This window comes from Paraburkholderia sp. BR13439, from assembly GCF_040948805.1.
GTDB lineage: Bacteria > Pseudomonadota > Gammaproteobacteria > Burkholderiales > Burkholderiaceae > Paraburkholderia > Paraburkholderia youngii.
In genome coordinates, this window is record NZ_JBFPKN010000024.1 from 57,672 (window position 1) to 113,936 (window position 56,265).

54 protein-coding genes, 1 tRNA gene and 1 pseudogene (1 of these 56 cut by a window edge) are annotated in these 56,265 nt (G+C 62.1%); 26 read left to right on the forward strand and 30 right to left on the reverse strand.

The genetic code is table 11. The annotated features are described in order from the left end of the window. The 14 genes from AB3X96_RS34255 to AB3X96_RS34320 form a co-directional block, all read right to left on the reverse strand. A protein-coding gene (locus AB3X96_RS34255) for an SRPBCC family protein (protein WP_368593165.1) crosses the window boundary here: on the reverse strand, nucleotides 1-117 show its 5' end (the start). The gene continues 486 nt to the left of window position 1, outside the view; 117 of the gene's 603 nt are visible here — the first part of the coding sequence; its start codon is at nucleotides 115-117; the stop codon falls past the left edge of the window. Then, on the reverse strand, nucleotides 117-920 hold the full coding sequence (locus AB3X96_RS34260) for an alpha/beta fold hydrolase (RefSeq protein ID WP_368593166.1): 804 nt from the start codon (nucleotides 918-920) through the stop codon (nucleotides 117-119). The genes AB3X96_RS34255 and AB3X96_RS34260 overlap by 1 nt, the downstream gene beginning before the upstream one ends. Next, the gene (locus AB3X96_RS34265) at nucleotides 917-1,654 is read right to left on the reverse strand and encodes an enoyl-CoA hydratase/isomerase family protein (protein ID WP_368593167.1); all 738 of its coding nucleotides are present in this window, start codon (nucleotides 1,652-1,654) and stop codon (nucleotides 917-919) included. The genes AB3X96_RS34260 and AB3X96_RS34265 overlap by 4 nt, the downstream gene beginning before the upstream one ends. Continuing rightward, entirely contained in the window at nucleotides 1,651-2,895 is a 1,245-nt protein-coding gene (locus tag AB3X96_RS34270) for a CaiB/BaiF CoA transferase family protein (protein ID WP_368593168.1), read from the reverse strand. The genes AB3X96_RS34265 and AB3X96_RS34270 overlap by 4 nt, the downstream gene beginning before the upstream one ends. After that, entirely contained in the window at nucleotides 2,885-3,697 is an 813-nt protein-coding gene (locus AB3X96_RS34275; RefSeq protein ID WP_368593169.1) for an IclR family transcriptional regulator, read from the reverse strand. The genes AB3X96_RS34270 and AB3X96_RS34275 overlap by 11 nt, the downstream gene beginning before the upstream one ends. Next, nucleotides 3,694-6,045 (reverse strand): molybdopterin cofactor-binding domain-containing protein, encoded by a 2,352-nt coding sequence (locus AB3X96_RS34280; RefSeq protein ID WP_368593170.1) that lies wholly within the window; start codon nucleotides 6,043-6,045, stop codon nucleotides 3,694-3,696. The genes AB3X96_RS34275 and AB3X96_RS34280 overlap by 4 nt, the downstream gene beginning before the upstream one ends. Further along, nucleotides 6,042-6,536 carry a (2Fe-2S)-binding protein gene (locus tag AB3X96_RS34285; RefSeq protein WP_368593171.1) on the reverse strand — a complete coding sequence of 165 codons (495 nt, stop codon included), beginning with the start codon at nucleotides 6,534-6,536 and terminating at the stop codon, nucleotides 6,042-6,044. The genes AB3X96_RS34280 and AB3X96_RS34285 overlap by 4 nt, the downstream gene beginning before the upstream one ends. Further along, nucleotides 6,533-7,408: a xanthine dehydrogenase family protein subunit M gene (locus AB3X96_RS34290; RefSeq protein WP_368593172.1), complete on the reverse strand. Its 876-nt coding sequence runs from the start codon at nucleotides 7,406-7,408 to the stop codon at nucleotides 6,533-6,535. Before AB3X96_RS34290 ends, AB3X96_RS34285 begins: the two co-directional genes overlap by 4 nt. A 7-nt stretch (nucleotides 7,409-7,415) precedes the next feature. Then, nucleotides 7,416-8,570, reverse strand: coding sequence for a thiolase family protein (locus AB3X96_RS34295; RefSeq protein ID WP_368593173.1), 1,155 nt, complete (start codon nucleotides 8,568-8,570; stop codon nucleotides 7,416-7,418). A gap of 4 nt (nucleotides 8,571-8,574) precedes the next feature. Beyond that, nucleotides 8,575-9,000, reverse strand: coding sequence for a Zn-ribbon domain-containing OB-fold protein (locus tag AB3X96_RS34300; RefSeq protein ID WP_368593174.1), 426 nt, complete (start codon nucleotides 8,998-9,000; stop codon nucleotides 8,575-8,577). Between the two features lie 9 nt (nucleotides 9,001-9,009). Continuing rightward, nucleotides 9,010-10,002 (reverse strand): zinc-binding dehydrogenase, encoded by a 993-nt coding sequence (locus AB3X96_RS34305; RefSeq protein ID WP_368593175.1) that lies wholly within the window; start codon nucleotides 10,000-10,002, stop codon nucleotides 9,010-9,012. 453 nt (nucleotides 10,003-10,455) lie between these two features. Next, nucleotides 10,456-11,148: a protein mobD gene (locus AB3X96_RS34310; RefSeq protein WP_368593176.1), complete on the reverse strand. Its 693-nt coding sequence runs from the start codon at nucleotides 11,146-11,148 to the stop codon at nucleotides 10,456-10,458. A 31-nt stretch (nucleotides 11,149-11,179) separates the two neighbouring features. Next, nucleotides 11,180-11,605 (reverse strand): hypothetical protein, encoded by a 426-nt coding sequence (locus AB3X96_RS34315; RefSeq protein ID WP_368593177.1) that lies wholly within the window; start codon nucleotides 11,603-11,605, stop codon nucleotides 11,180-11,182. Nucleotides 11,606-12,657: 1,052 nt separating this feature from the next. After that, nucleotides 12,658-13,575 (reverse strand): LysR substrate-binding domain-containing protein, encoded by a 918-nt coding sequence (locus AB3X96_RS34320; RefSeq protein ID WP_368593178.1) that lies wholly within the window; start codon nucleotides 13,573-13,575, stop codon nucleotides 12,658-12,660. Nucleotides 13,576-13,690: 115 nt separating this feature from the next. Here AB3X96_RS34320 and AB3X96_RS34325 point away from each other — a divergent pair, with 115 nt between their 5' ends. The 8 genes and pseudogenes from AB3X96_RS34325 (at nucleotide 13,691) to AB3X96_RS34360 (ending at nucleotide 22,675) form a co-directional block, all read left to right on the forward strand. Continuing rightward, nucleotides 13,691-14,707 (forward strand): alcohol dehydrogenase catalytic domain-containing protein, encoded by a 1,017-nt coding sequence (locus tag AB3X96_RS34325; RefSeq protein WP_368593179.1) that lies wholly within the window; start codon nucleotides 13,691-13,693, stop codon nucleotides 14,705-14,707. A 743-nt stretch (nucleotides 14,708-15,450) separates the two neighbouring features. Next, nucleotides 15,451-16,515: a primase-helicase family protein gene (locus AB3X96_RS34330; RefSeq protein WP_368593180.1), complete on the forward strand. Its 1,065-nt coding sequence runs from the start codon at nucleotides 15,451-15,453 to the stop codon at nucleotides 16,513-16,515. Nucleotides 16,516-16,638: 123 nt separating this feature from the next. Next, a complete protein-coding gene (locus AB3X96_RS34335) occupies nucleotides 16,639-16,986 on the forward strand; it encodes a hypothetical protein (protein WP_368593181.1) in 348 nt (115 codons plus the stop codon). A 1,350-nt stretch (nucleotides 16,987-18,336) separates the two neighbouring features. Further along, a complete protein-coding gene (locus tag AB3X96_RS34340; protein ID WP_368593207.1) occupies nucleotides 18,337-18,606 on the forward strand; it encodes an SCO family protein in 270 nt (89 codons plus the stop codon). A gap of 200 nt (nucleotides 18,607-18,806) precedes the next feature. Beyond that, nucleotides 18,807-20,744 carry an RICIN domain-containing protein gene (locus AB3X96_RS34345; protein ID WP_368593182.1) on the forward strand — a complete coding sequence of 646 codons (1,938 nt, stop codon included), beginning with the start codon at nucleotides 18,807-18,809 and terminating at the stop codon, nucleotides 20,742-20,744. A gap of 114 nt (nucleotides 20,745-20,858) precedes the next feature. Then, nucleotides 20,859-21,994, forward strand: a protein-coding gene (locus AB3X96_RS34350; protein WP_368593183.1) for an IS3 family transposase whose coding sequence is annotated in 2 segments (ribosomal slippage) — nucleotides 20,859-21,114 and nucleotides 21,114-21,994 — 1,137 coding nt in all. Because the reading frame shifts where the segments join, the coding sequence is not laid out codon by codon here. 62 nt (nucleotides 21,995-22,056) lie between these two features. Beyond that, nucleotides 22,057-22,251, forward strand: a pseudogene (locus AB3X96_RS34355) (transposase); the annotation flags it as partial. Nucleotides 22,252-22,369: 118 nt separating this feature from the next. Continuing rightward, nucleotides 22,370-22,675 (forward strand): hypothetical protein, encoded by a 306-nt coding sequence (locus AB3X96_RS34360; RefSeq protein ID WP_368593184.1) that lies wholly within the window; start codon nucleotides 22,370-22,372, stop codon nucleotides 22,673-22,675. Nucleotides 22,676-22,996: 321 nt separating this feature from the next. Here AB3X96_RS34360 and AB3X96_RS34365 read toward each other — a convergent pair. The 4 genes from AB3X96_RS34365 to acs all read right to left on the reverse strand — a co-directional run bounded on the left by AB3X96_RS34365 (nucleotide 22,997) and on the right by acs (nucleotide 27,750). Beyond that, nucleotides 22,997-23,087, reverse strand: a tRNA-Ser gene (locus AB3X96_RS34365). 71 nt (nucleotides 23,088-23,158) lie between these two features. Then, nucleotides 23,159-25,177 carry a sodium:solute symporter family protein gene (locus tag AB3X96_RS34370; RefSeq protein ID WP_176123500.1) on the reverse strand — a complete coding sequence of 673 codons (2,019 nt, stop codon included), beginning with the start codon at nucleotides 25,175-25,177 and terminating at the stop codon, nucleotides 23,159-23,161. 4 nt (nucleotides 25,178-25,181) lie between these two features. Then, nucleotides 25,182-25,610 carry a DUF4212 domain-containing protein gene (locus AB3X96_RS34375; protein ID WP_184225497.1) on the reverse strand — a complete coding sequence of 143 codons (429 nt, stop codon included), beginning with the start codon at nucleotides 25,608-25,610 and terminating at the stop codon, nucleotides 25,182-25,184. A 157-nt stretch (nucleotides 25,611-25,767) separates the two neighbouring features. After that, complete coding sequence (gene acs / locus AB3X96_RS34380) at nucleotides 25,768-27,750, reverse strand: acetate--CoA ligase (protein WP_368593185.1); 1,983 nt, start codon at nucleotides 27,748-27,750, stop codon at nucleotides 25,768-25,770. Nucleotides 27,751-28,221: 471 nt separating this feature from the next. Between acs and AB3X96_RS34385 the strand changes: the two genes are divergently transcribed. The 9 genes from AB3X96_RS34385 (at nucleotide 28,222) to AB3X96_RS34425 (ending at nucleotide 35,883) form a co-directional block, all read left to right on the forward strand. Next, nucleotides 28,222-29,124 carry a DMT family transporter gene (locus tag AB3X96_RS34385; RefSeq protein ID WP_368593186.1) on the forward strand — a complete coding sequence of 301 codons (903 nt, stop codon included), beginning with the start codon at nucleotides 28,222-28,224 and terminating at the stop codon, nucleotides 29,122-29,124. Between the two features lie 207 nt (nucleotides 29,125-29,331). Next, nucleotides 29,332-29,901 (forward strand): TIGR00645 family protein, encoded by a 570-nt coding sequence (locus tag AB3X96_RS34390; RefSeq protein ID WP_368593187.1) that lies wholly within the window; start codon nucleotides 29,332-29,334, stop codon nucleotides 29,899-29,901. 48 nt (nucleotides 29,902-29,949) lie between these two features. Beyond that, nucleotides 29,950-31,473: a fumarate hydratase gene (locus AB3X96_RS34395; RefSeq protein WP_184138591.1), complete on the forward strand. Its 1,524-nt coding sequence runs from the start codon at nucleotides 29,950-29,952 to the stop codon at nucleotides 31,471-31,473. 202 nt (nucleotides 31,474-31,675) lie between these two features. Further along, on the forward strand, nucleotides 31,676-32,155 hold the full coding sequence (bfr, locus tag AB3X96_RS34400; RefSeq protein WP_176109072.1) for a bacterioferritin: 480 nt from the start codon (nucleotides 31,676-31,678) through the stop codon (nucleotides 32,153-32,155). A gap of 166 nt (nucleotides 32,156-32,321) precedes the next feature. Beyond that, a complete protein-coding gene (gene murI / locus AB3X96_RS34405; protein ID WP_368593208.1) occupies nucleotides 32,322-33,209 on the forward strand; it encodes a glutamate racemase in 888 nt (295 codons plus the stop codon). Nucleotides 33,210-33,357: 148 nt separating this feature from the next. After that, a complete protein-coding gene (locus AB3X96_RS34410) occupies nucleotides 33,358-33,615 on the forward strand; it encodes a bacterioferritin-associated ferredoxin (RefSeq protein WP_176109074.1) in 258 nt (85 codons plus the stop codon). Between the two features lie 328 nt (nucleotides 33,616-33,943). Then, the gene (locus AB3X96_RS34415) at nucleotides 33,944-34,687 is read left to right on the forward strand and encodes an energy transducer TonB (RefSeq protein ID WP_368593188.1); all 744 of its coding nucleotides are present in this window, start codon (nucleotides 33,944-33,946) and stop codon (nucleotides 34,685-34,687) included. A gap of 28 nt (nucleotides 34,688-34,715) precedes the next feature. Further along, nucleotides 34,716-35,447 (forward strand): MotA/TolQ/ExbB proton channel family protein, encoded by a 732-nt coding sequence (locus AB3X96_RS34420; protein ID WP_368593189.1) that lies wholly within the window; start codon nucleotides 34,716-34,718, stop codon nucleotides 35,445-35,447. A 16-nt stretch (nucleotides 35,448-35,463) separates the two neighbouring features. After that, on the forward strand, nucleotides 35,464-35,883 hold the full coding sequence (locus tag AB3X96_RS34425) for an ExbD/TolR family protein (protein ID WP_368593190.1): 420 nt from the start codon (nucleotides 35,464-35,466) through the stop codon (nucleotides 35,881-35,883). 426 nt (nucleotides 35,884-36,309) lie between these two features. On the opposite strand, the gene AB3X96_RS34430 is transcribed toward AB3X96_RS34425, so the two are convergent. After that, nucleotides 36,310-37,317, reverse strand: coding sequence for a LysR family transcriptional regulator (locus AB3X96_RS34430; protein WP_368593191.1), 1,008 nt, complete (start codon nucleotides 37,315-37,317; stop codon nucleotides 36,310-36,312). 122 nt (nucleotides 37,318-37,439) lie between these two features. Here AB3X96_RS34430 and AB3X96_RS34435 point away from each other — a divergent pair, with 122 nt between their 5' ends. From AB3X96_RS34435 to hemP, 4 genes are all read left to right on the forward strand, one after another. After that, entirely contained in the window at nucleotides 37,440-38,318 is an 879-nt protein-coding gene (locus tag AB3X96_RS34435) for a pirin family protein (RefSeq protein WP_368593192.1), read from the forward strand. A gap of 146 nt (nucleotides 38,319-38,464) precedes the next feature. Continuing rightward, nucleotides 38,465-38,863: an OsmC family protein gene (locus tag AB3X96_RS34440; protein ID WP_368593193.1), complete on the forward strand. Its 399-nt coding sequence runs from the start codon at nucleotides 38,465-38,467 to the stop codon at nucleotides 38,861-38,863. Nucleotides 38,864-38,949: 86 nt separating this feature from the next. Next, nucleotides 38,950-39,435, forward strand: a complete 486-nt coding sequence (locus AB3X96_RS34445) for an SRPBCC family protein (protein WP_176109081.1) — start codon at nucleotides 38,950-38,952, stop codon at nucleotides 39,433-39,435. A 185-nt stretch (nucleotides 39,436-39,620) separates the two neighbouring features. Then, on the forward strand, nucleotides 39,621-39,881 hold the full coding sequence (hemP, locus tag AB3X96_RS34450) for a hemin uptake protein HemP (protein WP_368593194.1): 261 nt from the start codon (nucleotides 39,621-39,623) through the stop codon (nucleotides 39,879-39,881). A gap of 297 nt (nucleotides 39,882-40,178) precedes the next feature. Here the strand turns inward: hemP and AB3X96_RS34455 are convergent, their stop codons facing one another. The 5 genes from AB3X96_RS34455 to uvrB form a co-directional block, all read right to left on the reverse strand. Next, nucleotides 40,179-41,588 (reverse strand): 4Fe-4S binding protein, encoded by a 1,410-nt coding sequence (locus tag AB3X96_RS34455; RefSeq protein WP_368593195.1) that lies wholly within the window; start codon nucleotides 41,586-41,588, stop codon nucleotides 40,179-40,181. Continuing rightward, nucleotides 41,585-42,430, reverse strand: coding sequence for an FTR1 family protein (locus AB3X96_RS34460; protein WP_176109084.1), 846 nt, complete (start codon nucleotides 42,428-42,430; stop codon nucleotides 41,585-41,587). The genes AB3X96_RS34455 and AB3X96_RS34460 overlap by 4 nt, the downstream gene beginning before the upstream one ends. Before the next feature lie 100 nt (nucleotides 42,431-42,530). Beyond that, nucleotides 42,531-42,863 (reverse strand): cupredoxin domain-containing protein, encoded by a 333-nt coding sequence (locus AB3X96_RS34465; RefSeq protein WP_368593196.1) that lies wholly within the window; start codon nucleotides 42,861-42,863, stop codon nucleotides 42,531-42,533. 112 nt (nucleotides 42,864-42,975) lie between these two features. Next, complete coding sequence (locus AB3X96_RS34470) at nucleotides 42,976-43,524, reverse strand: iron transporter (RefSeq protein ID WP_176382354.1); 549 nt, start codon at nucleotides 43,522-43,524, stop codon at nucleotides 42,976-42,978. 342 nt (nucleotides 43,525-43,866) lie between these two features. Continuing rightward, nucleotides 43,867-45,960 (reverse strand): excinuclease ABC subunit UvrB, encoded by a 2,094-nt coding sequence (uvrB, locus tag AB3X96_RS34475; protein WP_368586693.1) that lies wholly within the window; start codon nucleotides 45,958-45,960, stop codon nucleotides 43,867-43,869. Between the two features lie 438 nt (nucleotides 45,961-46,398). Between uvrB and AB3X96_RS34480 the strand changes: the two genes are divergently transcribed. Further along, complete coding sequence (locus AB3X96_RS34480; RefSeq protein ID WP_368593197.1) at nucleotides 46,399-47,598, forward strand: amino acid aminotransferase; 1,200 nt, start codon at nucleotides 46,399-46,401, stop codon at nucleotides 47,596-47,598. Between the two features lie 162 nt (nucleotides 47,599-47,760). Here the strand turns inward: AB3X96_RS34480 and AB3X96_RS34485 are convergent, their stop codons facing one another. Both AB3X96_RS34485 and AB3X96_RS34490 read right to left on the reverse strand, forming a co-directional pair. Further along, the gene (locus AB3X96_RS34485) at nucleotides 47,761-48,993 is read right to left on the reverse strand and encodes a DUF3734 domain-containing protein (protein ID WP_368593198.1); all 1,233 of its coding nucleotides are present in this window, start codon (nucleotides 48,991-48,993) and stop codon (nucleotides 47,761-47,763) included. A 10-nt stretch (nucleotides 48,994-49,003) separates the two neighbouring features. Next, a complete protein-coding gene (locus AB3X96_RS34490; protein ID WP_176109089.1) occupies nucleotides 49,004-49,801 on the reverse strand; it encodes a 3-hydroxybutyrate dehydrogenase in 798 nt (265 codons plus the stop codon). Nucleotides 49,802-50,035: 234 nt separating this feature from the next. Between AB3X96_RS34490 and AB3X96_RS34495 the strand changes: the two genes are divergently transcribed. Both AB3X96_RS34495 and AB3X96_RS34500 read left to right on the forward strand, forming a co-directional pair. Beyond that, complete coding sequence (locus AB3X96_RS34495) at nucleotides 50,036-51,007, forward strand: potassium channel beta subunit family protein (RefSeq protein WP_368593199.1); 972 nt, start codon at nucleotides 50,036-50,038, stop codon at nucleotides 51,005-51,007. A 119-nt stretch (nucleotides 51,008-51,126) separates the two neighbouring features. Then, on the forward strand, nucleotides 51,127-51,972 hold the full coding sequence (locus AB3X96_RS34500; protein WP_368593200.1) for a 23S rRNA (adenine(2030)-N(6))-methyltransferase RlmJ: 846 nt from the start codon (nucleotides 51,127-51,129) through the stop codon (nucleotides 51,970-51,972). A 75-nt stretch (nucleotides 51,973-52,047) separates the two neighbouring features. Here AB3X96_RS34500 and AB3X96_RS34505 read toward each other — a convergent pair whose 3' ends face one another. The 4 genes from AB3X96_RS34505 to cueR form a co-directional block, all read right to left on the reverse strand. Beyond that, on the reverse strand, nucleotides 52,048-53,088 hold the full coding sequence (locus AB3X96_RS34505) for an ABC transporter substrate-binding protein (protein ID WP_368593201.1): 1,041 nt from the start codon (nucleotides 53,086-53,088) through the stop codon (nucleotides 52,048-52,050). Between the two features lie 221 nt (nucleotides 53,089-53,309). Continuing rightward, complete coding sequence (locus AB3X96_RS34510) at nucleotides 53,310-53,660, reverse strand: hypothetical protein (RefSeq protein ID WP_368593202.1); 351 nt, start codon at nucleotides 53,658-53,660, stop codon at nucleotides 53,310-53,312. Between the two features lie 246 nt (nucleotides 53,661-53,906). Further along, nucleotides 53,907-54,053, reverse strand: coding sequence for a DUF3563 family protein (locus tag AB3X96_RS34515; protein WP_013088978.1), 147 nt, complete (start codon nucleotides 54,051-54,053; stop codon nucleotides 53,907-53,909). Between the two features lie 302 nt (nucleotides 54,054-54,355). Beyond that, nucleotides 54,356-54,778 carry a Cu(I)-responsive transcriptional regulator gene (cueR, locus tag AB3X96_RS34520; RefSeq protein ID WP_176109093.1) on the reverse strand — a complete coding sequence of 141 codons (423 nt, stop codon included), beginning with the start codon at nucleotides 54,776-54,778 and terminating at the stop codon, nucleotides 54,356-54,358. Nucleotides 54,779-54,912: 134 nt separating this feature from the next. On the opposite strand from cueR, the gene AB3X96_RS34525 reads away from it, so the two are divergent. Together AB3X96_RS34525 and AB3X96_RS34530 are read left to right on the forward strand one after the other, a co-directional pair. Continuing rightward, nucleotides 54,913-55,116 carry a heavy-metal-associated domain-containing protein gene (locus tag AB3X96_RS34525; protein WP_368593203.1) on the forward strand — a complete coding sequence of 68 codons (204 nt, stop codon included), beginning with the start codon at nucleotides 54,913-54,915 and terminating at the stop codon, nucleotides 55,114-55,116. Between the two features lie 11 nt (nucleotides 55,117-55,127). Further along, a complete protein-coding gene (locus AB3X96_RS34530) occupies nucleotides 55,128-56,051 on the forward strand; it encodes a dTDP-4-dehydrorhamnose reductase family protein (protein WP_368593204.1) in 924 nt (307 codons plus the stop codon). The last annotated feature ends 214 nt before the right edge of the window (nucleotides 56,052-56,265 follow it).

Genomic DNA, 56,265 nt, shown 5'->3' on the forward strand with positions numbered 1-56,265 from the left:
CTCCACACTCATCACCCCGGGGAAGCAATGGGCAACCCCCACGACGTCTTTCAGAGCATCCCATACCTGTTGAGGCGGGAGCGAAAGATTGAACTGACATATCACGTGCGAAGCCATTAGGAATCCTCTATGTTGAAGGCCAGAAACTCAACTACGCCGGCATTGAATATCTCGGGCTGATCAAGGCATGAGAAGTGCCCTGCTCCTTCCAGTTCCAGCGTCCGGCAAGTGGGAAGCAGTGCACCCAGTGCACGCATGCGCTCGGGCGTAGTGCTGACGTCGGCCGTACCGCTCACGAGCAAAGCCGGCACCTGCAACCTCGACAGTTCGGCGGTCAGGTCCTGCGCCAGAATCGAGCACAACGTGGCGACATATCGTTGCGCCCCCAATGCCAGGGTGTCACGCAAGTAGCCGGCGTATGCGGACGAGGCAACCCCATCTGCAAGTCGACTGGCAACGTACTCGGAGGCGAAGCGCTCATAGCCGATCTCGTTGATACGAGCTTTAGTTTGTGCCACGCGCCACTTTGCATCCGGGAGAGCTCCAGCGGAGGTGTTCGCCAGCACCAGGGCCGCAACCCGGTGCGGTGCCGTCAACGCCAGGTGCATCGCAGCCTGGCCGCCCATGGATATTCCCAGGACTGCGCAGCGCGTGATGCCCTGGGCGTCGAGAAGGGCCAGTGCGTCGCGTGCCAATCCTTCGACGGTATAGGGCATGGTGCCGGTACTGGCACCATGCCCGCGTGCATCGCAACGAAGCACGCGATACTGCCGAACGAGTTCCGCCGCTGCGCCATCCCACATACGCAGGCTACCCGCAAGGCTATGCATACATAGAACGGGAAAGCCGCAGCCTTCGTCAACGAAAGCGATGCTGTGCGTGCCGAGGTCCAATTGCTGCGTTGTCGTGCCGTGTTTCATCTGGCGGCCGTATGCGATCGATTGACTGTCATCAGCAAACCCGCAAAGCGGCTTGCCAGCGCCCGCTCAGTGCCGGGCCCAAGCGTGACGAATTCCTTGACCGTGGCATTGACGATTCGTTGCTGATTCGCCATGCCTGCGAGGAGCGACTCCGCTTGCTGACGGAGCCTGCTGTCCGGCACCACATGGCTAACCAAACCGAACTCCCGCGCAGTACGAGCGTCAACCGGCAACGCGCTGTGTATCAGGTAGGCAATCGCCTTGCGTGGGACACGGCCGCGTAACGTCGACATGGCGAGCGTGGGTGGAATGCCGCGCAGGATCTCTGGCAGTGCGAACTGCGCCGACTCCCCGGCAAGCGTGATATCGCATGCGGCCGCGAGCGCACAGCCGAAGCCGAACGCACGCCCCTGCACCACTGACACGACAGGCAGCCCGCAGCGGTCAATCGCCGCATACAGGTCGAGGATAGGCGTCAAGAACTGCTGGTGAATCGCGTAGGCCGAAAGTCCTTCACGACTTTCGCCCTCACCGTTGCGTCCAAGGCAGAAGTCCTCGCCCTGAGCCTCGAGCAAGATCACGCGCACCTCCGGGTCGGCTTCCAGCTCGGCAAGCGCCGACTGCAATCCGCGAATCATGGCCAGCGAGACCGTGTTGCCATCGTCAGGACGGGCAAGGCACAGGCGACCGATGCCTGAACCCGCGCTCCACTCGAAACCCGCTTCCAGGCTCATGCGACCTCCTTGCTAGCCGGAATCCATTCGCGCACGATATCGGCGGCCAGCAGGCGTTGAATCTCGGCCTCGCTCTTGCCAAGCAACTCGGCCAGCACCTCACGCGTACCTTCGCCAAGTGGTGGCGGATACCTATGTGTCTGGTCAGGGTGCGAAGCCACCTTGATCGGATTACCGGCCACCTGAAGCTGTTCGCCCCCCGGGCCGTGCAAGCCAAGCACCATGCCGCGGTGACGCACCTGAGGGTCAGTCATCACCCTGTCCAGCGAGTTGACCACGCTCACTGGCACGTCGTGGGCCACCAGGATCTGCACCCATTCGTCGGCATTACGCGATACGAATGCGCTCTCCAACGCATCCCAGATGCGCTGTCTCTGCTCGTAGCGCGCCTTCCGGCCGCTCAATTCGGGGTCGTCGCGCAAGTCTGTGCGGCCAATCGCCTCGCATAGCGACTGCCACATACGGTCGGTATTTGCAGTAACCACGACCTCCATGCCGTCACGCGCAGTGAAGGCTCGGTAGGACGGTATGGATTCATGCTCGCGCCCCTGGGTTCCTGGCACCTTGCCTGATGCCAGGTAGTAGGCCGCTTGATACGACAACATCGCCACCTGGCAGTCCAGCATCGCGATATCGAGATGATCGCCCTGCCCGGTTTCCTCGCGCCGCAGCAGCGCGGCCAGGATGCCGATGACCGCGTACAGGCCAGCGGAAATATCGGCTAGCGGAATGCCCGCCCGGACAGGCTTGCCATCTCGTTCGCCGGTCAGGCTCATACCGCCGGACATGGCCTGCACCACCATATCGTAGGCCGGCCGCTCCGCATACGGGCCATCTTGCCCGAAGCCACTGATGGAGCAGTAGACAAGGCGCGGGTTGATCTCCTTCAGCCGCTCGTAGGTAATACCGGACCGAGCCATCGCGCCTGGCTTCAGATTCTCGATAAAGACGTCGCTGCTGGCCACCAGCTCCTCCAACAGCCTGACCCCTTCCTGCGTTCTGTAGTCCAAAGCAATACTGCGTTTATTACGATTGCAACTGTGGTAATACGCGCTGTCTTCGCCGATAAAGTTGGGCGGCAATACTCGAGTGTTGTCGCCGGTAAGCGGCTCAATCTTGAGCACCTCCGCACCTAGATCACCGAGGACCTGGGTGGCATAGGGACCGGACAGGAACAGGGTCATGTCGATCACTCGCAACCCCCGAACCAAAGCGACGCCTTTGAGTTGTTCATGCCACATGGTGCTGACTCCGTGAAAGTGCGTTGGCATCCACGGGAGCTCCGAGGCTGCGCGAAAGATGGAGGGCGGCGTCCTTTAGCGCTGAGAGCAGGGTTCGCTCCTTTGCTGGCGGCACGCGCATTTCCGGTGCGACAAAGATCAGCGCTCCCACTACCCCGATAACGTCGAAAACCGGGACTGCAATACCGAACGCCCAGTCGGTGTAGTGGCCACGCGAGGTCGCATACCCCTGTTGCCGGATCTCACGCGCCTCCCGTGCCCACGTCGCCCAGGCCGGAACCTTGCGCGCGGTAGGCGATACAGGTGCGCGAGCCAGCACGTCGCGCTGCTCGGGTTCCGGCATCCAGGCCAGAATAGCGCGCGCGGCGGCGCCCCACATCAGCGAGCGCGGCTCGTGCAGATGGAAGCTATAGCGCAGCGGTTGCGAACTGACGGCCTGCTCGGTGAAGATCATTTGCCCCGTGTTCGGGATGCGCACGGAGAACAGCGCTGTCTCGTCGCAACGCGAGACCAGCTGTTGCACCAGGGGGCGCGCCAATTCCACCAGCTTGACCCTGCTCGCGGCCAACGAGCCCAGCCGATAAAACTCGAAGCCAACCCGGTACTGATGGTTAGACGTACGCTCCACCCAGCGTACCGTTACCAGTTGGTCCAGTATGCGGTGCACACTGCTCGGCGCCATGCCCAGCGCACGTGAAATGGCGCTGATCGGCATCGCGACTTCGCTTTCGCACAGCACTCGCATAATCGCGGCGCCGCGAGCAAGCACGCCATCGGAAACAGAGATCATTGAGATGTTCATCGCGCTCCGGCTACCTTCAGTTTTTCGACCAGCCTCATGGGTGTGATCGGAACCTGCGAAATGGTCACGTCGAAAGGCTTCAGCGCGTCCTCGATAGCCGAGGCAATCGCTGCCGTCACAGGCAGCGTGCCGCCCTCGCCTGCGCCTTTGACGCCTAGAGGATTGAGTGGCGAGGGTGTCTCCGTGTGCAGCACTTCGATTTCGGTGATATCGCTTGCCAGCGGCAGCAGATACTCGCCGAAATTGCACGAAAGCAACTGCCCCGACTCGTCATAAACCAGTTCTTCGAGCAACGCATTGCCGATGCCGTGCACGACGCCCCCGACGACCTGCCCATGGACTACCATCGGGTTGATCTGCCGCCCGCAGTCGTCTACCACGACGTAGCGCAACAGCTTGACGGCGCCGATCTCCGGGTCCACTTCGACTTCGACGACATGGCAGCCATTGGAGAAGGTGGACTGAGCCGGCGAGAAATAGCTGGTGTGCTCGAGACCGGGTGTCATGCCTTCGTCGAGCGAGTAACCAGGCATACCAACGCCTACGACGGCCAACCGGGCGAGGCTGATGCTGCGATCGGGCGCACCGTCGACCGAAACCATGCCGTCGGCCAGAACAATTTGTCCTGGATTCGCTTCGAGCGCTTTTGCCGCAAGTGCCTGAATCTTGTGCCGCACTGCACTGCAAGCCATGTGTACGGCGTTTCCTGCGTTGACCGCGCTGCGCGCTGCAAAGGTACCGATGCCGAGTGAGATGCCCTGGGTATCGCCGGTCACGATCTTCACTGCCGCTGGCGCAACACCCAGCTGGTCGGCAGCAATCTGCGCCAGTGTCGTGTGATGCGACTGGCCCTGCGGCGCAGCGCCGGTGTAAACCACGATACTCCCGTTAGTACCAATCTTCACCGTTGCGCCTTCGTACGGTCCAAGGCCGGTGGCCTCCACAAAGTTCGCGAGGCCGATACCCAAGTAGCGTCCCTGCGCCCTTGCGGCTGTCTGGCGGGCCGGAAAGCCGGCCCAGTCTCCGTTTTGGAGCGCCAGCGCCTGAGTACCGGGATAGTCACCGCTGTCATATAGTACGGGGCTGCCATCGCGGCCAATCACGCGACAGTTAAAGGGCATCTGTTCGGGACGGATAAAGTTGCGCCGGCGGACTTCGCTCCGATCCAACCCGAGTTCCTGCGCCACCCTGTCCATGAGCCGCTCCATCGCGAAGACCGCCTGTGGCCGACCGGCGCCGCGTACCGGGGTGGTGGGCACCTTATTCGTAAAGAAGGACTTGAGTGTCAGCGCGAAGGTCGGAACGACGTAAGGCCCCTGGAGCGTAGTCATGGATATCCAGGGAAGGACAAGACCCCAGGGCACGTAGGCGCCGGTGTCATGAGCCAGTTGGCCACGAAGCCCCAAAATACGCCCTTCCTGGTCGACAGCCAGCTCCAGGTCCCATTTCTGGTCGCGCTCCTGGTGCGTGGCGACAAAATTCTCGCGCCGGTCCTCGATCCACTTCACAGGACGCCCCAGGAGTTGCACGCAGTGCGTAATCAACGCGTACTCCGGGTAGAACGAGCCTTTGGGACCGAAGCCTCCGCCCACGTCAGACGGCGCCACAACACGCAACTCGTCGTCGGCCAGGCCGAACAACTCCTGCAAGATTCGTTTGATCCGGTGCGGTGCCTGCATTGCACCGTACAGCGTAAAACTCTTGCCGACGGACGATGGCACAGCGACACAGCCGCGCGTTTCCATGAAGAAGGCGCCCCCGCGGTGTTGATCGAAGCTCGCCTTGATTACCTTATGCGCACGAGCGAAAGCCGCGTTGCAGTCGCCATCGGCGAACAACGCTTCGCCTGCGAGGTTCGATTCGATCCCCAGGTGCGCTCTGGGCGCGCCGGCCCCCCTTGCCTGATCCAGGGACGCCACCGCCGGCAGGGTTTCGTATTCGATATCCACGAGTTCAGCCGCATCCTCGGCGAGGGAGCGCGCGAGCGCCACGACGACCGCCACGGGCTCGCCAACATAGTGCACCTCCCTGTCGGCCAGCGCATACTGCGTGATCGGGTGTCGGATCGCCGGATTAGGCACCACTAACGGCATTGGCTTGATCTTCAGGCAGTCCGGCAATTCATCGAACGCAAAGGCAGCCACGACGCCAGGCGCGGATTGGGCACGCGCCAAGTCGATGGCTCGAATGCGGCCGTGCGGTATCGGGCTGCGCAGAATAAAGGCGTGCAGCAGGCCAGGTATCTGAATATCGTCGACATAGCATCCGGTGCCAGTCACCAGCGCCGCGTCCTCCTTGCGGGCAACGGGAGCGCCGAAGTGGGTGCCGGTCATGACGTCACGCTTCATGCCGCTGCTCCATTCGCGCGTTCCCGCGTCAGTTCGCGCACTGCCTCGACGATGTTCTGATAGCCGGTACAGCGGCACACGTTACCCGAGAGCATGTCGCGAATCTCTTCGTCGTTTGGCAGGTAGCCGGGCGGCAACTGGCCCAGCCAGGCATCAATCGTCATCAGGAAACCGGGCGTGCAGAATCCGCATTGCAGTGCGTGATGTTTGCTGAACGCGCGTTGCAGCGGCGACAGCGCATCTGGCTTGCCCAGCGATTCGACGGTCGCGACCTGCCTGCCGTTGACCTGTACTGCCAACATCAGGCAGGAGCGCACCGCGGCACCTTCCACTTGCACGGTGCATGCGCCACAGGCGCCGTGCTCGCAACCCACGTGGGTGCCGGTAAGGCAAAGGTCATAGCGCAAAAAGTCTACCAGCGAGGTCCGCACGGCGACAGTACGTTCGACCTTTACGCCATTCACAGTCGTGGTAATGCCCGCTTCGTTCATGCGGAGCCTCCGTGCGTCATGCGCGCATGCGCGGTAAGCAGCCCACGTCGCACAAGCACCTGCGCGAGGTGCCGTCTGTATTCCGCGCTGACGTACGCATCCGAGCCGGCTTCGAGATCGACCGCGCAGCCTGCCGCCTCGTGGAACAGATCCTCGCAACCGACTTGACCTTCAAGCAGGAGCTCGGCTGCATGCAGTCTGATCGGGGCGTCGCCGCACCCGCCCAGTGCGATCGATGCGCGCGCGATCCTGCCGCCCGCGCCTGGCGCCAGCAGCACAGCCACGCTCACGATGGCGAAGTCGCCATGCCGGCGCGCGAACTCGGTAAAAGCCCAACCGTGACCACGCGGCCATGCGCGCAAGCGGATCCCCGTCAGCAGCTCATGCGGCTCAAGGCTGGTCACCAGGTAGCCCAGTGCCCAATCAGCCATCGCGATCTCACGCGTTCCATCGCTGCTCTCTACCGTGAGTCTGGCGTCGAGCGCTGTGCAGACGGTGGGCAGCTCCGCCGCCGGGTCGGCATGACAAAGCGACCCGCCTATCGTGCCCCGGTTGCGGGTTTGCAAGTGGCCGACATGAGTCAGTGCTTCGACCACTAGCGGCACAGCCTTACGCAGTTGCCTGGAGTGCAGCAGGTCGCGTTGACGCGTCATTGCACCAATGGCGAATTCGGCGCCGTCGGCGCGTATGGCGGCAAGGTCCGCGACGCCGTTGATGTCGATCAGGTGGCTGGGCTGCGCAATGCGAAAATTCATCATCGGCATCAGCGACTGCCCACCTGCAAGCACTTTGGCGTTGGGTTGTTCCGCGAGCAGCGCCAGCGCCTCTGATCGGCTACGCGGCGCGTGGTACTCGAATGCGATGGCTTTCATCGTCTACTCACAGCGTAAAGATATTGATAGCGCAGGCTCCGTGGTCCAAACCCGAGATACCCCCACCTGTGCAGTGCGCGAGTCCTACCTTTGCACCCTCTACTTGCCGGTCCTTGGCCTCGCCGCGCAGTTGCCAGACGATCTCGGTGATTTGAGCAATGCCGGTGGCGCCCACTGGATGGCCCTTGGACAGCAGGCCGCCGCTCGGATTGATCGGGATGCGCCCTCCCACAGAGGTAGCGCCGCTCTTCAGCAGTTGGATCGCTTCACCTTGGGGGCAGAAGCCAAAAGCCTCGTAGTACAGCAGCTCGGCAATCGTAAAGGCGTCATGTACCTCGGCGACCGAGATATCGTCCGGGCCGATGTCTGCCTCTTCGTACGCATCCCTGGCGCCGCGCACCGTGATCTCGGGCGTGGTCATGTCGCGGAAGCCGGTCATGTACTGGCCGGAAGTCAGATGCGATGTCGCGACCCACACCGGCTTGCGGCCGGAAGCCGGGACGCGTTGCGCGGCACACAGCACCACAGCGGAAGCGCCGTCGCCAGTCGGGCAGCAGTGCATCAGCGTGAACGGCTCGGCGATAGGACGGGCGTTAAGCACCTGCTCCACGGACACTTCGTTGCGCAACTGCGCCCAAGGATTCATTGCCCCGTGCTTGTGTGCCTTCACTGCCACCTGCGCCAGATCTGCGTCCGAAATGCCGTGCTCGTGCATATAGCGGCGCGCGCGCATTGCATACATCACCGGCATGCTCATGCCGACCGACACTTCGTGATCCTCCGGCTGTCCAGGTAGAACACCGCCGCCCAACGATGTGAGCTTATCGATGCCCAGCACCAGGGCGACATCGCAGAGGCCGTTGGCGATCGCCAGCCACGCCTCCCGGAAGGCAGTGGCGCCGCTTGAACAGGCGTTCTCGCAGTTCACCACCGGGATACCCAGCAGGCCCAGCGGGCGCAGCACACGCTGGCCGACCAGACGACCGCCATACGCGGAACCGCAGTACACGGCCTCGATCTGCTTGCGATCGAAACCGCTGTCAGCGATTGCCTGTTTGACAACCGGCCAGCCAAGGTCTTGCAAAGTGGTGTCGGGACGCTTGCCGAATTGGCTCATAGCGACGCCGGCAACAGCGACTCGACGGAAATTGTTATGACTCATCGCGCTACTCCGGAAGGAAGCAGTGAGCGTAAACCGGCTCGCCGTTAGCGTCGTTACACACCATGCCGGTACCAACCCGGACAATGGAATCGAGTTCGGGCCTCCAACCCTCCGGGCCCTGGACGATCCCGGCCACGCGCACATTGCGCTCCTTGAAGTCGACGAATGCCAACACATAGGGGGTCTTCCAGCCGGCTCGGCCGGAATGCACCACCGAGTAGGTATAGACGGTACCGGTCGAGGGCACCTCGATCTGGTCGATCCTCTCCTCCCAGCACGCGGGGCAAACCTTGGGCGGTGGAAATACCGCTTGGCCGCAATGACGGCAGACCCCCGCCATCACTCGCGGCGAGCCGTCGGAGGCATAGGCAATGCTGCTCGGAATGGCCCAGATCGGGCGCTCAATGCTGTCGGGGATAACGTGGCTCATAGGTCAAACTCACTTGTGAAATTGGACGGATTCGCTAACGGCGAGCAGGATCTTGCCGGCATGCTCACCGCTTTCCATACGCTCATGTGCGCGGGCGGCCTCAGCCAGGGGAAACTCGGAATCGATGTGCAAACGGATTGCAGACAGGTCCAGCCAGTGCGCGGCGCTCAGCGCTGCAGCAAGCCGCGCTTTATGTTCGCGCGGCAGTTGCCGCAAGCGCGAGGCGGTAATCCACACCTGGCGTGTCGTTAACGCGGCACCATTGAGCGGCTCTGGCCCGCAGGAGGATGAGGAGAGGTAAACGATGCGGCAACCATCGGCCGCGAGCTTCGGATTGGAATTGAAGTAGCGCAAGCCTGAGAGATCCAGAATCACGTCCATCCCAGTGCCTACAGCTTCTTGCAGAGCTGGAAGAAAGTCAGGCGCGCGATAGTTGAAGGTACGCGCTGCACCGAAGCTGGCACTCAGTGCACGCTTCTCCTCGTTGCCGCAGGTTGACCAGACTTCAGTGCCGCGCATGACGGCCAGTTGCGTGGCAATCAACCCGACCCCACTCGTGCCACCATGGATGAGGAGCCGCTCGCCCGGTTGCAACCTGGCCAGTTCGATAAGGTTGTACCAGGCGGTAAATAGGCCCTCAGGCAACCCGGCTCCGGTACGCAGTTCATCGGTCGGCCAGGGCAAGGTCAGCGCTGCGTCGGCCAGACACATCTCGGCATAGCCGCCGCCATCGACCAACGCGCAGATGGAGTCGCCGGGCCGGAAGTTCTCTACGCCAGGCCCGCAGGCCATTACCTCGCCCGCCACTTCGAGGCCTGGGATATTCGCTGGCAGCGTGATATTGGGATGGCGCGCGGACGCCCGCTGGTTACAGTCATGCCGATTCACGCCAGCGTAGGAAACACGAAGCAGGAGCTCTCCTGGTCCCGGTTGTGGCTGCGGGCAGATAATCCCCTGCAGTACCTCGGGGCCGCCCGCGCGCGAAATATGGATCGTTTGCACAGCCAGTCCGCTCCTGTTGCTCGTCTGGCTAAAAATATACGGCAGGCATTCCGCTGCATCAAAACTTGTATTCCGTTCAGCGGAATCATCATTTCGAACGCAGACACCCGTTAGGCAAACTACCTACTGGCATAAGGGCGCCGTGACGACTAGGGGATTGATTATTGGATTCCGTTGAGCGGAATGCTTTGCCATGCAGGTGTGCGACCTCGGCTATGACAACATGATTGCTCTCTCTGCAGCGAGCATCGGCGACGGGGTCAGGCACATCACCCATGGTAAAGGGGCGGAAGTAGCCCTCACCGGATAGGTAAGCCGGCAGGCTACCTGTCCATTCATTCGGCAACAAGTGCTGCCCGGGTCTGCATCTAACCGGGTCGAATAGCGTGACCCGGCGTTTACCTATTAGTTTCTGGGATGCATTCTGGAAACCCACCCCATTACCGCCGTTGATTACGCATCGGCAGTCACCCTGGCGAACATGTCGCTGTACAGCGCGCGCCATCGCAGCAGTTCCGCCCGCTCGCCGATATGCATCGTCTCCGCCGCCTTGCGGATCGACAGGCGCTGACTGCGAAGCTCGTCGGCGACCCGCTCCGCGAGCTCGGGAAAATCCAGCGACCAGCCCTGTGCCTCGATGGCCTTGCGGAGATTCGACTCCCCGTACAGCATGAACTTGTCCGGTGCGCCGAAGTAACCAATGCGCACGACATGCGTGAGCGCACGCAGGAATGTTTCGCCAAACTCAAGCAGCAGTTCGAGACTGTCGCGCTGCCGGTTGATGACCCATAGCACGACGAGACGGCGGGCCAGGTCGTCCAGCGTGGCGGCGAGTGTCCCGCCGTACCGGGCAACGCCGGCCTGACTTCGCGCCGCCGTATTGACGATGACTGTCGCATCCCGATGCTTATCGCAGAAATTGACGAAATCGATCCAGCCGCCCGCCTCATCCAGATCCCATGAAGCGCACTCGATTTCATCATGGACAGCTTTCATGAGATCAGGATTCGAAGTGTCCGTCTCCACCAGAACGGTGTGAACATCCGTGCGCCGCAGATATTCGACCAGCGCCAGCGTAACGAAACCCTTGCCAACGCCGCCCTTGCTTCCGCCGACCATATAGATTGCAGGATTTTGCATTGCCATTTCATACCTCTACAGGTTTTCAGTATCCGGCCTAAGCCCTGGATCTCTGTGCGTTCCGGCCTGGTGATTCCCCATCCCCGTTCTGCTGTAGTCCGGCGCGCGCATGGCGAGAATGTGATGGCTTCGCCTGAGCGCCTTTTTTCACGCGAGACGCTGTCATAGCGGTATTCGTTGCGACGAGCCGCTCCGCCTGCACGGCCTTTTCTTCTTTGGCAGCACGCTGCATCGCATATCGCAACGTGCCGGCGCTGATTTCAACACCGTCCTGGGCGATCTGCTGGACGATTTCTTCCTGGGTGTAGCCCTTTTTCTGTGCATCGATGATTTGAGTCTGCATGGACTTCATTGCATCCCAGACATTGACGCGGTGCTCATGCGCGGGCTTTTCCGGCAGTGCGTCGAGACGGCGCGCTGCCGCGTCCCATTGCGCCTGGGTAAAGCTTTTCATCACCGGCATGACTGGCTCCTGCACACTGCTTTCATGCCATCTTGCAAATGGGACTGGCACGCGTCAATACCTGGAAACAGGCCCGACTCGGCGTGATGGACGGTGCTGGATTAATCTGGATTCCTCTGGAACAACAAATTTTTTTGCGCCGTCGCGTGCGCGCAACGTACCGTTATTTACGCGTCGGCCAACACGAGTGCATCAGCCCTCGGGTCGAATGATCAGATGCTGTGCATTGGCTGCGTGCGGCACATAAAATCCGTCGCGCGCCAATTTGCGCCGGATGATCGTGGGATTTGAGGTGACATGCCGGTCTGATGCGCTTCCTGTGGTACTGCGCGCGGAAAAGTCTTTGTTCAATTTGCGCGAGCGTCTGCATCCTCGCGCACGGGTTCAATACGACCTTTGAATTTTTCTGCGTGAAGCACGGTAGCCCATGCTCATCCATGTTGCGCCATCAGTCATGACTTCGCGCTCCCGGTCAATCATCAATTTGCGCGTGGGAGAAAGACCTGTTCACGCGATACGCTATTTTTTTCAGCCGGGTCAGTTCATCTTGCTGCGCAAATGAGTACATTTTTTTTGCGGCAGGTGTTCATCTTTTTGCGCGACCACCGGCGACCACACTCACAGGATTTGCGGAAGACAAAAGAAAAAGAATAACAACGAGGGACAGCAGGATAGGCTTGCGCCGGTTTTGGGCGCCATTGCTTATTGCTCGTCGTTCTACGGTCCGCGAGTCAATGCTTCAAGACGGCAAGCGGTACAGCGTGAGTGTCGCGAGCGTCCCTCCATATGCGCGCGCCGGCGGTCACCGTTGCGTTCATTGTCGCGATCCGGTCCAACACAGCGGAGGAACAGCCGCTCTTGCGCGAGGTCAACGCCGGCGTTAGACCCACTACCGTCGTTTGTCACGACGTCACATTAACGGCGGCTTCCAGGTTGCACCGGCCGTCGATGTCGTGATCGAGCCCGACGGCAGGTCGGCCGAAGCCCGCGACCTGTCTATGCCTCCTCGCCACCTCGGACCAACGATTGCTCGACTCTGGACATGGTTTCTGCTACGGACTGAGGTGGCCCAACCGCTCGGTCTTGAAAGAGCTAACGATGAAATCGACAAAGACCCGTGTCTTGGCCGAAATGAGCGTCCGTGACGCGTAGTAGAGTGAAATTGCGCCGACATCGGCGTACCAGTCCGGCAGCAGCCGTATCAGATCCCCGCGCTCCAGATCGGGCAGCACATCGAACAGTGCGATCAATGACACCCCCAGGCCGAGACGCGCGGCCTCGCGCATTGCAGCCGGATCGTTCACGACGATGTTTTCGGTGAGTACTCCCGCCATCTCGACACCATTTGCATTCCTGAGCATCCAGTGACGAATTCGCCCCGAGTGCGGCGAGCGCACGACGATGCCGTTGTAGGCAGCGAGTCCTGAAGGATCGGTCGGCAGCGACCGGCCGGACATATAGGCTGGAGAGGCCACGGCAACGCCATACACCGGGGCCAGCGTGCGCGATACGAGGCCAGGTGCGAGATCGAAGCCACCGCCGATGGCGGCGTCGTAGTTCTCGGCGATCAGATCCACTGGCCGGTTTTCGAAGTGCCACTCCGGGCGGATTCGCGGGTACTTTGCCATAAAGGCCGGCAACAAGGGCAGGACGTGCGCGATGCCAAATGTCGGGGGCATGCTGACTTTCAAGACACCCGCCGGCTCGCTGCTTTGCGCTGCCGCTTCGGCAATGGCGGACTGGAGCGCGTCGAGATTGCCGTGGATCGATACGAGGAACCGTTCGCCGGCTTCCGTGAGCGCGAGTTTACGGGTCGATCGTTGAAAGAGCCGCACTCCGAGGTTGCGTTCGAGCATCGCCACGTTTCGGCTGACCGCGGCCGCAGTCAATCCCAGCCTGCGTCCCGCTTCTGCAAAACTGCCGCCTTCGGCGGCTCTCACGAATGATTCGAGGTTCGCCAGAGTTTCCATATACAACGCTGATCCTCAACGTTTGCTTGAAGCCAGAACAAGACAATACCCCCTAATCACGATGCAATAAAGTGCCTAATCTCACTCCTGACGACCTCAACCAGGAGTGAAATTGATGAAAGCTGTTGTCCTTACCCGCTTCGGCGAGCCGGAAAAAGTTCTTGAACTGAAGACGCTGCCTGATCCGACGCCACCCGGGCCCGGCGAAGTCGTGGTTCGCGTGACCAAGCGTCAACTTCATCCCGGAAATCTCGCCATGGTCCGAGGCAAATTCAATATCCCGGTGCCGGCAGACGGATTCCTGATCCCGGGCGGTGATGGTATAGGCATCGTCGAGGCCGTGGGCGAAGGCGTCGATTCTGCCGGTGTGAAGCCGGGCACGCGCGTGATTTTCAATCCAGTCCCGGGCGCCTGGGCAGAGCTTCTCAAGGCGCGCGCCGAGCTTGTGACACCCATCCCGGATGATTTGCCCGATGCTATCGCCGCCCAGATGCTCCCTAACGCTGTAATTGCGCTCATGCTGCTGCGGGCAGCGCAACGCGCAGTCCCGGATGCCGGTCGTGAGATACCGATTCTCTTGAATGCGGCCGGCTCTTCGGTAGCACGCTTTCTGACGATTGCGGCCCGCAGCCGCGGGTTGAACGTGGTGGGCGCGGTTCGAAGCAGTAATGGGGCGAAGATCCTGTCAGCACGGTTCCCGGATTTGCCGGTGATTTCGACGGCCGATCCGGACTGGCTCGGCCAGGTCCGCCATGCCGCGGGAAGGCGGCCGCTTCAGGTCATCATGGATCCGGTGGGCGGAGCGATGGTGAGCGACCTAGTTCCGCTTCTCGGCGATGGCGGGGCTCTGTTGTTTTACGGCGGAATGTCTCCGGAACCCATCATATTCCCGTCTGGTGGGCTGACACATCACGAGATCATGTTCAAAGGCGTGTCGTCTTCGCGCTGGGTGCAGACCACGTCGGCCGAACAGCGTCGTGAGGATGTGGCGGAGGCCATCGGGATCGGCCGCACCGCGCCCGAGCATTTCGATGCGGCGGCCGATTACGATCTGACCCGATTCGCTGATGCGATCGAGCATATCGAGCGTGCAAATCGCAACGGGGCAGTCCTGCTCAGCTCGGATTCGTAGACCGGAATTGATGGAATCGACTGGATTGGACAGGCACAACGGAGGGTATCGCGTGATCAGGCCAGTCGATTCCGAGGCCAACACTAACAACCGCCACCAGGGAGCGCGCCCGCTTCGCGGGAGTCTCCCGATTCGAGAGTTGAACGCCACTTTCGGAGAATCCACCTGGCCGCCGTGGAGTTGATTACTGTTTGCGTGACGGGCGAAGCTCCCGTTCGCCGAGTTGCCCGTGTGCGGTCAGTTGGACAACCTATACCGGCTGTTGAATGACTGATGGAACAACCACCGTTAAGGCCGATATCGCGACGATCGCGATTGGCGCTCGAATGTCCGCGGCCAAGTAAGGACGCGACGTTTGAACGGCGATGTGACAGACTAGGCCAGCGGCGGTAGATGGCCGAGGCCGTGTGAAAACGCAAAAGTACTCGGTTTTCAGGTGTCGCTTTACCCTTCCCGAGTCGTCGCCAAGCCGATACGGGGCGATCTGATGGGTCGGTTTTTGAGAAGGCTTGATTTAGAGTGCGTTTTCACACGGCCTCGGCCGACAGTCGCCTTTTAGCCTCCGAATGAAACTCTAAATGGTGCGGAGCTATCCATAAGACTGAGTTCCTGCCTCGCGAAGGAATGCATCGTCACATTGACGCGACACTCCGCCATCAGGGAACTCACCTGGCACTCTGGTGCCGTGCACGTCAAAACACGAATTCTGTCGCGACTTTAGACGCAATTGAGCTTAGACCTGGTTGACCTGCCTGCTCGATGAGCAAGAGCAGGCCGTAGCACTCGTGCTTGATCATCTCACCAGAATCATCGCCGACGCGAGGGAGCGCCAGCTATTCATCAACTGGCTGGCGTGGGTGGTCCAGCACCCGGGTCGGAAAATCCGCTGGTCGCCGTACCTGTGCGGCGTGCAGGGCGACGGAAAGAGCTTCTTCGGCGTGCTGCTGGGCCTGGTGGTGGGCGCCTCCAACTACCGGACGATGAGCGGCGAGCTGCTGAACGGCTCGACGTTCACCGACTGGGCCGTGGGCCAGTGCGTGACGCTCATCGAAGAGGTCAAGCTGACCGGGCCGAATCGCTTTGATGCGGCCAACAAGATCGAGCCCTACATCACGAATGACGCGATCGATGTGCATCCCAAGGGACGCGCGCCGTACACCGCACCGAATACCACGCAATACCTGATTGCCTCGAATCACCTGGACGGCATGCCTGTTACCGACGATGACCGGCGTTTCATGTTCCTGCAAACCGCTTATAGCACCGCGTCGCTGAAGGCGTTCAAGGCGGCGCAGCCGGACTTCTATAAGCGCCTCTTCACGGCGATCCATACCTATCCTGGCGCGATGCGCTACTGGCTGATGCACTACGCCGACTGGCATCCTGACTTCGATCCGGATGGCAACGCACCGCACACGACGATGCGGGGCCTCGTGATTGCAATGAGCGAGAGCGACCTTGATGCAGCGTGTCAGACCGTCTGGGCGGAGAAGCCCGGTGGCGTCACTGATTCGTGGGTGGCCGTGGCCTGTTTTGTGTCGGCGGTCTCGTCCCAGCTGGGCCCGCACTCCGGTCTGAAGCCCGCGCAGATCAAGCGCTTCTGCGCCGAATTTCTCCGTTCGATGGGGTACCGCTACATGGGGGACGAGCGTCACCGCGTCGGGCCGGAACGCGTCCCATCGCGCTTCTGGTGTCATGAAAAGGTGTGCCAAAGCGATCTTCAAAGCTGGCACAACTGGTGGGAAACCGCCGAACCGGCGATGAATGAATCGTTCGCCGGGACCGCTCCGAAGAGCTTTCTGGTTTGACATACCTGTGCCAGCGCTTGCCAATCGCCGGAAAGACGAACTGGCACAGCACTGGCACACAGCCACTGTCACACCCTGCAAACCCTTTATTTACCTGCCTGTCACTCCTACGGAGACACGTCAATGTGCCAGATGCCAGTAGACAAGGCGACCACTGAGAAGGAACCGGAAACCATCACGGAAAAAACAGCTTCCATCCAGGCAGAACAGAACTTTCCAGGCTGGCACACACCCATGTCGAAGGCCGAGAAAGCGCGGGCCAATACGGCCGCCCGGAGTCGCTCGAAAAAGATTACGCAACTGAAGCCGATCTGGCTGAACGGGGCAAGCACGCACTGGACGATCGAAGTCAATTGGGGCGACGGCTGGCATCGCTGGGGTACGCTCTCTCGGTCGGATGGGTCGACGCAGCTACGCGATCAGCGCGTGGACGCAGAATTGCGCCTGTGGCCGGAGGACCGAAATCCGTGAAGCGATCCACACGGGCGAGTCGCTGCTGCTCGACGAAGCGGGCGGAACCGGGCCTGCTGCTCAACGCTCGCGCTTCGACGTCGGCAGCGCAACCCGCCAATTTACCCGTTGCGCTATGGTCGCGACGGCAGATGGCCGATCGAGAAAAAATACATTGAGCCTTGAGAGTGGCCGGGGCTCACATCGATTTTCACGCCCGGCACACCCGCTTTCGCTGTTCAGAACGGGTCCCATTCTTCGCGTGGGTCCGCACAACGGATAAAGGCCGCCGTTACCTTTGTAGCGAACGGTGAGCGCCCGACCACAGCAGCCGCATATCAGCAGCGTTTCGTGTAAGGCCAGTCCGATAGTGTTAAAGATAGCACTCCGAACCTTCGGTTCAAGGCATTCATTAATCGCAGACTCGCGGCCAACTACATCACGCTGTTTTGCGAAGACACCGCGAAGTCTGCAATGAGCGACTTCACCGGTTAAATGTTTAAGTGGGTTACTGCACAGAGGCTTGCCATATCGATCCACCATACTCGCTATCGTAAACCGGTGACGCGTCAACGCATAGCGTGAACTCGCTGCTAAATCATTTTGACCGCACGGAAAAACAGGTTGCTCTGTCATCAATGCCTCACCCTATGTGTGAATAGGTGGTGGGGCGCATACAGCGGATGCATTGAACACTCAAATCGACAGCAGTATAGGTGGAGTCTGCCAGAACATTCGTACTACGAATGGAATTATAGGTCGCAGCCTATTGGCTGTGACAATGGCAAGTGGTTTGCGGCGAAAAGTTTAATTGAGACTACTTCGTACGAGCGGTTTGATCGAGAAATACGGATTTCTCTGGATCTTGCCGCGTTCATTTGCGTCCGAAGTCCTCTCAAATGCAACTAAATTACCGGCGCGGGCGTTTTAATGACGTGTTGGAGGGCACGTTGCCTGACAACATGCCGCTCAACGAGCGGGCCGCGAGGATAGTCGTGCGGATTCATGCTGCAGACCGTTGTGTATGGAACGATCTCCACCGCCATCGCGGCGCTGAAGTCGGGCGACCACATTGTCATAACGGCGGGCACTTATCGTGAGACTCTGCGATTCCCTATGCTCGCCGGTCTCTATGATTGACTTTACTACGCATTTCGGAGGTATATGGAAATGAGATGGACCCGGCGTGCATGGCTTCAGGGTATTTCCGCAAGCATCGTCGCTGTCGCGTCTCGCGACATATACGCACACGGCGGCAGCGGCGCGGTGAATCCACCGCTGCGTATTCCAGACACTTGGGTCGTCGACGAGGGCGGCCAAAGGCGGCTCCTGCGGGACGTCCTGTGTGGCAGCGTTTCAGCAGTGCAGACAATGTTCACTGGGTGCAGTTCGGTTTGTCCGCTGCAGGGCGCGCTATTTTCTGCCGTGCAGCAAGGAATACCGCGACTAGGCTCGCAATATCCACTTCGATTGATATCACTCAGCATTGATCCGCTCGCCGATTCACCGGGCGCACTGCGCGCGTGGCTCGAGCGATTTGACGCCGGTCCGGCCCGGCACGCCGTGAGACCGCGCATTGGCGACGTAGAGGAGATCAGGGGCGGCCCTCGCCGGCCGAGCGCTGTCCCCAGGCCTGGATAGCCATCCCACGTAAGTCTATTTCTTCGGCAAGGCTGCACAACTACGCTGGCGGAGCACCTCCTTGCCGCTGGCCGATGAAGTCCCATACGTTGTGGAACACCTAGCCCAAGCTTGACTGCTTGGTCCCCGAGCAAGACAGCACCAAACAACAACCCACCACTGCCATGACTCATACTTGCCAACGATACGCTGGATGTAAGATGACACGCCTGCTTGGATGGATTGGCGCCGCTTGCATGGCCATAACCATGATGCTGTCCGGGCCGGCGGCGGCACAGTCCAACGCCGCAGTCAGCACGCTGCGCCCCAGCGGAACGACGCTGTGTACCGATGTCACAGGAATTTCGCAGTCAGACGGAGCGGCAGTGATTGTCTGGACGTGCAATGGCCAAGCCAACCAAAGTTGGCAGCTCCAACCGGTCGGCACCGCGTATCAGCTCATTGCTCAGCACAGCGGCAAATGCCTGGACATCACGGGAATTAGCCTTGACGCGGGCGCCCCGGCGATTCAGTGGGCCTGCAACGGGCAACCGAACCAGCAGTTCACGCTGCGCCAGCAAGGTACGGGCTATGCGATCGTGGCGGCGCACAGCGCCAAGTGTCTCGTCGCTCAGGGGGGGGGGAATCCGCAGGCAGGCCAGCAAGTCGTGCAGATGCCATGCGACGGCAGCGCGAGCCAGACCTGGGAAATCGATGGCCTGCACACCCCGCCTCCGCAGGCCGTCACCTTGCCGTCAAGCTGGACGGCGCCGCAAGCACTTCCGATCGTGCCGGTCGCGGCAGCCAACTTGCCCAACGGCAAGGTACTGACGTGGTCCTCCTGGGACCCCCTCAATTTCGGCGGCGACGGTGGCCAGACCTATACCGTTATTTTTGACCCTGCCACGGGAAATTCCTCTGAAATGCTTGTAAGCAACACCGGCCACGACATGTTCTGTCCTGGCATTGCGAATCTTCCCGACGGCCGGATTTTCGTCAATGGTGGTTCCAGCGATACCAAGACTAGTATCTTCGATCCCGCCACGCTCTCGTGGTCCGCCGGCCCGCTGATGAACATTGGCCGCGGATACAATGGCAGCGTCACGCTGACCAATGGCGGCGTATTTACCCTGGGCGGGTCGTGGGACGTCAACAAGGGTAACAAGAATGGCGAAACCTGGCTCCCAGGTACTGGCTGGCAACTCAACTCTGCAGTGTTTGCCACCGAAATCCTCACCGCTGATGGTGCCGGCATTTACCGCGCGGATAACCATGTCTGGATGTTTGCCGTGTCCAATGGCCGTGTATTTCACGCAGGTCCAAGCAAAAGCATGCACTGGATCGACACGGCCGGCAGCGGCAGTATTACCTGGGCCGGCGAGCGCGGCGGGGACGCCGATGCAATGAACGGCAACGCAGTCATGTACGATATCGGCAAGATCCTCACCATAGGCGGCGCGCCGAGTTACGATAGCACTTGGGCAAGTGCGAACGCCAATCTCATTGATATCAACGGTGGCACGGCCAAGGTGCGCCAGGTCGCCGCGATGGCCTATGCACGGGCTTTCCATAACAGTGTGGTGCTGCCGAACGGCCAAGTTGTGGTGATCGGCGGCCAGACCTACCCTAGGCCGTTCTCCGATGATCTAGCCGTGCTCACCGCTGAGCTTTGGGATCCGGCCACAGTGACATTTCAGCTGCTGGCGCCGATGGCCACGCCGCGAAATTACCACAGCGTGGCCCTGCTGCTGCCCGACGGACGTGTGCTGAGCGGCGGTGGCGGCCTCTGCGGCACCTGCTCGGCCAACCATCCGAGTGTCGAGATCCTGACGCCGCCCTATCTGCTGAATCCGGACGGCTCGGCGGCAACGCGACCCGTCATCGTCTCCGCACCGTCGGAGGTCAGCCTCGGTACTTCCATCGCCGTCACCACCAATAGTCCCGTGACCAACTTCTCGCTCCTCCGCATGGCATCGGCAACGCACTCGCTGGACAACGAGCAGCGCCGGGTCCCGGTGAATTTCACCACCGGTACGGCGGGCGAATACCTGATCAATATCCCGTCCGATCCGGGCATCGTCGTCCCCGGCTATTACATGCTGTTTGCTCTCAATAACAAGGGCGTGCCCAGCGTCGCAAAGACGTTGCGCATTTACTGAGGATGGCGGCGATGTGCGGACGTGATCAGAGGTGGCCGGGCGAATTCGGACAGCGGGATAGGTGGAACGCCCGGGGCTTGAGCCAGCGAAAATGCAGGCAAAGGAACCGAGGACATGACGAAGAGAACCCGACGCAAGCACTCAGCGGCGTTCAAGGCGAAAGTGGCGCTGCCGGCAGTCAAAGGCGAGCGCACGCTGGCCGGACTGGCGCAGCAGTTCGATGTGCACCCGAACCAGATCACGGAATGGAAACGGCAGCTGCAGGAGCGTGCGGCCGACGTGTCTGGAACGGCGGGCGTGGTATCGAACGAGCCGCCGGTAGACGTGAAGACCCTACACGCCAGGATCGGCCAGCTTTCTCTGGAAAATGATTTTTCAAGCGGCGCGCTCAACAAGGCGGGATTGCTGGGCGCAAAGCGATGGTTGACCGTGGCCATCAGTTACCGGTGTCGCAACAGGCAAAGCTCGTCGGCATTGCCAGATCGAGTGCGTACTATCGGCCGCGGCAGGTCAGCGAGGCTGACCAGAACTTGATGCGCCGGATCGACGGGCTGCACCTGGAGTTTGCGTTCGCCGGAGCGCGAATGCTGGTCCGGCTGTTGCGCCGGGAAGACCATGGGGTGGGTCGCCGTCGCGTGCGCACGCTCATGAAGCGTATGGGTGTGAAAGCGCTTTACTGCAAGCCCAACACGAGCCGACGCTACGCGCAGCACAAGATCTGGCCGTACCTGTTGCGCGGCATGAAGATCGAGCGCGCCAATCAGGTCTTCGCACCCGACACAACGTACATTCCCATGGCGCGTGGCTTCGTCTATCTGACGGCGGTAGTAGATTGGGCGAGTCGCAAGGTTCTTGCACACCGGGTGGCCATGAGGCCGGAGGCAATACATGCCGTGGAGGCGCTGGAAGAAGCATTCGCCCGCTACGGGCTGCCAGACATCGTGAACACCGATCAGGCTAGCCAGTTCACGGCGGCCGCGTTCACCGATGCCGTACCTGAGCGCGGCGTGCGGCTGTCGATGGACGGCAAAGGCGCCTGGCGCGACAGCGTATTCGTCGAGCGCGTCTGGCGCAGCACCAAGTACGAAGAAGTGTACCTGAGGGCCTACGAGTCGGTCAGCCACGTCCGGCGCTCCATTGGCGACTACATCGAGCTATACAACCGGAAACGGCCCCATTCGAGCTTGGCGGATCGCACGCCGGATGAGGCATACTTCGCGACGCTGCCAGCGATCAAATCGGCAGCATGATTGCCTCGGACGCTCCACTTAAAAATCCCGGAAAACTGTCCGAACGAGCGAAGCCACCTCTTCCCTGGCAACGCGGCTCAAACGAAAACACGAATGGGCTTCTGAGGCAACACTTCCCTAAGGGTACTGATCTCTCCGTCTACTCGCAGGCCAGACTGAATGCCGTAGCCAGACGGCTCAACGAACGTCCCCGAAAAACACTAAACTTCGACACGCCGGCTGAGCGATTTAACCCAATCGTTGCATCGACCGGTTGAATCCGCCGCTTTGATTGGCCTGTCGTTTCTCGTGCTGCTTTACACGGTCGTGCCGGCGATGCAACGCGGTCATCCGGCCACGCACCAGTGGCAGGCCCTAACCCGATAAGGAGGTTGCATGGACACGCACAAGTTCGTACTTGCGCTGGAGGGCGAAGGTATGGATCCCGACCAGGCAGCCATCATCCCCCACGAGATATACGCGATCTATGCTCACTCCGGACTGGGTGGAGTCTATAAACCCGTGGACTATGGCGATCTTGAAATGCTTCGCGCGAAGGCAGATCTTGTGCGAGCCGAGAAAGAAGCGCGACTCCAGTCGCTACTCGCGATGAGAGCTGACGACGCCGTGCAACAAGCGTACTGGATGGGCGAAATGAAGCGGATCGAAGGAGAGAGAAGGAAGCGCGGCTTCATCAGATGAGCGGTTCCAGACTCCGCAGCCGAATGGCGATTCAGGCAGACGATTGCCTCCGAACCTGACCGGTTGCATGGCCGCCGGGAGTTGGCATTGCCGGCCGGGACCCAGGCGGCGTTCCGCGAAGTCGGCAACGGCAACAGGTATCACGCGCGCGCGTGTCGCCGCCAATGCTCAATGCAAACGGGATGGTTTCAACCCATGGTGGCAACGTGGCGTGCGCCGACCCCTGTAGGCCACGACCCGCAACCACAGTTTGGCGTATGGTGGGTTGTTTGGTGGGTAGAAACGAAAAACGGGCCAAGAGGCCCGTATTCATTGATATCCTGGCGGAGAGAGGGGGATTCGAACCCCCGATAGGCTATTAACCTATACACGCTTTCCAGGCGTGCGACTTAAACCGCTCATCCATCTCTCCGGCGGGGAGCCGAATTATAGCAAACTTCGCGCCTTGCGCCACACCCCTAGCCAACGCCGCACACAAACGCCCTACGGATGCCGGATATAGTCGACCAGCGCGATCGTATAGGCGTCCGCTTTGCGATCGATCAAACTCACCCCGATCGCCACGAGAAACCCCGCCGGCACGCCGAACACGCCCGAGCTGATCGGCTCGATGCCGAACCAGCGCGCACCCGTGAAACCTGTCATCTGCGTGAAGAACGGATACGTCGACACGATGTAGTAGATGCACACGACGAGCCCCGCGACCATCCCCGCCACTGCGCCCAGGCGCGTCGTGCGCTTCCAGAACACGCCCAGCACGAGCGCCGGAAACAGGCTCGACGCCGCCAGCGAAAACGCCGCCCCGACCAGAAACAGAATATTCCCCGTATTCAGCGACGCCACATACGAAGCGAACAGCGCGACACCCAGCAGCAGAATCTTCGAGATCGTCACGCGCCGCTGGCTCGACGCGTTCGGATCGACCATGTGGTAGTACACGTCGTGCGACAGCGCGTTCGCGATCGTCAGCAGCAGACCATCCGCGGTCGATAGCGCCGCCGCCAGCGCCCCCGCCGCGATCAAGCCCGACATCACATACGGCAGCCCCGCGATCTCGGGCGCCGCGAGCACGACCATATCGGGCTGCATCTGGATCTCGCTCCAGCGCACGATGCCGTCGCCGTTCGTATCGGCGAGGCTGATCAGGCTCGGTTCGACCTTGCGCCATTGCATCAGCCACTGCGGCAGATCGGCAAAATGATGGCCGACCAGATTCGACAGGATCTCGTACTTGATCAGCACCGCGAGCACCGGCACGGTCAGATAGAACAGCGCGACGAAAAAGAGCGTCCAGCCCACCGAGCGGCGCGCCGACCCCACCGAAGTCGTCGTGTTATAGCGCGTCAGGATATGCGGCAGGCTCGCCGTGCCAAGCGACAGACACAGCAGCAGCGACAAAAAGTTACGCGCATGGGTGCTCCGGTCTTCATCGCCGACAGCAGGAAACGGCTCGTGCATCGGCACCGGAGCGGTCGCCCGCATCAGCATGTCGTCGCGCTTCTGGCTCCAGACGATCTGCGCGGCGGCGGCATCGCGCGGAAACTGTTCGAGCGCGCGCTCGCGTTCCTTGATCTCGCGCAACGGACCGTTATGGCGCCGCAGATCGCCGACCTCCTGCGTGAGCCGCTGCTTCTCGTCGATGAACGATTGCGGCAGCGTATCGAGCCGCATCTGCATCAGCGCGGCACGGCGTCGATAGTCGTCGCGCACGCGCTCCTCGAGCGGCGCGTCGCGCACCTGCTTCTCGAGCGCTTCCATGCGCTCCATCAGGCGCCCATAGCTGAATTGCGGCACCCAGCCGAGGCCGTCCTTATGCGCGATCATCGACACCGGTATCAGCATCGCGAGGATCAGGATGATGTACTGCGCAACCTGAGTCCACGTAACGGCGCGCATGCCGCCCAGAAACGAGCACACCAGAATGCCCGCGAGCCCGCAGAAAATGCCGACCGCGAAATCGACGCCGATGAAGCGCGTGGCGATCAGCCCGACACCCTGGATCTGCGCGACCAGATAAACGAACGAGCACAGGATCGCGGCGAGCGCCGCGAGGCCGCGCACCGCGTTGCTCGAATAGCGCGTGCCGAGAAAGTCGGGAATCGTGTAGCGCGCCAGCTTGCGCACATACGGCGCGAGCAGGAACGCAACGAGACAATAGCCGCCGGTCCAACCCATCAGGTACGCGAGGCCATCGTAGCCGGTCGCGTAGATCGAGCCCGCCAGGCCGATGAACGACGCGGCCGACAGCCAGTCGGCCGCGGTCGCCATGCCATTGAACGCCGACGGCACGCGCCGTCCCGCCACGTAGTATTCGACCAGATCGGACGTGCGCGACAGCACGCCGATCACCGCATACACCGCGATCGGCACGAACAGGAACACATAGCCGATCCACACACCGGGACCGGTGCTGCGCTCGATGCGCCACATCACATAGACGAACAGCAGAAAGCCGAGCGTGTAGAGCGCGTACGAGCGGATCAGCCGATGCGTGAGCTTCATCGGCTCAGCGTCCGCGCGCGGCCGGCGCGTCCGTGCCGACGTTGACTTCATCGTTCGCGCCGCTGGTGGAATCCGCGGCGGGACCGCTTGCGGCATCGCGCTGCGAATCCGCTTCGAACGCGCGCTGCAACCTACGATCGGCGCGCTGCATCAGCACGATATAGACGACGATCAACGCGAGGTAGATCAGGATCGCGCCCTGCGCGCCAAAGTAGAACGGCAGGCTGAAGCCGCCGACGCGCACCTGCGCGAGCGCGGGCGCCAGCAACGGCACGACGAAGGAGACGAAGAAGCCGAGCGTCATCAGCACCGCGATCAGCGCGAGGTTGAAGCGCCAGTACTTGCGATGCGCCAGCGCCATCGCCGCCGAGACCGGAGGCGGTTCGGGCGGGGGGTTCAACGTGGCATGGGAGGATAGGTGCGGCGCGGCCATGCGCCTATGTATCAAAAAGGCACCGGCGAGGCAATTGGGATTGTCCGCGCAATGCCGTGATGCAAGCCGTCCGCTCGATTCACGGGTCTGCTCGATACACCGGCAAGTGTGTCGATCGACACACCGCCACCGTCCACGCAGACCCGCTTACAACGCTTTAAATCGACTCGCCGAGCTGGTCGAGAATCGCCGGGTTTTCCAGCGTCGACACGTCCTGCGTGATCTCCTCGCCCTTCGCGAGCGAGCGCAACAGACGACGCATGATCTTGCCCGAACGCGTCTTCGGCAGGTTCTCGCCGAAGCGGATGTCCTTCGGTTTCGCGATCGGACCGATCTCCTTGCCGACCCAGTTGCGCAGTTCGTTCGCGAGCTTGACAGCCTCTTCGCCTTGCGGACGCGCACGCTTCAGCACGACGAACGCGCATACCGCCTCACCGGTCGTCGCATCGGGGCGGCCCACCACGGCTGCTTCCGCGACGAGCGGATTGGCGACCAGCGCCGACTCGATCTCCATCGTGCCGAGACGATGGCCCGACACGTTCAGCACGTCGTCGATGCGGCCCATGATCGTGAAGTAGCCCGTTTCCTTGTCGCGCACCGCGCCGTCGCCGGCGAGATAGAGCTTGCCGCCGAGCTCCTCGGGGAAGTAGCTCTTCTTGTAGCGGTCCGGATCGCCCCACACGTTGCGCAACATTGCCGGCCACGGACGCTTGACCACCAGAATGCCGCCCTGCCCGTTCGGCACGTCCTGGCCCGTTTCGTCGACGACCGCGGCCATGATGCCCGGCAGGGGCAGCGTGCACGAACCCGGCACGAGCGGCGTCGCGCCCGGCATCGGCGCGATCATGTGACCGCCGGTTTCGGTCTGCCACCACGTATCGACGACCGGACAACGGCCGCCGCCGACGTTCTCGTAGTACCAGACCCACGCTTCCGGATTGATCGGCTCGCCGACCGTGCCGATGATGCGCAACGTCGACAGGTCGTAGCTCTTCGGATGCACTTTCGCGTCGGCCTCGGAGGCCTTGATCAGCGAGCGGATCGCCGTCGGCGCCGTATAGAACAGCGTGACCTTGTGCCTGGCGATCATCTGCCAGAAGCGCCCGGCGTCCGGATAGGTCGGTACGCCTTCGAACATGACCTGCGTGCCGCCGAGCGTCAGCGGTCCGTACGCGATGTAGCTATGGCCGGTGATCCAGCCGATGTCGGCGGTACACCAGAACACGTCGGAGGGGCGCCAGTCGAAGGTCCACTTCAGCGTTTGCGCGGCCCACAGCAGATAGCCGCCGGTGCTGTGCTGCACGCCCTTCGGCTTGCCGGTCGAGCCCGACGTATAGAGGATGAAGAGCGGGTGCTCGGCGTCGACCCATTCGGGCGCGCATTGGTCCGACTCACCCTGCGTGAGTTCATGCATCCACAGGTCGCGTGCGCCGTCCCACGCGACCTTGCCGCCGGTGCGCTGGTACACGATCACGCTCTTGACCTTCTCGCAGCCGCCGAGCGCGAGCGCTTCGTCGGCGATGCTCTTCAGCGGCAAGGCCTTGCCGCCGCGCATCTGTTCGTCGGACGTGATCAGCGCGACCGCGCCGACGTCGACGAGCCGCTCGTTGAGCGACTTCGACGAGAAGCCGCCGAACACGACCGAGTGGGTCGCACCGATACGCGCGCATGCCTGCATCGCGACGACGGCCTCGATCGACATCGGCATATAGATGACGACCGGGTCGCCCTTCTTCACGCCGCGTTTTTTCAGCGCATTCGCGAAGCGCGATACGCGTTGCAGCAGATCCTGATAGGTGACGTTGGTGACGGTGCCGTCGTCGGCTTCGAACACGATCGCGACGCGCCCGCCGTTGCCGGCCTCGACGTGACGGTCGATGCTGTTATACGACGCGTTCAGCTGGCCGTCTTCGAACCACGTATAGAACGGCGCCTTCGATTCGTCCAGCACCTTCGTAAATGGCTTGTGCCAACTTAGCGTCTCCTTCGCGAGACGCCCCCAAAAGCCTTCGTAGTCGCGCTCCGCTTCGGCGGCAAGCACCCGGTACGCGTCCATGCCGGAGATCGTGGCACCCTTCGCCGTGTCGGCGGAGGGCGGAAAAACGCGGCGTTCCTGAAGAACTGATTCAATCGCAGACATCGACAACCCCTTGGTGAAGATGAAAAACGGAAAACCTGTACCGGCGCGCATCGCGCGCGGGTCTTATCCTGTTCGAGCCGCCACGAGCGGCGCTGTCTCCCACCTCGCAATGCCGTCGAACGCGCGCGCGTGCGGCATCGCAACATCCGTGCTTGCGGGCACCCTGCTCGATCACCCCGCGTCAAGGCTCAACCATAAGCGCCGCAACTTACCGGCCACTTACGCACATCGTGTTGATCTGCAAGCGAAAACCCTTAGATCGGGCGAGCCACCGACGTGCTTGAGCGTTGATCAGACGAGATGCGCGCGGAAAAGATCGCTCGTTCTATCGAGCGTTCCATGTTCACCCGCAGCACATCGCATGCCGCTGATGCGAACCCGATGCACCGTCCGGTCGCCCGCTGTCGCACTCTTACGCCCGGTCGCACGGCCTCTTACAATGCTAACTGAACTAGCCGTCCGGATTCCAGCTTGAATCGCTACGCCCTGCTTCTCATTACCTCGATGCTGCTGGTCGGCAGCAATGTCGGAATCGGTAAATCGATCGTCGCCTTCGTTCCCGTCCCGCTGTTCGCGCTGCTGCGTTTCGTCATCGCGATGGCCGTGCTATGGCCGCTCCTGCGCGTGACCAAACTGCGCCGCGTCAAACGCGACGAATGGATCAACCTGTTTTTGCAAGCGCTATTCGGCACCTTCGGCTTTACGCTGCTGATGCTCAACGGCGTCGCGCGCACCAGCGCGGTCGCGGCAGGCGTGATCACGAGCACGATTCCGGCGGTCGTCGCGCTGCTGTCGTGGCTGCTCCTGAAGGAGCGGCCGGATGGCCGCGCCCTCGCGTCGATCGCGCTGGCGATCGTCGGCGTCGTCGTCATCAATGTCGCGCACGGCGAGGCGGGCGCGGATGCGACGGCCGGCACCGGCTCGCTCGCGGGCAACTTCATGGTGCTCGGCGCGGTGTGCTGCGAATCGCTGTACATCATCCTGTCGCGCCGCCTCACGCAAACGCTCGCGCCGATCGACATCTGCGCGTACACGCATCTGTTCGGCCTGTTGCTGATGCTGCCGCTCGGCGCCGGCGCGCTCGCGCATTTCGACTATCGCGCGGTGCCATCGAACGTCTGGATGCTGGTGCTGTGGTACGGGCTGTCGGCCAGCATCTTCTCGTTCTGGCTGTGGATGAAAGGCATCCGCCACGTGTCCGGCAGTCTCGCCGGCGTGTTCAGCGCGGTGCTGCCGGTCGCCGCGGCGCTCTACGGCATCGTGTTCCTCGGCGAGCGGCCCACGCTCGCGCACGGCATCGCGCTCGCCTGCGTGGTCGCCGGTATCGGTCTCGCGAGCCTGAAGGCGCGCAGCGTGCCGCCGGTCGCATCGTAGTTCGGGTGTGGCGGGCGGGCTGCCCGCCGCAGAGCAGCAGATTCGACCGACGCTGTACAATACGGCGCCCGACGCGAGTCTCGCGATCCTCCGATGGCCGCGCCCCGCACCGCCGTCGGCGCCTGGCCCGTGTTCCGTCACCCCCGCTTCATCTGACCGTTGCCTATGTCCGCTTCGCGACCCGCCTTCGCCCGTCCGCGCCGCCCTATGCGCGCGCTGCCCCACCTCGTATTCATGAGCCGTTGGCTGCAGGTGCCGCTGTATCTCGGGCTGATCGTCGCGCAGGCAGTCTACGTCGTGCTGTTCCTGAAGGAAGTCTGGCATCTGGTGGCCGACGCGATGAAGCTCGACGAAACCAGCATCATGCTCGTCGTGCTGGGCCTGATCGACGTGGTGATGATCTCGAACCTGCTGATCATGGTGATCATCGGCGGGTATGAAACGTTCGTGTCGCGCCTTGGCCTCGACGGTCATCCGGACGAACCGGAATGGCTCGATCATGTGAACGCCGGCGTGCTGAAAGTGAAGCTGTCGATGGCGCTGATCAGCATCTCGTCGATCCATCTGCTGAAGACCTTCATCAGCCCCGACCAGAACACGACGCACACGATCATGTGGCAGGTGATCATCCACGTCGCGTTCCTCGTATCCGCGCTCGTGATGGCGCTCGTCGACCGCCTCACCACGCACACGCATCCCAAGCATTTCGAAGAGCCCGCGGCATTGCACGCCGTGGGCGGCATCAAGGTTTCCACTCCCCTGAAGGCGCAAGACTGACCGCACGCGCTGCGATCCGAAAACAAGCGCCTCCCCACTGAGCTAGCCATGACCGTCATCAAACAGGAAGATCTGATCCAGAGCATCGCTGATTCGCTGCAGTACATCAGCTACTACCATCCGCTCGACTACATCGAAGCGCTCGGCCGCGCATACGAGCTCGAACAGAGCCCGGCAGCGAAGGACGCGATCGCGCAGATCCTGACCAACAGCCGCATGTGCGCCGAAGGCAAGCGCCCGATCTGCCAGGACACCGGCATCGTCACGGTGTTCGTGAAAGTCGGCATGGACGTGCGCTGGGACGGCGCCACGATGAGCGTCACCGACATGATCAACGAAGGCGTGCGCCGCGGTTACCTGAACCCGGACAACGTGCTGCGCGCATCGATCGTGAGCCCGCCCGAAGGCGCGCGCAAGAACACCAAGGACAACACGCCGGCCGTGATCCACTACGAGATCGTGCCGGGTAACACCGTCGACGTGCAGGTCGCGGCCAAGGGCGGCGGCTCGGAGAACAAGTCGAAGTTCGCGATGCTGAACCCGTCGGACTCGATCGTCGACTGGATTCTGAAGACCGTGCCGACGATGGGCGCCGGCTGGTGCCCGCCGGGCATGCTCGGCATCGGCATCGGCGGCACCGCTGAGAAAGCGATGGTGATGGCCAAGGAATCGCTGATGGACCCCATCGACATTCAGGACGTGATCGCACGCGGCCCGAAGGACTGGATCGAAGAGCTGCGCGTCGAGCTGCACGAGAAGGTCAACGCGCTCGGTATCGGCGCGCAGGGTCTCGGTGGCCTGTCCACGGTGCTCGACGTGAAGATCATGGCCGCGCCGACGCACGCCGCGTCCAAGCCGATCGCGATCATCCCGAACTGCGCGGCGACCCGCCACGCGCACTTCACGCTCGACGGTTCGGGCGTCGCCAGGCTCGAAGCGCCGTCGCTCGACGCATGGCCGAAGGTGCACTGGGAACCGAACACGGAAACCAGCAAACGCGTCGATCTGAACACGCTCACGCCGGAAGAAGTGGCCGGCTGGAAGCCGGGCCAGACGCTGCTGCTGTCGGGCAAGATGTTGACGGGCCGCGACGCCGCGCACAAGCGCATCGCCGACATGCTCGCGAAGGGCGAGAAGCTGCCGGTCGATTTCACCAACCGCGTGATCTACTACGTCGGCCCGGTCGATCCGGTACGTGACGAAGCGGTCGGCCCGGCAGGCCCGACCACCGCGACGCGGATGGACAAGTTCACCGAGACGATGCTCGCGCAAACGGGCCTCATTTCGATGATCGGCAAGGCCGAGCGCGGCCCGGTCGCGATCGAGGCGATCAAGAAGCACAAGGCCGCGTATCTGATGGCCGTCGGCGGCGCCGCGTACCTCGTGTCGAAGGCGATCCGCAGCGCGAAGGTGCTCGCGTTCGAAGACCTCGGTATGGAAGCGATCTACGAGTTCGACGTGCAAGACATGCCGGTCACGGTCGCCGTCGATTCTAACGGCACCTCCGTGCACCAGACCGGCCCGAAGGAATGGCAGGCCAAGATCGGCAAGATTCCGGTCGCCACGGCTTGATGAGTCGCAATTAGCGCCACTCGGATCGGTCGAAAAGCCGGGGCTGCGGTCCCGGCTTTTTTTTTGCCCCGCATCACGCATGCGCAAGGCGGCGCACGCACGAGGCCGCAAACGCCGCCAAAACTTGTGTCGGATTCTTGGCTTTTTGGGGCATGGCGTTTATTGTTGTTGGAAATTCAAGGTCCCCGAAAAAGGAAATAACATGCAAGGCGACAAGAAGGTCATCGAATATCTGAACGCGCAGCTGAAGAACGAGCTGACCGCGATCAACCAGTACTTCCTGCATGCGCGGATGTACGGTCACTGGGGCCTCGATAAGCTCGGCAAGCACGAGTACGACGAGTCGATCGGCGAAATGAAGCATGCCGACATGCTGATCGAACGGATCTTCATGCTCGACGGTCTGCCGAATCTGCAGGACCTGCACAAGCTGCTGATCGGTGAGGAAACCAAAGAGATCCTCGAATGCGATCTGAAGCTCGAACAGATTTCGCAAAGCACCTGCAAGGAGGCGATTGCCTACTGCGAATCGGTGCGCGATTTCATCTCGCGCGAAATCTTCACGAAGATTCTCGACGACACCGAAGAGCACATCGACTGGCTCGAAACCCAGCTCGATCTGATCGACAAGGTCGGTATCCAGAACTACCAGCAAAGCGCGATGGGCTCGGTCGAGTCCTGAGCGAGGCACCTTGAAGCATCCCGCGAGGTAGCGGCGCGAATGCCTGCCGGGCAGGCATTCGCGCCCGGACCGTACCGCATGGGCGATATACTTGCGCGCTTGCTCGCGCTTTGCCCCAGGCTCCGCCTGTTTCTTCGACCACCACGTCACGCTCGTTTTCTTGACTATGCCCGTCCCCGCGCCGTCCCCGACTGTCCGCAGTGTTGCCGCTGGCGCCGCGTCGCAGGCGCCGATCGGTATTTTCGATTCGGGGCTCGGCGGACTGTCGGTGCTGCGCGCGGTGCGCGCGCAACTGCCTGAAGAGGCGCTGCTGTATGTCGCCGATTCGCTGTACGCGCCTTATGGCGAGCGCGATGACGACTTCATCACCGACCGCACGCTAGCGATCGGCGAATGGCTCGCCGCACGAGGCGCGAAGGCGCTCGTGGTCGCGTGCAATACGGCGACCGCGCAGTCGATCGCGCTGGTGCGCGAAATGCTGCCGATTCCGCTAGTCGGCGTCGAACCGGGCGTCAAGCCCGCCGCACTGCAATCCAGGAGCCGCGTCGCTGGCGTGTTGGCAACCCAGGCGACGCTGCGCAGCGCCCGCTTCCAGGGACTGCTCGAACGCTACGCCGCCGATTGCCGCTTTCTCTGCCAGCCCGGGCACGGGCTCGTGCAGGCGGTCGAGCGCTGCGACGTCGGCTCGGCCGAGCTGCGCGCACTGCTGCGCAGCTACCTGCAACCGATGCTCGACGCAGGCGCCGACACGCTGGTGCTCGGTTGCACCCATTACCCGTTTCTCGACGCTGCGATCCGCGACATTGTCGGCGAGCGGCTCGCGCTGATCGACACGAGCGTGGCGATCGCTCGCCAACTCGAACGCGTGCTTGAGCAGCACGGCCTGCGCGCCGCCACGCCGGCCGCAAGCACGCCGCTACCACGCTTCTACTCCACCGACGACGGCATCCATCAGCAGCAATTGGCCGCCACACTGCTGCGGATCGAGGCTGCGGTCGAGCACGTCTTGATACCCTCCCGCCGCACAGCCGCATCGGATTCCCGCGCCGCCTAGAGCCGGATCTCGCTCACCCGCTGCCCGTTCTTCGGACGAAATCCATTCTAAGAGGCTGGTTTTGTTACAAAAAATCGCAGACGACGCTTGTCAAACAAACCAAACAAAATGATAATAATTCGCATTAACGTTAGCTATGACGCCTGCCATGATCGTCTGTGTTTGCAAATCCGTTTCCGACCGCACCATCCGCTCCTCGATCGCGGACGGCATCGACTCGTTCGACGAGTTGCAGTTTGAACTTGGCGTCGCCTCGTGCTGCGGCAAATGCGAGGAATCCGTGCGCGACGTGATGCTGCAAAGCGGCGTGTGCGCGAGTCGTTGCGGTGTGGTCGAGCGTCATCAGCAAGTGCAGAGCATCGCCGAGGTCGTGCAGGTCACGTTCTACGAGCGCAAGGCAGCCTGAATTAGCTAGCGGGGCGCGGTGCAAGCCGTGTCAGTGTCCCCAAGCCCCTATCCTTGATGCACATTTAATGTAACGCTTAATGCGACACTGAAAGTGCCGCATGTCTGCAACAAAACCGCAGTACAGTCCGCCGTACCGCGTTATCCCACTGCCGTCAGCAAGCCAGTATTCGTACCAGCCAGCTACCCCGCTCTGCCCCTTCGAAAGGAGTTCGAGATGGAATTGCTGATTGGTTTCGTGACTACTTTGTTCATTTCGCTGCTGATTTTCCGAACATGACGATGTCCTGTCCGCCGCGCCGCCCGAACGGTGCGCTGCCACACTGACCATGCAGGCTCCGCACCCTGTTACCGCAGGCGCCCCGCTGGCGTCGTCCACCCGCCCGAATTCCCGCGCGCTGACGGCCACCGCCGTGGTCGCCGCGGTACACGTCGCGCTGCTCGCCGTGATCATGACGCTGCGTCACGAGCCCGTGCAGGTCGCGCTCGAATCGCACGTGATGACCGCCGAGCTGCTGCCGCCCGCACCGATCGCCGCACCGGCCGCGCTGCAATCGATCGCACCGCCGCCGCCTCAGCCGACGCCGCCCGTCCATACGAAGCCGAAAGTCCAGCCGAAGCCGGCCCCGACGCCAAAGCCGACTCCCACTCCGACTCCGTTGCCCGAGGCCGCTGCGCCGTCGCCGACGCCCGTCGCGGCGCCCGATCCGACACCACCCGCGCCTGCCGCACCGGCGACGCCGCCCGCCGCGGCAGCGCCCGCGATCGGCAAACAGACGATGGACATCAGTGCGCCAAAGAACGTGTCGCATCTCGATTGCAACATCGCACATCCGGACTACCCTGCGCTGTCGCGGCGCCGCGGCGAGGCCGGCACGGCGTACGTCCATTTCGTGGTCGGCCTGACCGGCAAGCTCGAAGGCATCGAGTTGAAGAAGAGCAGCGGCTTTAGCCGTCTCGACGACTCGGCCGTCGCCGCCGTGCGCGCGAGCGCCTGCAAACCGTATCTCGAGAACGGCGAGCCCGTCAGAGCCGCGTACACCCAGCCTTTCAACTTCAATCTGACCGACTGAAGCAAGCTTTCAAAAACAAGGAATTGCGATGCAAAACTACGGATTGGCGCACGTGTGGGCGCAAGGGGATTTCGTGACGCGCGGTATCGCGCTCGCACTGTTGATCATGTCGGTGATGTCGTGGAGCGTGATCGTCGTCAAGGGCTGGAATGTGGTGCGCCTGAAGCGCCTGACGAAGAACGCCGAGCAGGCGTTCTGGCATTCGGACGACCTCGCCGACGGCGTGAAGAAGCTCGGCGGCGGCGCCTCGACGCCGTATGACAATCCGTTCCTCGCGCTCGCGCTGTCGGGCCAGGAAGCGGCCGACCATCATCACCAGACGCAGCCGCATCTGCATGACCGCATGGACGTGTCGGACTGGATCACGCGCTGCCTGAAAGACACGATGGACGAAAGCGTCGCGCGCATGCAGAGCGGTCTCGCGATTCTCGCGTCGATCGGCAGCACCGCGCCGTTCGTCGGCCTGTTCGGCACCGTGTGGGGCATCTATCACGCGCTGCTCGCGATCGGCACGAGCGGCCAGTCGTCGATCGACCAGGTGGCCGGCCCGGTCGGCGAAGCGCTGATCATGACCGCGTTCGGTCTATTCGTCGCGATTCCGGCGGTGCTCGGCTACAACGCGCTGACGCGCGCCAACAAGGCGATCGTCGCGAAGCTGAGCCGCTTCGCGCACGGCCTGCATGCGTTCTTCGTAACGGGTGCCCGTCTGTCGTCGACCAAGCGCGGCGACGGCCTGCGTCTCGCGACCCGCGCCAACTGATCGACGAGGCACTTCAATGGCAATGAGCCCTTTCGCCGGAGACGATGACGACGGCCTGATGAACGAGATCAACATGACGCCGCTCGTCGACGTGATGCTGGTTCTGGTGATCGTCTTCATGGTGACGATTCCGGTGATCCGTCACGCGGTCAAGATCGATCTGCCGCATGCGAGCAGTCAGAAGGAAGACACGAAGCCCGCGCAGGTGACGGTGTCGATCGACGCGGACGGCAACGTGCTGTGGGACAGCACCAAGGTCGACGACGCAGCGCTCGCCGCGAAGATCGCCGCGGCCGCGCAGGCGAGCCCGCAGCCGGAACTGCATCTCGATGCGGACCGCAAGGTCCCGTACGAGAAGGTCGCTCAGTTGATGTCCGCCGCGCAGGCTGGCGGCCTGACGAAGATCGGCTTCGTCACGCAGCCCAAAGCGAAGTAACGGGTCGCGTTGCACGCGAAGCAGAACGCTCGTCCACGCAAAAAACCCGTTGAAACACGGCCATAAAGTAAAAGGCCTTCATCGTCGGATGAAGGCCTTTTTTGTGCGCGCTCGGCGCCTTCGGGCGGCGGGATCATTTGCCATCGGCCGAAGACTGATAGCTTTTATCACCGCATGCGAGGGCCGTGGTCGACACGGACAACGCGGTCAGCCCTATCAGGCCCGCTATGATAGCGGCCATGAGTTTTCGCATAGGAGACTCCTTAGCGAAAGGGATTTCACTATATTCCTGTGCGCGCGCGCATTCAAGCAAACGGCCATTGAAAGTAACCATAACAGGCCACGCTTAAATGCTAAAAGCGATTTGCGAAGCGCGATAGCGGCCGCAGCGTACCGTGCGACTCTTGAGTTTCCTCAAGCGCCTGATTAAGTCACCGTCGACGCAACCGGAGCCGCCGCCGCAACCGATGCCTGCGCCACCGTTTTGTTGCCGTGCGCAGGACACTCGCCCATGATGTGCTTACCTTCATCGGGATCGAGCATCTCGACCAGATAATCGACGAACGCGCGCACGGCCGGTACCATGCCCTGACGCGATACGAACACCGCGTACAACTGCGGCGTCGGAAAACTCCAGCCCGGCATCACGGGTGACAACAGTCCCGCCCTCAACGCGGCGCCATACATCATCTCGGGCAATGCGGCGATGCCGACACCGGCCAGCACCGCCTCGCGAATCGTCATCAGATCGGCGGTCACGAGACGCGGTTCGTGCTCGTGAGCATGGCGCGTACCGTCGGGCGAGATCAGGTTGTACACGTGGCGGCCGTCGCTCGTCGGCACGTCGAGTGTTTCGAAGCGGTTCAGGTCGGCCGGCGTCAACGGCGGCGCATTCTGCTGCAGCAGGCTCGGCGCGCCGACCAGCATCTGCTCGGTGCGCCACAGCGGCCGCACGACGATGTTCGCGTTTTCCGGCGGATCGGAACGCACGCGCAGCGCGACGTCGATCGAATCCTCGAACAGATCGACGACGCGATTGGTCACGCGCATCACGACGCGCACTTCCGGATAGCGGTGCATGAATTCCGGCAGGATCGTCGACAGAATCGTCTGCGAGATCGTGACCGGCACGCTGACGCGCACCGTGCCGCGCGGCGACGAGCGCAGCTGCTGCACGACATTGACCGCCGCCTGCGCTTCGCTGAGCATCGCCTGACAGTGCTGGTAGAACAGCTGCCCCGCTTCCGTCAGCGCGAGCTTGCGAGTGGAACGCTGCAACAGCCGCACGCCGAGCGACGCCTCCAGCTCCGTGAGCCGGCGCGACAGGCGCGACTTCGAGATGCCCAACACCCGCTCGGCGGCCGAAAATCCGCCATGTTCGACGACCTGCGAAAAGTACATCAGGTCGTTCAGGTTGTGTGAATCGATCTTCATCTCATCGTTCCATAAACAGAACAATCCATTGCTGAGGGGCGGCTGGCACCGCGAAAAACGGTCCCTATAATAGCTCCATGTTTCAGAAATAACGCTATTCCCCATTTTTCGAGGTGATATTGATGACTACGTCACGTACGATCGAACGCACGTTTCCGTCGGTTCGCACGGTGGAAGGCGGCGGATTCGTCGTTCATCGACCGTTTCCGACCCGTCTCCTGATGGACTTCGATCCGTTCCTGCTGCTCGACGAAATGGGGCCGGTCGACTATGCGCCGGGCGAGGCCATCGGCGCGCCCGATCATCCGCATCGCGGCTTCGAGACGGTCACCTACGTGCTCGAGGGCCAGTTCGGCCACAAGGACTCGGCGGGTCATTCGGGCACGCTGCACGCCGGCGACGTCCAGTGGATGACTGCGGGCGCGGGCGTCGTGCATAGCGAAATGCCCGACCCGGAATTCACGCGCACCGGCGGGCGCGTGCACGGCCTGCAGTTATGGGTGAACCTGCCGCGTCGCGACAAGATGATCGCGCCGCGCTACCAGGAGATCCCGTCGGCACGCATCCCAGTCGCGACGTCCGAAGACGGCCGGGTGCGCGTCAAGGTCATCGCGGGCGAAGCGCTCGGCATCAAGGCCGCTATCGAAACGCGTACGCCGATCCTGTATCAGCATTTCTCTCTGCAGCCGGGCGCGACGATCCGCCAGCCGGTGCCGGCCGACTATCGCGTGTTCGCGTATGGGCTGTCCGGCAAGGGCGTGTATGGCGAAGGCGACGCGCGCGCCGACATCGACGCGCGCACGATGGTCGTGTTCGCCAACGACGGCGACACGGTGACCATCACGGCCGGCGACGAACCGCTCGAAGTGCTGCTGCTCGGCGGCGTGCCGCTGAAGGAGCCGGTGGTGCGCTATGGCCCGTTCGTGATGAATACCGAGGACGAGATCCGTCAGGCGGTGGTCGACTATCAGGCCGGGCGGATGGGCGCGATCACGCATTGACCGGCTAACGCGCGCCGCCAGATGCCCCTCTCGGGGCGCGAACACCGGTAAATTCGGTCACAATATCGGCTCATGTCGCGCGAGCCGCGTTGATTGCAACAGTCCGAGGCGCGCGACCCAATATGATCGCTATCACAGGAGCGCGCATGGCAGAGCCCACCGTCACCGCCCACATCGGTTCGACGAATTTCCAGGTCGTGTTCGACGACGGCAAGCACACATGGATTGCCGACGAACCCCAATCGCTAGGCGGCGGCGACCGCGGCCCGACACCGGTCTCGCTGCTGCTGTCGAGCCTCGGCGCGTGCACGTCGATCACGCTAAAGATGTACGCGCAGCGCAAAGGCTGGCCGCTCGCGAGCGTACGGGTCAAACTGTCGATGGAAACCGGCGACGCGGGCTCGACGATCGACCGACAGATCATGCTCGATGGTGAACTGTCCGACGAGCAGCGGGAACGGCTTTTGCAAATTGCCAATGCATGCCCGGTGCACAAGATCCTCACGCACACGATCTCGATCCGCTCCGCGCTCGCCGTCGCTTAACAGGCGCACCAGACGATGCATAGGACGGTCGGACGTCGCCCGTTCGGGCCACGGGCATTGCAATATTTTCATAGGACGCAGTCGACTTGAATTTCGAACACCTCATTCAGATCAACGATCCGTTGAATCCCCTCGTCGAATCGATGACCCGCGAGCAGCTGTGGGAAGGTCTCGTGTTGCGCGCCGAGCAGCCGCAACTGTTCGTGATGGGTCTCGACAGCTGCACGATCCTGTCGCGCGACGGCAATGTGCTCGAGCGTGAGTTGCACTACGGCCAGGCCACCGTGCGCGATCGCGTCACGCTGCAGGAAAGCGACAGCGTGCGCTACGACATCCTGCCGACCGCCGAACACGTTGGCGGCTCACTGACGATGACGATCGAGCAACCCGACGAACTGCAGTTGTTCCTGCGCTTCGAGTACGCGACCACGCTGCCCGTCTCGACGACCGATCAGGACGCCGTGCGGACGCAGGAGATCGTCAAGTCCGCGTATCGCGAGAACGATATCGACACGGTGAGACTGATCCGCCAGTACGTCGCGACCAAACAGGAACCGGGACCGTTGCACTGAGAAACCGCGCGGGCGTCTCGCCCGCGCCGCTGCGGGGCCATGTCCAAGATGGCCCCAAGGTCGTCGTCTAGCCGCACATTTCATTCAGCTATCAGAAGACGAATCCGATGAATTTCTCGGCCTTGTAAATAGGAATAGTTATCATTTAGAATCATCCCATCGAATCGACGAACAAGCTAGAACGAATGACCGATATGACTCGCTCCACCACGCTCAGCCTGCGCCGCTCGGCGGCCGCGCTAACCAGCCGCACGAAGCCGTCGACAACGACCGCGCAAGCGGCGAAGCCCGCCGCGGAACGCACCGCCGGCCAAGGCGAGACGGCGGAACGGGTCGTGCGCAGCGACGCGCTGCTGCAAGGCCATAGTCCCATCAGCATCGTGCACAACGGCGAGACGTACCAGTTACGTGCGACGCGCCTCGGCAAGCTGATCCTGACGAAGTAGCAACGCAACACGAAGTAAGTACCGGGTATTGTGGGGACCACCTCCCCGAGAGGTGTTAGGCATTAGCCAGCCACGACGGCTTGCACGCGAGAACTAGACCCCTTCGTGCAGACACCAAGCCAGCCGTCGCAGCAAGCCAGGCCGTTTTTTTGGTTCTCATTCGAAAGCGGAAGCGCGCAACGGCGCACATCGCTGAAGTTCAAAATGAAAAAGCCGTGGGATGTTGCCATTCCACGGCTTTTGCGCTTGCTTTCTTGGCGCTTGCGCCTGCGTTCGCACCGAACCCAGGCCAAACACTTACTTCGACGCCCAGCCCCAGAACATCAGCCACCACGCGCTATTGACGACCGCCAGCGCCGCGACGAACCACAGCATCGCCAGCGCGCGCTGCACGAAGCGCTCGCTATAGCGACGCGTGACGAGCCACACGAGCCATGCGCTCCACGCGCTGGAAATCACGAGGATCGCGATGCGCAGATCCGACGCCCACCACAGTGACACGTGCTCGGCGCGCAGCAGCGACAGCGTCGTCGCCGACAAACCGAGGAACACACCCGCGCCCGCAATCGGAATCAGCCCCTGCGTCAAGTGATGCAACCGCGTTGCATTGAAGCGCCCGAGCATGCGCGTGGCGCCCGTCAGCAACAGCAGCAGCGCGGTGCCATAGACGAGCGCCGTCGCGAGGATGTAGCCGATCAGCAGCGAGCCGTCGAGCCACGAGAACACGTCGTTCTGCTCGGGGTAATGCGTGAACAGGAACCACGGGGCATTGGTCTCGAGCGGCCACGTGATGTCGTGATCGACGAGCCAGTTCGCCGCGAACATCTTCAGGTCGATGAACCAGCGCGACGCGGTCCAGTGGAACGCACCGATCGCGATGCCGAGCAGGCCATACAGGATCAGCGCGGTGTCCCACGGATTCGCCTTTTTGTCGCCCAACTGCACGACTTCCGTCGACGGCTTGCGCCACGTCAGCTCGATCGCATCACGGTGTCCGCTGCAGCGGCCGCACATATGGCAGTCGGCCGCGCCCTTCATGTTGCGCAACGGCACGAGCGGCGCGCAGTTGATCGGAATCACCCGGTGCCCATGCTCGCCGTTCGTGTACGAACGGCGCCACGCGTCTTCGTCGACCTTGTAGTGAAACGGCGCGAGGCGCGCCAGAAGCGAAAAAACCCCGTTGACGGGGCACAGGTATTTGCACCAGACGCGCTTCTCGCGTCCGTACAGCAGACCGATCACGATGGCCGCGAAAGTCGAACCGCCGAGCACCAGCAGCACTGCTTTCGGATACTGGTAGACGCTCACCATCTGGCCGTAGATCGTCGTGATGCCGAACGCAACGAAGGGCCAGCCGCCCCAGCGCATCCAGTGCGGAATCGCGCGGCCGCGGCCGTACTTGCTCGCGAACTCGGCGAGCGCGCCCTCCGGGCACAGCACGCCGCACCAGACGCGGCCGAGCATCACCATCGACAGCAACACGAACGGCCACCAGATGCCCCAGAACACGAACTGCGCGGCGAGCGTCAGGTTGCTCCACAGATGCGCGGTATCGTCCGGCAGCGGCATCAGCGCGGGCGCGATGATCAGGAACGCGTACACCGCGACCACGACCCATTGGATGCCACGAATCACCGCGCCATGGCGCTGCATCCACTGGCCGACCGCCGCGAGGCGGCCCGGCCGCGAAGCCATCACGACGCTCATGCCGCGCGCCCTGCTGTTTGCTGCGCGGGCTTGCGAGTGGCGCGGCGCACCAGCAGATAAACGACCGCCCAGTAGACGGCATAGGCAAGCAGATTCATCAGCGCCGGATGCGCACGGTAGCCGGTCAGCGTCGCGACGAGCGAACCGAAGGTGCTCGAATCATCGAGGATCGCCGACGAATTCCACAGCTGGTCGACGAGCGTCGGCAGGATTTCCTTGTCGATCAGCTTGTCGATGCCGGTCTGGAACAGCCCCGCGCCGAGGAACAGCAGCATGATTTCGGTGACGCGGAAAAAGACCCGCCACGAGATGATCTTGCCGCCGAGCTGCAACACGTAGAAGGTCAAGAATGCGAGCGCGAGACCGATCGCGACAGCGAGCATCTGGCTGCCGTCGACATGACCCGACTGGCCGAAGCCGAGGCCGTACAGGAAGATCACCGTTTCGCTGCCTTCGCGCGCGATCGCCAGGGCGACCAGCAGCGCGACACCCCACCAGTTCGAATCGCGCTTGCTCTTTTGCAGCGACTGTTCCATGTCGCGCTTCAGCGTGCGGCCGTGCTGCTTCATCCACAGCACCATCTGCACGATCAGCACGCAGGCGATGAGCACCATCGCGGTCTGGAAGTAATCCTGCGCGTCACCGGAGAGCACCTCGGTGAAGCCGACAAGCGCCGCGCCGAGCGCTACCGCCGCGATCACGCCGGCCGCCAGGCCGCCCCACAGGTACGGCAGGCCGCGGCGCGCGTCGTCGTCGCCATTTTTCAACCACGCGTACAGGATGCCGACGACCAGCAGCGCCTCGACACTTTCCCGCCACACGATGAACAGAATCTGACCCATTCAAGCTCTCCCTTCGATCCTTCTACTGCCCGCTTCCGTTGTCTCGCTCGAACGACAGCACCCGCTTCCCGCGGCGCTCGCCGCCGATCGAGACCACGGCTTACTTCGCGACGATCACGCCCTGCGCCTGTTGATGAAAGTCGTCGAAAAACTTGTATTCGCCCGGCTCCAGCGGGGCGATCACGACAAACGAATCGGCGCCCGGCGCCAGCACCTTCTCTTTACGCAATTGCACGCTTTCGAATTCCGCCGCGCCCTTGCCGGTGTTAAGCACTTCGATTTTGATACGCTGCCCCGCAGGCACTTCGATGCGGGCCGGGTTCAGCTTGCCGTCGTTCATTTCGAGCTTGAAGGTCGGCAGGTCGGCTGCGTGAGCCGTGGCCGCCAGGCAAAACGTGGCGGCAAGCATCGTGATCTTTCGGTTGATTCCCATTGCCCTTTCCGGAAAACGCGACGCGCCGACGCCGGGTATCACACCGACTGTCCACGCGCCGTCTGCTGCACTCACTGATACGTCGAGCGACCGCGTTTGCATCGCGCGCCGATCAGTAACCGCCCTTCTTGCCGATGCCAGCGAAGGTGAAGTCATATTCGAGCGTGATGGGCTTGAACCACGGACCCACGCCGGTTTCCTTGTCGACGTGGCGGCCGAACGCCATGTGGCCCATCTGCATCGGCGGTTCGACGATCAGCTTCAGGTGATACTTGCCCGGGCCTTGCAGCTTGACGTTGTCGCCGTAGTGCGGACCGTCGTTCGCGACCATCGCCATCAGGTCGCCCTTCAACGGCTGGTTCGAGCCGGCCTTCGTCAGTTCGTAGCGCACCTGCAGATAAGGCATCCAGTCGCCTTCGGCGAAACCGGTCGGATTGTTCTTGACCGCGTGAATGTCGGACTCGAGATGGATGTCCGAATCCGACGCCTTGCGCATCATGCCTTCGGGCTCCATCGTGATCGGCTGCAGGTAGACCACGCCGATTTCCATGCCACCCTGGATCTGCTGCTTGCCGATCGGATATTCGGCGGCCGAGGCCGACAGCGCCGCGACTGCGGCTACCGTTGCCGCGCCACCCCGCACAAAGGAAGAAATCCGCATTGATGCTCCTTGTTTTTATCAGACTGGAATCGATTTCATTGAAACTCGGGGCCGCAACTCAGATGTGAATTTAAATGCGAACCATTCTCAATATTGGTTGAGTTTATCATCGATCGCTGACGAGAACAAACCTGTTAGTGCGCTCGGCCTCATGCCAGCATGGTTTTAAGGTTGGCTTAAGAAAATCTTTGTGTATCGAGGAAGGTGGGACGGAATTCGTCACGGCCAAAGTGACCGCTCCGGACGGCTCCCGCGGGAGCTCGAGTACCGGCCAATGAGAAAGGGCGTGGCGAGCGGCCGCGCCCTTTCATGGTGGACAAAAGCGGTGGAGGGAAACGTCAATTAGTCGACGCCCGACACGTGATCGCCGACATTCGCGCCGAACACGCGCTGACGCAGCAGCGCCAGCTGGTCGCGGGTCTGCGCGGCTTTCTCGAATTCGAGATTCTTCGCGTGCTCCATCATCTGCTTTTCGAGGCGCTTGATTTCCTTGGCGAGTTGCTTCTCGGACATGTCCTCGAACTTCGCGCGGGTCTGCTGCTCCTTCAACTCGGCGCGCGCTTCGTCGACGTTGTACACGCCGTCGATGATGTCGCGAATCCGTTTCACGACCCCACGAGGCGTAATGCCGTGCGCGGCGTTGAACGCAATCTGCTTGGCCCGGCGCCGCTCGGTTTCGTCGATCGCGCGACGCATCGAGTCGGTGATGTTGTCCGCGTAGAGGATCGCCTTGCCGTTCACGTTACGCGCTGCCCGGCCGATGGTCTGGATCAGCGAACGCTCGGCGCGCAGGAAGCCTTCCTTGTCCGCGTCCAGAATCGCGACCAGCGACACCTCGGGAATATCGAGCCCCTCGCGCAGCAGGTTGATGCCGACCAGCACGTCGAACGCGCCGAGACGCAGATCGCGGATGATTTCGACGCGCTCGACCGTGTCGATGTCGCTGTGCAGATAGCGCACCTTGATGCCGTGGTCGGCCAGAAACTCGGTGAGCTGCTCGGCCATCCGCTTGGTCAGTGTCGTGACGAGCACCCGATCGCCGGCCTTGATGCGCTCGTTGATCTCGCCGAGCACGTCGTCGACCTGGCTGCGCGCCGGCCGCACCTCGATTTCGGGATCGACGAGGCCGGTCGGGCGCACCAGCTGTTCGGCGACCTGCCCCGACGTTTTCTTCTCGTAATCGGCGGGCGTTGCCGACACGAACACGACCTGGCGCATCTTGCGCTCGAACTCGTTGAACTTGAGCGGCCGGTTGTCGAGCGCCGACGGGAGCCGGAAACCGTAGTCGACGAGGTTTTCCTTGCGCGCGCGGTCGCCGTTGTACATGCCGTTCAGCTGGCCGATCAGCACGTGCGATTCGTCGAGCATCATGATCGCGTCGGGCGGCAGGTAATCGACGAGCGTCGGCGGCGGCTCGCCCGGCGCCGCGCCCGAGAAATGCCGCGAATAGTTCTCGATGCCCTTGCAGAATCCGAGCTCCTGCAGCATTTCAAGGTCGAAGCGGGTGCGCTGCTCGAGCCGCTGCGCCTCGACGAGCTTGCCTTCGCTATAGAAGAACTCGAGCCGCTCGCGCAGTTCGGCCTTGATCGTTTCGACCGCGCGCAGCACGGTGTCGCGCGGCGTCACGTAGTGCGACGACGGATACACGGTAAAGCGCGGAATCTTCTGCCGCACCCGACCGGTGAGCGGATCGAACAGTTGCAGCGTTTCGACTTCGTCGTCGAACAGCTCGACGCGCACCGCCATCTCGGCGTGCTCGGCCGGGAAGATATCGATCGTATCGCCGCGCACGCGGAACGAGCCGCGCTGGAAGTCGGCTTCGTTGCGGCTGTACTGCATCGCGATCAGCCGCGCGATGACATCGCGCTGGCCCAGCCGGTCGCCGGTGCGCAGGGTCAGGATCATCTGGTGGTATTCGGACGGATTGCCGATACCGTAAATCGCCGACACCGTCGCGACGATCACCACGTCGCGCCGCTCCATCAGGCTCTTGGTCGCCGAAAGCCGCATCTGCTCGATATGCTCGTTGATCGACGAGTCTTTCTCGATGAACAGATCGCGCTGCGGCACGTACGCTTCCGGCTGGTAGTAGTCGTAGTACGAGACGAAGTATTCGACCGCGTTGCGCGGAAAGAACTCGCGGAACTCCGAGTACAGCTGCGCGGCGAGGGTCTTGTTCGGCGCGAACACGATCGCCGGGCGGCCGAGCCGCGCGATCGTGTTGGCCATCGTGAAGGTCTTGCCGGAGCCCGTCACGCCGAGCAGCGTCTGGAACGCGAGACCATCGCCGACGCCTTCGACGAGCGTCTCGATGGCCGTGGGCTGGTCGCCGGCGGGCGGATACGGCTGGTAGAGCTTGAACGGCGAACCGTCGAACGTGATGAATTTGGATTCGTCGAGCGTATCGTCGGCTTCAGTCAGATGGTGTTCGGACATGAGGGGCGGCACCGGCCTTGGGCAAAGAATCATTCTAACGGGTTGCGGAAAGCGAAGATCGAGCGGGGTTACGTAGGGGGCGCTGGCCGTGCGGGCGGCGGCGTGTCATGGCCCTTTGCGGACTTGTGCGCGAAGCGAAGGACAGCGCACCTTGGCCGGGCGCGCGGTCGAAACCGCCCCGTGCGCTCGAATTCCTTTCACATGGCTCCCAGTGCCTGTTTTTCAAGCAGATAATTGCCCTTGGGCCATCGGGTCGTCCGAAAAAAGCGCTGGATTCGTTACAATGCGAAGTTGCGCTCGCTCGCCGCTGTCCATAGGCCGTCCCCGATTTTCGCGTTTCGTCGAACTCACGCCGCACACGGGAAACGCCGCCGACGCTCCAGATGAGGCCGCCCGCGCGCGAAGCCGCCCTCTTTTCACTACTGCTGCCCACCCATCATGTCTCTGTTCTCCGCCGTCGAACTAGCTCCCCGCGACCCGATTCTGGGCCTGAACGAAGCTTTCAACGCCGATACGCGCGCCACCAAGGTCAACCTCGGCGTTGGTGTGTACTTCAATGAAGAAGGCAAGATTCCGCTGCTGCGCGCCGTGCGCGAGGCGGAAAAGGCCCGCGTCGATGCCGCGCTGCCGCGTGGCTATCTGCCGATCGAAGGTATCGCCGCTTACGATGCCGCCGTGCAAAAGCTGCTGCTCGGCAACGACTCGCCGCTGATCGCGGCCGGCCGCGTCGTCACGGCGCAGGCGCTGGGCGGCACGGGGGCGCTGAAGATCGGCGCGGACTTCCTGAAGCGCGTGAATCCGAACAGCAAGGTCGCGATCAGCGACCCGAGCTGGGAAAACCATCGCGCGCTGTTCGAAGGCGCGGGCTTCGTCGTCGAATCGTATCCGTACTATGACGCGCAGACGCACGGCGTGAACTTCGACGGCATGCTGAATGCGCTGAACAGCTATGCGGCGGGCACGATCGTCGTGCTGCACGCGTGCTGCCACAACCCGACCGGCGTCGACCTGAGCGTCGAACAGTGGAAGCAGGTCGTCGAGGTCGTCAAGGCACGCAATCTCGTGCCGTTCCTCGATATCGCCTACCAGGGCTTCGGCGACAACATCGAAGCGGATGCGGCAGCCGTGCGTCTGTTCGCGGCGCAGGAACTGAACGTGTTCGTGTCGTCGTCGTTCTCGAAGTCGTTCTCGCTGTACGGCGAGCGTGTCGGCGCACTGTCGATCATCACCTCGAGCAAGGAAGAAGCGGCGCGCGTGCTGTCGCAACTGAAGCGCGTGATCCGCACCAACTACTCGAACCCGCCGACGCACGGCGGCTCGGTGGTCGCGGCCGTGCTCGCGTCGCCGGAACTGCGCGCGACATGGGAAAGCGAACTGGGCGAAATGCGCGACCGTATCCGCGCAATGCGCAATGGTCTCGTCGAGCGCCTGAAGGCAAGCGGCGTCGATCGTGACTTCAGCTTCGTGAACGCACAGCGCGGCATGTTCTCGTACTCGGGTCTGACGGCAGCGCAAGTGGATCGTCTGCGCGAAGAGTTCGGCATCTATGCGGTCAGCACCGGCCGGATCTGCGTGGCTGCGCTCAATACGCGCAACCTCGACGTCGTCGCCAACGCGATTGCTCACGTGCTCAAGTAAGCCAATTCACGGCGCGGAGGTTTGCCGCGCCAGTGCAGCAGCTTCGCCGCTGCAACTGTCTGTAGAAACGGCGCCCTTTTCAGAAAAGGGCGCCGTTTTTTTATGCCTGCCGGACTGTTCGTTCGGCCTTGCCGGCGCGGCGCCGGGTTTCTCCGCGAAGAATCAGCGCGAGTCCCGATGAATATCGTGCGTGACGAACCCGGCATCGTTCTGCGGCATATCGAGCCAGTCGGGCTGTTCGAGCGAACGGACAATATCTTCGAGACCGCTTCGCCAATGCTCGCGCATCGTCGACAGACCGAATTGAAAGTCCTTGTAGTGTCCTTCGTATTCCTTGTGCCGGTAGATCAGGTGAATCACGTTGTAGCGCTTCGAGCACGACAGATCTTCGGCCAGCTTGCACCACGGATCGTCGCGTTGCTCTTCGGGCACACGGTCCAGCACCTCGCGCAGTACGTGACGGAAACGCTGCGAACGCTGCAGCATGTCGGTCACGAGACGCGTACGGCTCGAATACTGGATGTCTTTCATGCGCCCCTGCACGTCGGTGATGTTGTCCGGCACCGGCCCGATCGCGCTCCATAAATCGACCTGAAACGCGAGCGTATCGCGACGCGGCGTGGTCTGGAGCACCTCGTAGAGCGGCGTATTCGACATCAGGCCGCCGTCCCAGTAGAACTGACCGTCTATCTCGACGGCCGCGAAGCCCGGCGGCAACGCGCCCGATGCTATGAAATGCTCGGGCCTGAGCGTGGTGTGCGTATTGTCGAAGTACGCGAAGTTGCCGGTGCCGCAATTCACCGCGCCCACCGACACGCGTATTTCCCCGGAATTGATCCGATCGAAATCGCACAGCGACTCGAGCGTGGCCTTCAGCGGAGTGGTGTCGTAGTAGCTCGCCAATTGCGGCGAGCCGGACACGGTCGGCAACGGCGGCGGGAAACGCGGCACGAAAAAGCCCTTTTGCCCTTCGACGATTGCGCTCATCGCCTGCGCTGCCGTAAATGCCTTGCGCACTGCTTCGCTCGAATTGAACAGCACGTGTTCGACCGGAGCCGGCAACGGCGGTCCGAACGCCGGCTGGCAGATCGTCTCCCAGAATTGCAGCAGACGCTCGACGCGTCGTTCCGGCGCATTGCCCGCAATGATCGCCGTATTCAGCGCGCCGATCGAAATTCCCGCGATCCAGTTCGGTTCGATGCCGGCTTCGTAAAGCCCCTGAAAGACGCCGGCCTGGTAGGCGCCGAGCGCGCCACCGCCTTGCAGCATCAGCGCGACGGTTTCGTAGTTGGGCAACCGGAGGTGCCGGCGCGAGCGGGCGGCAATCGCCGGACCCGCACCCTCCCCGTCGCCGGACACGCCCACGCGCGCCCGCTTCAGATTGCGTTGCGCCATGGGCCGCCCCTTAGTGCATATACCAGCCGTGGCTCACGACGAACGACTGGCCGGTCAGCGCCGCGCTCGGGAAGGTCGACAGGAACAGCACGGTCTGCGCGACGTCTTCGACCGTCGTGAAGATACCGTCGACGGTACCGCCCAGCATCACGCGCTTGATCACTTCCTCTTCGCTGATACCGAATTCCTTCGCCTGCTCGGGAATCTGCTTGTCGACGAGCGGCGTGCGCACGAAACCCGGACACACGACGTGCGAACGCACGTTATGCGCAGCGCCCTCTTTGGCGAGCACGCGCGACAGACCCAGAAGAGCGTGCTTCGCGGTCACGTACGCCGACTTCAGCGGCGAGGCGAGATGCGAGTGGACCGAGCCCATGTAGATCACGACTCCGCCGCGATTGTCCTTGTACATGTGCTTGAGCGCGGCCTTGGTGGTCAGGAACGCGCCGTCCACGTGAATGGCCTGCATCTTTTTCCAGTCCGAGAACGAATAGTTTTCGATCGGATTGACGATCTGGATGCCGGCGTTGGAAACGAGAATGTCGATCGAGCCGAATTCCTCGGCGACCTTGTCGATACCCTGGTTGACGGCGTCTTCGCTCGTCACGTCCATTGCCACGCCGATTGCCTTACCGCCGCCCTTTCTGATTTCTTCAGCAACGGCGTTCGCGCCCTCCTGGTTCAGGTCGGCGATCGCGACCGCCGCACCTGCGGCCGACAGAGTCAACGCGATCTGTTTGCCGATGCCACTCGCGGCGCCAGTGACGACGGCGACCTTGCCGTTCAGATTCGAGTTCAGAGACGACATCCAGAACCTCCATGCAGTTGATGAGCAATGAGACCACGAAGCCGCGCGCTGGGAGAAGTCGGCCAAACGGTATCGACCGTTCGGCGGATGCAGCGCGGCGGCTGACTTTGCTATTGTGCATGAACCCTGTGAACGACATAGGTAAAACGCACGCCGAACCGGATCTATTTAAACTGAACGCTTCCGGACTGAATCCGGCTCCATTCCCGTGGCATCACCAACCAGGAGACATGCATGAATTATCGACGTCTGGGCCGCTCTGGCCTGCAAGTGAGCGAGTTGTCGATCGGCTCATGGGTCACGTACGGCAACCAGGTGGATCACCGCGCCGCGCGCGAATCGCTTGCCGCGGCGCGCGACGCGGGCGTCAATTTCTTCGACAACGCCGAAGTCTATGCGGGCGGCAAATCCGAGGAAATCATGGGCCATGCGTTGAAGGAACTCGCGTGGCCGCGCGTGAGTTACGTGGTGTCGACGAAATTTTTCTGGGGACTCAACGAAGCGCCGAATCAGTACCACACGCTGAACCGCAAGTATCTGATGAACGCGATCGACGGGTCGTTGAAGCGCCTACAACTCGATTACGTCGATCTCGTGTTCTGTCATCGTCCCGACCCGAACACGCCAGTCGAGGAAACGGTCTGGGCAATGAGCGACATGATCGCGCGCGGCAAGGCGCTGTACTGGGGCACCTCGGAATGGAGCGCCGACGAGATTCGCGCCGCATATGAAATCGCCGAGCGGCATCATCTGCACAAGCCGGTCATGGAGCAACCGCAATACAACCTGTTTCACCGCAAACGCGTCGAGCAGGAATACAAGCGGCTTTACGAGGACATCGGCCTCGGCCTGACCACGTGGAGTCCGCTGGCATCGGGCCTGCTCACCGGCAAATACCGTGACGGCGTGCCCGCCGACAGTCGCGCGCAGTTGCAGGGCTATGACTGGCTGCGTCAGCAGCTCACCGACCCGACGCGGAACAACGTGGTCGGCCAGCTCGGCGCGGTCGCCGACGAACTCGACTGCACGGTCGGTCAGCTCGCGATCGCGTGGATTCTGAAGAATCCGAATGTCAGCACGGTGATCACGGGCGCCTCGCGCGTCGAACAGATCGGCGAAAACATGCGGTCCGCCGAGGTGACGACGCGCATTACGCCGGAGATCAAGCAGCGGATCGAGGAGATCATCGGCGACGCGCACGAGTAATCGCGCGCGCAGCGCCACGCACTGAGTGGCTAACCGGGCACGCGCGGTCGCGTACAATACGCGACCGCGCGTCGCCGGCTCCTTCGGGCCGGCCTGCGCCCTCTCAGCGTCCTCTCATCATGCTCAGCTACCGCCACGCCTTTCATGCCGGCAATCACGCCGACGTTCTGAAACACGCCGTCGTGTTGCAGCTCCTGCGCTACCTTGGCCAGAAGGACAAGGCCTACTGGTATATCGACACGCACGCGGGCGCCGGCGTCTACTCGCTGAAGGAAGGCTACGCGACGAAAACCGGCGAGTTCGAGACGGGTATCGCAAAACTGTGGGGCCGCAACGATCTGCCGCCGCTGTTCGCCGACTACGTCGACGAAGTCAGCGCGCTCAATGCCGACGGCCAGCTGCATTTCTATCCGGGCTCGCCATATCTCGCGTGGCGACAGTTGCGCGCGCAGGATCGTATGCGGCTATTCGAATTGCACAGCACCGAAATCGATGTGCTGCGCCACAATTTTCGCGACGCCGGTCGCCGCGCGATGCTGTACGCGGGCGACGGCTTCGACGGCATTCTCGCGCTGTTGCCGCCGGCGCCGCGTCGCGCGCTGATCCTGCTCGACCCGTCGTATGAAGACAAGCGCGACTACGGGCGCACGCTGCGCTGTGTCGAGGAAAGTCTGAAGCGATTTCCGACCGGCACGTATGCGGTCTGGTATCCACAGGTCAAGCGCCCCGAGTCGCAGCGTTTTCCCGATCAGCTGAAACAATTGCAGAAGGACAACTGGCTGCACGTCAGCCTGACCGTCAGCAATCCGCCTGAAGACGGCTATGGGCTGTTCGGTAGCGGCATGTTCATCCTGAACCCGCCGTATACGCTCGCCAAGATGCTGAAGGACCAGATGCCATGGCTCGTCAAGATGCTCGGCGAGGACAAGGCTGCGACGTTCAAGGTCGAATATCGCGGCAATTGAACGATGTGCGGCGCGTGAGCGGATTGCGCGTGCGGTCTGCTGTTGCCTGCCCGCGCAAGCCGATCTGCGCTCGGCTCACTTCAACTGCGCGGCCGCCTTGCTCGCGAACTGGTTCGTATAGGTCGCACTCAAATCGATCTTCTTCGGATCGAGCCGGCTGTCGAAAGACGACAACGCGCGCAGCGCCGTCGCCGGCCCATCTGCGGGCATCAGTCCGTCCGGCGAGTACGCGTCGCGCACGTTGTGAAAGGCATCGAGATAAAGCGTCGGGTCGCCCAACAGATAGGCTTGCGGCACCATCTTCAGCAGATCCGCATCGCTCGCGGTCTGCAGCCAATGATTCGCGCGCACGATCGCGTTGGTCAGCGCCTGCGTCGTCTTCGGATTTTTCTGGATGAAGCTTTCGGGCGCATAAAGCGTTGCGGCGGGCATCGTACCGCCGAACACCTCCTGCGTGCCTTTGACCGTGCGCGTATCCACCAGCACCTTGATCGCGCCGCTACGCGTGAGCTTGGTCATCATTGGATCGACATTGGATAGCGCGTCGATCTGCCCACTGCCCACCGCGGCCAGCACCGTCGCGCCGCTTCCGACGCCGATCGCCGAAATGTCGCTGCGCTGCACGCCGGCCTTGCGCAACGCGACGGTGAGAACGAGATCCGTCGACGAACCCGGCGCGCTCACGCCGACCTTCGCGCCTTTGAAGTCCGCGAGCGACTTGATCTGATCGGCCTTCGACTTCACCACGCCGATCACGATCTGCGGTGCGCGGCCCATCAACACGAACGCGCGATAGTGTTGCCCCTTCGCCTGCATGAACAGCGTGTGCTCGAACGCGCCCGCGCCGACTTCGGCGCTGCCGCCCACCACCGCTTCGAGCGCCTTCGAGCCGCCCGCGAAATCTTCGAGCGTGACGTTCAGGCCTTCGTCCTTGAAGTAGCCGAGCTGCTGTGCGGCGAGGACTGGCAAATAGTAGAGGCCGGGTAAGCCGCCGACGGCCATCGTCAGTGTCGGCATTTCCGGCGCGTCCTTCGCGAACCCGGCGCCGGGCAGCGTAGCCAGTGCGAGGAGGATCAGGCAGGCGCGCGTCGCACGCTGCATCCAGTGATTGGGCATGATGACGTCTCCTTGTGTTTTCCGTTCGAAGCGGTGACGCAGGCGCGCAGCCGGGATCGAAGCTCACGGCGACGAGGCGCGCAACGATTGTCCTCGGACGGTTTCACGGACGCCATGCGCCCAAACCCGAATGGGATTGTCGGGGGCGAGCGAAGCTGGCGTATTGGGGAGAAGCGAGACGGGTTAGAAGCGTCGCCGACTAACTTTCGCGCCGTCGCTGCCTATTGCGGAAACGGCACTGGTCGGGGCATCGGCCGCGGCGGCACGCCACCACCCGCCGGCAACTGGATATAAGGCGCGACCACGAACGGCGGCGGCGGTTCTGCAGGCAGCTCGACCGGTGCCGCGATCGGCGGCGCGGCGACGATCGGTTCCGGCGCAGGCGGCGCGCTTAGCAGTAGGGTACCGCTCAGGCCATTATTGATGCCGCCAAGCGTATCGAGAACCACGGGAGGACGCTCGTAATCGGACACCGCATACGCGTCCGACGCGGCACAGAGGGTGGCGAAGGTTGCCGTGGCGGCCGCGGCCATCATGGAACGGAAAGTTTGCAGCGAACGGACGGAGGACATAGGCAGCCCGATTGGTTATGAATGCCGTCTTGCGCGAAAAACGTCCTACATTACCGCGGCCCGCGTTACGAAGCTAGTCGATATTCGCCATGAGCAGCCTTCTTGCGGCGATCATTCGAAAAACGCCGAAGGCGCGCGGTTTTCGATGTGCAGATACGACAAAGCCCCGCTTTGACGGGGCTCGACATTGGTACTGCAAGGGCCGCGCAAAAGCAGGCGCCGCCTGGTCAAACTCAAAGCGGAAACTCAGCGCGAATAGCCGTTGGTTTCGAGCGAACGGATGCGTTGTTCGAGCTGGACGATATCCGACGACGATGCGAGGTATGCCTCACGACGGCTACGTTCCGCGGTTTCGAACCAGGTGCTCAGCTTCTCAAGAATGAATGCAAACATGACGTTCTCCAAGGATGAGATCGAATCCCCGGTGATTTGGCATCAGGGATTTCCCGTAAAAGGGTTAACCCGCATTATAGCCCTCGGGTGCAACCTGACCAGTGAAATGCCCGCATGATGTGCATTCCAGTTTGGAATGACGCACTTCCTTGGTGCGCTGGCGGTGCTGATTTTATTGAGATTCACCCACACGGTCGGCGCGGATATCCTTGCCCTGATTTTCAATGCACACCTTCGGTGCATCACGCGGTTTTGATCAAGCGAATCGGCAGACCAGGTTGCGACTCTCCGCGACCCACCGGCTAAAGCGGATGGCAACCTTGTCCCGAAACAAGGTCTGTATCCGCTAGTCGCTCAATAATCGGACAATCTGGCCGGTCATCGCCGTTGCAATGATCGGCCAGATGGGCGAGGGTGTCGCGCATGTCCGTCAATTCGGCGATGCGGCGATCGAGTTCGGCGACATGCTCGAGCGCGATCCGCTTTACTTCGGCGCTTGCACGCGAGCGGTCGTGCCAGAGAGCGAGGAGTCGCCGGATATCCTCGACCAGAAATCCGAGCCGGCGCGCCTGCCGGATAAAGCGAAGAGAGTGCACTTCCTGCGGGCCATACACGCGATAACCAGCGCTCGTGCGCGCCTTCGCGGACAAAAGGCCGACGCTTTCGTAGTAGCGGATCATTTTTGCCGTAACGCCCGACGCGCGGGCCGCTTCGCCGATGTTCATGACTGTTTTCCCAAGGTTGCGGATGAACTCGAAGCGATCCTACACCTTCCCATCCTGGGAAGGTCAGCTACCCAAACACGAAACGGCAGGCATAATTCGGCTATCCGCGATCTGATTCCGCTGAGGTCTTTGCAATGACAATCGAACTCCATGTAGAAGGCATGAGCTGCCAGCACTGTGTTGCTGCCGTCACGAACGCGATTCGCGAGCACGACACCGCCGCGCAGGTTCAGGTAGATCTCACGAGCGGCCGTGTGCTCGTGGAGTCGACACAAGCGATCGAGGCGCTGAAGGCCGCGATTGACGAAGCCGGATACACGGCCACGTCTCTGCGCTAAGGGTGCGGGGCATGTTCAAGGTTGCAGTAATCGGTGGTTCCGGGCTGCTCGGGCGCGCGCTCAACGACGAACTCGCACGCCAGGTCGATTGGCACATCGTCTCCACAGCATTTAGCCGGCCGTCTCCACAGATGGTCGCGTTGGATATTCGCGATAGCCTTGCGGTCGAGCGTTTCATCGACCACGTGGCACCGGATGCTGTCGTGATTGCCGCGGCGGAGCGCCGACCCGATGTGTGCGAGCGCGATCCGGCACATGCTCGTGCGTTGAATGTTGATGCCGTGCGAATGATCGCCGGGGCGGCGAATCGACGCGGCGCGTGGACGCTGTCGATCTCGACCGACTACGTGTTCGACGGCAAGCACCCGCCCTATCGTCACGACAGCACACCCGCGCCACTGAACGCGTATGGACAGAGCAAGCTCGAGGGAGAGCGAGCGCTAATCGAAACGGCCGAGCTCGGATGCGTGCTGCGCCTGCCGCTGCTGTATGGGCCGATTGTGAGTTGGTCGGAGTCAGCCGTGACTAGCCTTGTGCCGGCGATCGCGGCGTCAGCAGCGCCGGGAAGCCAGGCTGCCAAGATGGACGCTTGGGCGATCCGCTATCCTACGTTCACGCCCGATGTCGCGGTCGTGATCCGACAGATGCTCGAGCGACACGCGCGCGGCGAAACGATCTCCGGCATCGTGCAATGGTCCGGCGACGAACCGATGAACAAGTACGAGATCGCCGTGCGCCTGGCAGAAGCATTGCAACTCCGCACGCATTTGATGGCGCAGCACACGCCCACCGATGCGACGCCGCGCCCTCACAACTGCCATTTGGCATCGAGCCGTCTGGAGGCACTTGGAGTCGGCCAACGCACACCGTTCGATACGGCGATCCGGCAGGTGCTAGCCGGGTTTGCATGGCGGGGAACGGCGACTCCCGCTTGATCTTGCGGCTTGCGTGCGGACGCTAATGGCAACGCAGGAGCTTGAGGGAGGTGTTGCGGATCGGAAAGTAGTGAAGCGCGCGGAATTGGCCGCGTAAACGCAAAAACCCCACCGCTGGGCGGTGGGGTTTCTGGCTTTGGGGGAGCCTGACGATTACCTACTTTCACACGGGCAATCCGCACTATCATCGGCGTGGAGTCGTTTCACGGTCCTG

Coding starts and splice junctions, on each gene's coding strand:
- AB3X96_RS34510 (WP_368593202.1), bottom strand. CDS start 53,660: ATGTCCTCCGTCCGTTCGCTGCAAACTTTCCGTTCCATGATGGCCGCG.
- AB3X96_RS34315 (WP_368593177.1), bottom strand. CDS start 11,605: ATGCCGGTGATGAAAAGCTTTACCCAGGCGCAATGGGACGCGGCAGCG.
- acs (WP_368593185.1), bottom strand. CDS start 27,750: ATGTCTGCGATTGAATCAGTTCTTCAGGAACGCCGCGTTTTTCCGCCC.
- AB3X96_RS34420 (WP_368593189.1), top strand. CDS start 34,716: ATGCAAAACTACGGATTGGCGCACGTGTGGGCGCAAGGGGATTTCGTG.
- uvrB (WP_368586693.1), bottom strand. CDS start 45,960: ATGTCCGAACACCATCTGACTGAAGCCGACGATACGCTCGACGAATCC.
- AB3X96_RS34395 (WP_184138591.1), top strand. CDS start 29,950: ATGACCGTCATCAAACAGGAAGATCTGATCCAGAGCATCGCTGATTCG.
- AB3X96_RS34310 (WP_368593176.1), bottom strand. CDS start 11,148: ATGGCAATGCAAAATCCTGCAATCTATATGGTCGGCGGAAGCAAGGGC.
- AB3X96_RS34415 (WP_368593188.1), top strand. CDS start 33,944: ATGCAGGCTCCGCACCCTGTTACCGCAGGCGCCCCGCTGGCGTCGTCC.
- AB3X96_RS34435 (WP_368593192.1), top strand. CDS start 37,440: ATGACTACGTCACGTACGATCGAACGCACGTTTCCGTCGGTTCGCACG.
- AB3X96_RS34440 (WP_368593193.1), top strand. CDS start 38,465: ATGGCAGAGCCCACCGTCACCGCCCACATCGGTTCGACGAATTTCCAG.
- AB3X96_RS34425 (WP_368593190.1), top strand. CDS start 35,464: ATGGCAATGAGCCCTTTCGCCGGAGACGATGACGACGGCCTGATGAAC.
- AB3X96_RS34370 (WP_176123500.1), bottom strand. CDS start 25,177: ATGAAGCTCACGCATCGGCTGATCCGCTCGTACGCGCTCTACACGCTC.
- AB3X96_RS34340 (WP_368593207.1), top strand. CDS start 18,337: ATGTTCACTGGGTGCAGTTCGGTTTGTCCGCTGCAGGGCGCGCTATTT.
- AB3X96_RS34525 (WP_368593203.1), top strand. CDS start 54,913: ATGACAATCGAACTCCATGTAGAAGGCATGAGCTGCCAGCACTGTGTT.
- AB3X96_RS34455 (WP_368593195.1), bottom strand. CDS start 41,588: ATGAGCGTCGTGATGGCTTCGCGGCCGGGCCGCCTCGCGGCGGTCGGC.
- AB3X96_RS34260 (WP_368593166.1), bottom strand. CDS start 920: ATGAAACACGGCACGACAACGCAGCAATTGGACCTCGGCACGCACAGC.
- AB3X96_RS34490 (WP_176109089.1), bottom strand. CDS start 49,801: ATGTCGTCTCTGAACTCGAATCTGAACGGCAAGGTCGCCGTCGTCACT.
- AB3X96_RS34360 (WP_368593184.1), top strand. CDS start 22,370: ATGGACACGCACAAGTTCGTACTTGCGCTGGAGGGCGAAGGTATGGAT.
- AB3X96_RS34500 (WP_368593200.1), top strand. CDS start 51,127: ATGCTCAGCTACCGCCACGCCTTTCATGCCGGCAATCACGCCGACGTT.
- AB3X96_RS34335 (WP_368593181.1), top strand. CDS start 16,639: ATGTGCCAGATGCCAGTAGACAAGGCGACCACTGAGAAGGAACCGGAA.
- AB3X96_RS34300 (WP_368593174.1), bottom strand. CDS start 9,000: ATGAGCCACGTTATCCCCGACAGCATTGAGCGCCCGATCTGGGCCATT.
- cueR (WP_176109093.1), bottom strand. CDS start 54,778: ATGAACATCGGCGAAGCGGCCCGCGCGTCGGGCGTTACGGCAAAAATG.
- AB3X96_RS34460 (WP_176109084.1), bottom strand. CDS start 42,430: ATGGGTCAGATTCTGTTCATCGTGTGGCGGGAAAGTGTCGAGGCGCTG.
- hemP (WP_368593194.1), top strand. CDS start 39,621: ATGACCGATATGACTCGCTCCACCACGCTCAGCCTGCGCCGCTCGGCG.
- AB3X96_RS34430 (WP_368593191.1), bottom strand. CDS start 37,317: ATGAAGATCGATTCACACAACCTGAACGACCTGATGTACTTTTCGCAG.
- AB3X96_RS34320 (WP_368593178.1), bottom strand. CDS start 13,575: ATGGAAACTCTGGCGAACCTCGAATCATTCGTGAGAGCCGCCGAAGGC.
- murI (WP_368593208.1), top strand. CDS start 32,322: ATGCCCGTCCCCGCGCCGTCCCCGACTGTCCGCAGTGTTGCCGCTGGC.
- AB3X96_RS34275 (WP_368593169.1), bottom strand. CDS start 3,697: ATGAACATCTCAATGATCTCTGTTTCCGATGGCGTGCTTGCTCGCGGC.
- bfr (WP_176109072.1), top strand. CDS start 31,676: ATGCAAGGCGACAAGAAGGTCATCGAATATCTGAACGCGCAGCTGAAG.
- AB3X96_RS34280 (WP_368593170.1), bottom strand. CDS start 6,045: ATGAAGCGTGACGTCATGACCGGCACCCACTTCGGCGCTCCCGTTGCC.
- AB3X96_RS34345 (WP_368593182.1), top strand. CDS start 18,807: ATGACACGCCTGCTTGGATGGATTGGCGCCGCTTGCATGGCCATAACC.
- AB3X96_RS34485 (WP_368593198.1), bottom strand. CDS start 48,993: ATGGCGCAACGCAATCTGAAGCGGGCGCGCGTGGGCGTGTCCGGCGAC.
- AB3X96_RS34390 (WP_368593187.1), top strand. CDS start 29,332: ATGCGCGCGCTGCCCCACCTCGTATTCATGAGCCGTTGGCTGCAGGTG.
- AB3X96_RS34470 (WP_176382354.1), bottom strand. CDS start 43,524: ATGCGGATTTCTTCCTTTGTGCGGGGTGGCGCGGCAACGGTAGCCGCA.
- AB3X96_RS34465 (WP_368593196.1), bottom strand. CDS start 42,863: ATGGGAATCAACCGAAAGATCACGATGCTTGCCGCCACGTTTTGCCTG.
- AB3X96_RS34285 (WP_368593171.1), bottom strand. CDS start 6,536: ATGAACGAAGCGGGCATTACCACGACTGTGAATGGCGTAAAGGTCGAA.
- AB3X96_RS34295 (WP_368593173.1), bottom strand. CDS start 8,570: ATGAGTCATAACAATTTCCGTCGAGTCGCTGTTGCCGGCGTCGCTATG.
- AB3X96_RS34495 (WP_368593199.1), top strand. CDS start 50,036: ATGAATTATCGACGTCTGGGCCGCTCTGGCCTGCAAGTGAGCGAGTTG.
- AB3X96_RS34375 (WP_184225497.1), bottom strand. CDS start 25,610: ATGGCCGCGCCGCACCTATCCTCCCATGCCACGTTGAACCCCCCGCCC.
- AB3X96_RS34530 (WP_368593204.1), top strand. CDS start 55,128: ATGTTCAAGGTTGCAGTAATCGGTGGTTCCGGGCTGCTCGGGCGCGCG.
- AB3X96_RS34325 (WP_368593179.1), top strand. CDS start 13,691: ATGAAAGCTGTTGTCCTTACCCGCTTCGGCGAGCCGGAAAAAGTTCTT.
- AB3X96_RS34270 (WP_368593168.1), bottom strand. CDS start 2,895: ATGTGGCATGAACAACTCAAAGGCGTCGCTTTGGTTCGGGGGTTGCGA.
- AB3X96_RS34290 (WP_368593172.1), bottom strand. CDS start 7,408: ATGAAAGCCATCGCATTCGAGTACCACGCGCCGCGTAGCCGATCAGAG.
- AB3X96_RS34410 (WP_176109074.1), top strand. CDS start 33,358: ATGATCGTCTGTGTTTGCAAATCCGTTTCCGACCGCACCATCCGCTCC.
- AB3X96_RS34480 (WP_368593197.1), top strand. CDS start 46,399: ATGTCTCTGTTCTCCGCCGTCGAACTAGCTCCCCGCGACCCGATTCTG.
- AB3X96_RS34505 (WP_368593201.1), bottom strand. CDS start 53,088: ATGCCCAATCACTGGATGCAGCGTGCGACGCGCGCCTGCCTGATCCTC.
- AB3X96_RS34515 (WP_013088978.1), bottom strand. CDS start 54,053: ATGTTTGCATTCATTCTTGAGAAGCTGAGCACCTGGTTCGAAACCGCG.
- AB3X96_RS34265 (WP_368593167.1), bottom strand. CDS start 1,654: ATGAGCCTGGAAGCGGGTTTCGAGTGGAGCGCGGGTTCAGGCATCGGT.